This window comes from Acinetobacter sp. ANC 4204 (assembly GCF_002135205.1).
Lineage (GTDB): Bacteria > Pseudomonadota > Gammaproteobacteria > Pseudomonadales > Moraxellaceae > Acinetobacter.
On record NZ_NEFZ01000004.1, the window covers coordinates 343,695 to 397,861 of the forward strand.

Below are 54,167 nucleotides of genomic sequence, written 5' to 3' on the forward strand. Positions count from 1 at the left end.
ATTCATGTATGCCTCTGATGCAATCAATGATTGAACATCTTCAGCACCACTTTGTTGGGTGTTAGCAGGGGGTGTATCTTCTTGAAGCTGTGAGCCGAAATAGGCCGCCATCTTCAAGACAAGTGGATTGTTACCAAACTCAGGGCTATTCACTTCTTCCGTGGTCAAAATGCCGTTCTGAATTGCATTGTTTGCAGCTGCTCGTGCAAATCCGAAGTTAGCATCTGTTTCCCCGCCCCAAGTCTCTTTCATTGCCGAAATACATGCTTCATTGTCTAGTGCTGCATTACCTGCGATTAGGTTCGGAATAAGCTGGTTATATTCCCCAAGCAAAAAGCCTAAATGTTCATTGCTCAGCCCAGCTTCACGCGCACGTTCCAAGAACTCTTGGTTTTCAGGGATGGCTTTAAAATCGTCATAGTTGAAGCCCTCAACACTGACTTCATAACCATCTATTGATTCAGGTGCACCAGCTTGCTGATTCTCTTGACCACCTTGATTTTGATCATCGGCACCTGTGTTATTTTCTTGATGCTGCTCTTGACCGCCCATCATAGAGTTTTGACTTTGCTGCTCTTGATTGTTCTCAGTTTGGTTTGCTTGTTCAGTCATTTACTTCTTCCTTATAGTTTGGATCGTTTGCACGATTGATTTGATTTACGATGAAATTGACAACGCCGTGAGCGCCTAGGTTGTAACTGGTTTGACGCTCTCCACCTTTGCCGTCTGGGACAAATGGGTCTTTGCAAAAAACCATTGTTAAATGCTCCAAAACACGCTGACCATTCACATCTAAATCAAAGACATTGCGATATGTTTCAGGTGTTGCACGTTTGATTTTGCGTACGCGTACAAAATTTCCTGTTTCCTGTTCTTCTTCGCCTAAAATTGGTAATGGTCGTTCGGATAATTCAGCTTTGAGTTCATCAACTTCTTTCTGACTTGCAGACAATTGCTCTCTCATTATGTTGAATTGCATTGATGCATTAGCTCTACATTGCTCAACTTCTTCGCATTTACTGCGATAGCCAATAAATAAGCCAACACATATAGCCAATAAGACCCCGATTAAAAGTCCACTCATTGCATCACCTCAGTTGGCATCTGAGCCATTTGATTACCCATACCCTTTGCAATAGCATCACCAGCCTTATCCATCATTGCCGCCTGCTGTTGTGCTTGAGCTTGTTCTTCCTGTGCCTTTTGACGTGCTTGGCGTAGCTGTTGAACTTCATCCGCTGTTCGCATAATGGTTTGAGGTACGCCTCGTCCTGTGCCTGTAAGTACGGCAACAGCATCAAAATTAACGTTATCCAGTACGGTTTTATCCACTTCAGCAATGCTTGAAAGACTCATGACGTACTGCTCTGTTGCGTACACCTCTTCCATACGCTGACTACGTGCCAGTGGTGACACAAACTTGAATGAAAGATTACGCCCCCATAGCTCTTCTGGTGCGTCCCCTAATACGTTGTCACGCAATGCCAGTCCGAAACAACGATCTAAAATACTGCGTAAATACTCAGCCTGTAGACGACCATACATAGGCCCTAACAACTGACGGATCATTTCAACACGCGTATTAATCTCTGTTGCTGTCATTTGCTGTGTTCCAATCGGTGGCAATTGATCAGCCATAAGCTTGCGACGAATACCACCCTGTAAACTGGTCAGTAGATAATCAGCAATTTGAAAATTTGTCCCATCATCCAAACGCTTCATCGAATCAACTTTATTAGCAACAATCACTTTTCGTGGACCAATACGCACGGTATGAGGATTAAGCACCCCATCATCTTCCGCAATCCACATCCCACCGATTTGTAGATCAGCAGCACGTACAGTGTTTTTGACAAGCTCATTTGCTGTTTTTGCATCAGGTAATGCCAAGGACATTTGGCCATTGCCATAGACAGAACCCGGCAACTTACGTAAACGAGGGATAGAGCATGGGAACTCGTGATACCCAGATTCTTTGAGCATTTGTTTATTGCTGATATCTATGTGATATGAGGCAAAAGGCATAGCTTTGTTAATCTGCCCGGCACCTCTTTGTTTACGTGGTTGAATAACGTGTAATAGCTTGAATTTCGTGTCTGGACTTTCAGCGGCAACGGATACAACTGAGTGATGACAATTGCTCTCACCGTATGTATTCACCATGGTTTGAGCTGTCATTTCATGTTCACGATAAATCGTATCAATCAAGCCATCTGCACGAGTTGAACCGATAAAGCACGAACCTATAGGCCATGATTCAAAGACATAACCACCCTGCGCCACACGGTCAATATCGACATACATCACACCCCAGCCAGCCGTTACAACATCTGTGAGCGTGTCGAAGTTCTCACTGTCAAAGTTTGATGCATGGATATTGCGCCACATAAATTGGCAAACATCCTCAAGCCAGCGTTCACCCTCTGTAAGCTCTGCAAGATCGTCAATGCCGTCAGGTTGAGCTTTGAACCAAATAGAGTTCGCAGGCGTTACACCGTTCATGATCATTGAAACAAGCACTTGAATTGAATCTGCTGCTGTTGAGTCGTAAAGATCAGCACGTTCAGTCTCACGTTGATTCTTCACATCTGAACTGCTAAAGCTTTGTTGACGCTCTGGCGCTCCATATCGGTAGCATTCTGCCCAATGCGATTCAAACACAGCACGCGCAGATTTAAGCTGACCTAAGCGAGTGCAATAGATACGAGCGTCATTTTCCATTAGCCACCGCCTAAGGTTGTTTTCTTATTGGATGTATCAAGAGACCCACCTAATGCACTAGACTGATTTGCTGTACGCCGTTGAGCCTTTTTAGCATTGGTTTCTAACGTTGCTTTTTCTGCTGCTGCAGCTGCATCAGCTTCGGGGTCTTGTTTAATTACTTTTGGTGAACTTCCCATTGCTATTGCTCCACTGACCAGCCTTTATCGGTAAGCACAGGCTTTTTACGCACTTGTGCTACTCCTTGGGTTGTTGGTTGCTGTGTTTGACCGCCTGTAAGCTTGACGACCTGCTTGCGTGAAGCAACAAGATCAGCCGTTACGCCTTTTAGTTCTTCTTCCTTATTGGCTAGTTGTGCTGCAACAGCATCGAATTGCTCTAAAGAAATAAAACCTTCAGGCGCTTCGACTGGTTGATCTTGGTCGTCTTGGTCGTCTTGGGTTTCGCCTAACGCAGCATCATCAGCCGTTGGCTCTGTCGTCTTAGATTCCTCAGCTTTCCCCAGCACAGCATCCATTGCGTCATCTGTTGAGGTCTGCGCCGTGGTCGTTGTTTCTTTTTTTGCACCAGGTGTTTGTGTCTTGCGTGGTGTAGTAGCCATAAAAAAGCCCCATCATTGGTTGATAGGGCTAATGTGCGGGGTTTCGTGTAGCGGTTTGTTGGGTGATTATCTTAACTTTAATGGCGTATACGAGTCGAAAGTAATAATAGGTCATTTGTTTAATAGGCTACCATCTGGTCTTAATACTCCATCACCATCCACCACAATACTCGTCATAATTGCCATGCAATGAATGCGATATGCCAATCTAATTGCTAGAATCTCATACTCTCCATCACGCCTTATAAAGAGCCTTTCGCCATGCTGGTATATCAAGGTTTTATATTCAGGCAGTGATGCAATAATTTTCTCAAAATCACTCACAATCCAATCTCCTTATCCAACTGCTCAATAACACCGTCCAACTCGTCCCAGTCTTCAAACATGTCTAATTGCCCAATCTTATACTTGTATGTCCCCCATTCCCCATCACGTGGAAAGCGATCAATGCCTGTCTCTGAACGCCACAATTCAATCAGTGCATCCCCATTGTCGTAATTAGGAATACCACCTCTAGCCCACTCTGAGACTGTAGAAGCGCTGGACACTGGCAACACGTCTGCAATCTTCTCGTGTGTCCACTTCATACGGCCTAAGTCTAAGATCATTCGGTTGAAGTCTGGACGCTTATAGCCACGGCGTTTGACTAGAAACTCTTTGACCTTCTTTTTTGATCGCTGATTGAGAAAACGCGTGCGCGCGCGAGGGTTCTGTGCAAACACCATAGAATCAACAACTAAATCACTCATTTTTGAAGCTCCAAAACTATAATTTTTATAAGGCCGCCTTTGATGATTTCCCCACGTTTTACGCTTAATTCATCGAACTGTTCGTCGTCTACGCATAGGCCACATTTCACAAGACTGTCGATCGTTGCTTTTAGAAAATTGTCAATGTCACGGCGTTGACGGTTGGGAAAGTGAAAAGTCACATCTAGTTTTAGACGTGACGTGGTGTTTAATTGAGGGATAGTCATAGCAACGAGATCATGAAAATCACGACCACGATCGCTAACTTTGCATGTACGTCCAGTGCCAACCCAATAGTGATTCACTGAGGGTGGAGTCGATGGAATTTCACACTTTAAAATTACTTTTCCCTCTCCTTTCGTATTTGGCTCTGTAATCGTTTCTAAGGCTTGTTGATTTGCTTCACGTACCTTTGCATCATTTTTCTGTTTAGATTGCTCCAATGCATGATTTTTTCGCTTTGCGTGGCGTTTTAAATGAAGTTCTAGCTCTCTTTCGCTCATTCTCATGATTAAGCCCCGATTTCAGTTAATTTGTTCAGGAAAGCGTGGCTAGCCTTGCCAACGTATTGACACCATCCCCAGCCCTCACGCCAAAACATCCAAAGTCCTTTTTCGTTTTTCCAAACTGTGCCGTCTGTTTCGTAGTGAGTTGCGTCTGCAGGCTTGCTTTGAGTTTTCATAGACTTGCCCCTAGATCAACCACAAAGCCAAGCTCGTGCAGATATGGACCGTAGGTATCCGCATACTCAGGTTTACGGATGTTTGAGCTAATGCGTGTTTCAAATGCTTTTTGAGATTCCCCGACGTGTGAGTGCTTCGATCTGAAGTTCTGGTAATTGCACAGTTCTGAAACGAAGTGATTCACTTGTGCATCAGACAAGCCTTTGCTTTTCGGTTTTGAAGATTTGGCTTTGGTCGCTGAAAGTTTTTGAATACGGTAAATCCAGTAATTCATCCAACCTTGCGCCGTGGTTTTTTCTCGACTGGTAGACCACTGAGCAAAGTTTTTTAACTCACTGAAAATTTTTGCATCATCAAGTTTTGGATTGATCCGTTTTGCTTGGTCAGCAAGATCAGTTTGAATCGTGTAGACATGTACAAGCTCTTTCAAGCTGTACAGTTTTTTATTGTCTCCGTGGTATTCGACAGAATCGCTAAAGAATTCTGTTTCTGAGTTATCCACAGAGGAAGTTCTTTTTTTAATATCTAATAAATTCTTATTATCTATTGTGAGTTCACTAGGTGAACCAGTTTTGGTTTCCTTAGTGAACCGATCTTGGTTTTGTTTGTGAACTGGTGTCGTAGGTGAACTGGTTTCCTTAGTGAACCGATCTTTTAAGGAAATATCGTTTAATCTGTATTTTTTTACCCCTTGTTTGCCTGATTCGACAATGGATACGACTCCAAGTTCTACAAGCTCTTTAATGCCAAAAGATACAGTTTTTCGTCCTAATTGACGTGAACCCTCAAGCTCGCCACCCTGCAATTGAGAGTAGCTCACAAAGTCTGATTCTTTGTTGTGTCCATTAATGCGGTTTTCGAGTTCCGCATAGACGTTTCTAGCCGCATCACTTAGAAACGGCCAGACCTCCTTTCTATACAATCGGCTAGACATTACATAGCCTTGTACAAACTTATCGCTATACATGTTTTTTCTAGCCTCTTGCTTATTTTCTTGAGGCTTTGGGAAGTGAATAACAGCAGCTGTATTCATATCTCTCACCTCAAAAATTCGTATGCATTGACTGCCACGATTGAAACTTGTCCATTTCCAGTGGCTTTAAGTCTGTCCACCCGATTGGCCACCCCATCAGCCACTCGACCCAGTCCGGGTTCAACCGCCCACCAACGTGACCGCTCTGTACTGCTCCCGCTAAACCGTTGCGTGGATCTGCGGATACTTTCCCGCGTTTGTTCCAATCCGAAGCTTTGGGTGTTGGCCACATATTGACTAATGTTTCCAACCCAGGTGAATCCCTTAGGAAGTCTGCTGGAGACGTTCTTGGTTTCGCATCCGATGCTTTTGGAGTAGGCCACAATCCAAAGCCTGTCTCGTTGATGGGGCGCTCCAAAATTGGATGCTGATAAACGTGCCCATTGCGCGTCATACCCCATTTTGGCAAGGTCACTGATGACTCGGGCAAGTCCTCGGGAAACAAGCATTGGTGAGTTCTCCACGAACACGAATCTAGGTCGTACTTCACCAATAATTCGAGCCATTTGGGACCACATGCCTGATCGAGCACCGTCGATGCCTGCGCCTTTTCCTGCTGAGCTAATGTCCTGGCATGGAAATCCGCCAGATATAACGTCAACAATTCCTCGCCATGGTTTTCCGTCAAAAGAGAGCACGTCAGACCAAATTGGGAAAGGCGGGAGAATTCCATCATTTTGTCGTTGCGCCAAAACTTGTGCTGGGTAGGCTTCACGTTCAACTGCGCACACTGTTCGCCATCCCATGAGATGCGATCCGAGTATTCCGCCACCAGCACCTGCGAAAAGAGCCAACTCATTCATTAACTCCCCCATTTGCTAAGTCTAAATTTCGTGTTAAATTCGTCATGGGTTCCAACCTCGTTTACTTTTCGGAGTGAACGGCAAGAAAGTCCAGTTGTTCGCGCAGCTGGGCTTTTTTTTGTGCCTGTGGTTTAGGTGTGACATCTATAAAGCGTGGTGGAGCTTGAAGCTCAAAGGACGTATCTACGGTATCTGTGGTAAGACACATGAATGAATTGAGAGAATTTAGGTATTCCCTAACAGCAGCAATTTTTTCACTCATGCAGATACGACTTAATTTTGAAACATCAGTTTTTTCAGCTCGTGCAATTGCTTCTAAGTCCCGCTTTTCTTCATATGTGCACTTAAAAGTAATGCTCTCGGTGAGTTTTTCAGACATGGGCTCACCTAAGGATTTGCAGACACTAAAGAAGAAAGGTTGGCTTTTAATTCACCTTTTGTTGAAACCTCAAAAACAGCTTGCGTACTTAAAGGAATGCCTTTTCGCCAATAATTAATTACAGATCGGTCACGCCCAAGAATTCTTGCAAGTTCTGCGTCACTTTTTGCTTTATAGAAAGTCCGTAAGTCATCCACGGTCATGTTTATTTACCTAAACCATATTGTTTAGTTTATTGAACGATAAGTTTAGGATTATGTCAATTTTTTTGTTTAGTATTTTAAACAAATACAAGGCTTCAGCATTATGCAAACTACATCAGACAGAATCGCTCAGCGCATGAAAGAACTAGGGCTACAACATAAAGACCTGGTTGTTGCTACTGGGGCTAGCAAAGGAACAGTTACTAATTGGATTAACGGAGTAAATACTCCAACTAATGAGAGGCTGATTAAGCTGGCTCAAGCTCTAAAAACTACTTCTAGCTGGCTTTTAACTGGCAACTCATCTCCTGAATTTGCACAAGTAGAACCATGGGATAGCTATACCCCGCTTGATGATGATGAAATTGAGATCCCATTCTTTAAAGATTTTTCATTTGCATGTGGTGGCGGATCAATCAGTGAAGCAATTGCAAACGAAACGCGCAAATTGAGAATGTCAAAAGCAACGCTCAGAAACTTGTCTATTACAAAGGAGAATGCTGTTGCTGCCACAGCCATGGGCGACTCAATGAGTCCAACTATTAAAGATGGCGATACAATCCACTTGGATTTGGGCAGAAAAAACATTAAAGATGGTAAGATCTTTGCTATTTGCATTGGTGGTTTGTTCTACTGCAAACGCTTGTATAATCTACCTTTAGGTGGTGTTCGTATTGTTTCTGACAATGCAACTGAGTTCCCTGAACTTCATTTGAGCGAACAGGACAGAATTGATCAGCAATTTGAAATTATTGGTTGGGTTTGGCAAATATCTAGCCTAGAAAACTGGTAAAAAACTAATAATAAAAGGAATTTAATATGTCATATCTTCTTTATATTTTTGCATTCTTAGGGGTTGTTTTCCTTGTTATTGTAGCTTGGTTTTTCTTAACAGCTGTTAAAGTTAAAAAAGAAATGAGATTTGAACCTAGAGTATTTGAAGATGCTGTAGATTTAATGAAATTTATTCGAAATACGTTTGAATGCAAAATTAAAAATAAAGTTGTTATATATGGATTTGTCGAGTCGTCTTTTTATGATGATACTGTAGCTCGGTTAACTGGTGATGCTCCAGTACTGGACGTTGATGTCCATTTAATCACCGCTAAAGGGCATGAGAAAGTTAATACTTCCTGTGGGGATATAAATGCCAGTTTAAAAAAAGGTGATTTTGTTGCTGTAATGCCTTTTTACAATGAAAGACATAACTTATGGTATTACGTGACAATAGCGAAGTTAAATACCGTTTACCTTGGGAAGCAAGGGTTTTCTGTTGATGAAGAATATGTAAATTGATAATTGCTATTAAGATAATGCCCACCTAGTGTGGGTTTTTTATTGCTTTAAAAAAAGAAGAAGTTTAGAAAAATTCAATAAGTTTATTTTACTAAACAAAACTATTGACTTAAAAAGTTTAGCTTACTAAACTAAATCTCGTACCCACAAAAAAGCCTGCAACGGTCTCGACAACTGGCAGGCTTACTCAAAGAGCGAGATAAGTATGAAACAAACAGCATCACATAGTCAAACACCGACTTTCGTTAAAAACGAAAGCAATACAAAGCCTGTGCTTTACCAGCACCCCACTCCTGCAGAAATGCGCACCCCTCGTTTAGCCATTATAAAGGCGAATGCTATTGAAGCTTTCATCTTCTGTGTGTTTGTCGTCTTAAGTTGGTTGGGGATTTCACTATTTGTTTCATTGGTTTTTGGAGGCTGAGCTCATGGATTTAAGAGATCAATTTGCTATGGCGGCTTTGCAGGGATTTATATCGCATCGTGGATTTTTATGTGTGAATGAGCAAGCCGCGAAGCGTTGTTATGAAATCGCTGACGCAATGATTGCAGAACGTGAAAAGGACTCTGTTGATAGTGTTACAGATGCTAAGGCCCAGCTTGTTCGTGCAATTGAGTTAGAACACAACATAACGGTTTCTGAGCACCTTTGTATTGTGCATCTTATTCATTGCTTGCGTTTTGGCTTTGTTCCTAAAAAGGAGGATGTATGAACGCACTCGTTTCTATTCCTGAAGCTCGCATGATTGAAAAAATGAGCAATGAGGAATACCACTCACGCCCTGAATTTAGCTCTAGCCAGTTAAAAGACATGCTGCGTTCAAGTGCTCACTTCTACTCAAACAACATTGCGAAAGAAGTTGAACGCGAAACCAAAACAGCTATGAGCTTTGGAACATTGGCACACACCCTGTTTTTAGAGCCTGAACAATTTGAACATGAGTTCATTATCGCGCCTAAATTTGACCGTCGTACAAAGGCTGGTAAAGAAGAGGCTTTGGCATGGGAACAAGCCAATCAAGGCAAAATCTTAGTAGATGCTGAACAGGTTGAAGGTGCAAAACGCATTGTGACCAACCTACAGAAACTCAGCTCTTATGCAGACATGCAGAACAACTACGGCATGGCTGAGGCAAGCATTTTCTTTACTGATCCAATCTATGGCTTAGAACTTCGTATTCGTCCTGACTGGCACATTGCACCCTGTAAAGCCTTTCCAAATGGCTTGATCTTGGACTTAAAGACTACGACCGATGCACGTCATCATGCATTTTCTAAAAAATGTTCTGACTTTGGTTATGACCTTTCTGCAGTTATGTACCGTGAAGGCTTCCAGCAGTACTACCAAACTGAAGATAAACCGCCTTTTATTCTGCTAGTCGCTGAAAGTTCAATTCCGCACAACGTCAAACAGTACAAGGCCGCAGACCTATTTTTAAGCGTTGGTGAAACTCGCTACAACAAATCTAAAGAATTACTGGCTGAGTCTCTTCTTATCAATGAATGGGACGGCTACTCACTCGAAATGGAAGATTTATTCCTCCCGCAATACATGACTAAACAAGCTTTAGAAAACGATTTTAACTAATTAGGAATATTAAAAATGAATGCTCAATCTCAATTCGCTCCAGCTACTCAAACTAACTTTGTTGGTTTTTTAAATCCTGAATCTTTCGAGTTCTCACAGCGTGTTGCGAACATGCTTTCTAATTCAACCATGGTGCCAGAACAATATCGTGCAGTGACCAAGGTTAAGGCTGGTAAAGATAGTTACGGAAACATGATGTACCGTGACGAACCAAATCCCAATGGTTTGCCAAACTGTATTATCGCGCTGAATATGTCAAATCGTCTTGGCGCTGACGTTATGATGATCATGCAAAATCTGCACGTAATTGAGGGTCGTCCTTCTTGGTCATCACAATTCATCTTAGGTTCGATTAATAGCTCTGGTCGCTTCTCACCTTTACGCTTTGAAGTTGAGAACCTTGGCGAATTAGAAGTCGAATATCAAGAAACCGTTTGGAATAACGGCCGCAAAAACCAAGTTACTAAATCCTTGAAAGTTGAAAACCAAACATGTGTTGCTTGGGCGCTTGAAGCTGGCACTCGTATGCCTGAATTTACTCTTGAAGAATTAAAAGAGCACGGCGGCGTATATAAATGCTGCAAAGCCTATGGCATTCCACTGGTCGAATCTTCAAAAATCTCAATGGAAATGGCTGTAAAAGAAGGCTGGTATACAAAGAATGGTAGCAAATGGAAAACCATGCCTGAACAAATGCTACGTTACCGTGCTGCTTCTTTCTTTGGTCGTGTTTATGCACCTGAGTTGCTTATGGGCCTGCGTTCTGTTGAAGAAGAACAAGACCGTATCATTGACGTTACTCCTGATCAGTCTTTATCAGAACAAGCTGATACGAATAAGCTTAAACGTGAAATTTTAAGTGCTAAATCCCCTGCTGCGCTTGATGAAACTGAAAGTAAAGTCTTGATGCTAACTGATGATGCCAAGCGCGAAGAATTATTAAAAATGATTAGCGCTCAAGCTAAAAAGTTCCAACCTGCTAGCAATGTAGTAAATGACCAAAATTCAACATCAAATGATGTAGCAGAAAAGGCTATTGCTGAAAAAAAGCCTGAGCCTAAAAAGGAAGGAGCTCCACCAGTAGAAAAGACACCACTCAAAAAGCCGACCTCAGCAGAAGTAAAAAAAGACTACTTAGTCAAAATGAACCAAGTTGAAACCGTAGCTGAATTAAACCAGTTGCGTGAACAATTCGTTATTAATGATGCTTTGACAGAAGCTCATCTTAGCTACCTAAAATCTGCATATACGCAACACAAGGCTAACTTCGATAAACCTGCAGAGGAAGAAGTAAAAGAAGCACCAGCCGTAAACGAGATTAAGTCGTCTCAGATCATCGGTGGTCTAAAAATCCAAATCGGTAATGCTCAAAATATTACTGAACTGGATGTTGTTGCAAAGTCCATTCGAGACAATAAACCAAACATCACACCTGACCACATGAACGATGTACTTGACGTCTTTGCAGCACGTAAAAAGTTCTTAGAAAATCAGCTATCCATGTTTGATACAGACGATACCCCTTGGGCTGATAAAGCGATTTCAGAAATTGAAGCAGCCAAAAACCAAGATGAAATTAACAACATCTTTATCGACCCAATGTATGAAGAACAGTCTGATCCTGACCAGCAACGCATTACTAATGCCGCACAAAAACGCGAATCAGAGCTTTTCGGTAATTAATTAGATAAGGCCGTACTGAGTGCGGCCAATTTTAAGGAGCTAAGTCATGATTGAAAATAAAATTAATCTTTCAGAAGCAGATAACCTGTTTAAATTAAAAGCTAAACAGAGTTTGTTAACTCAGATTGCTGAATTACAGGTAAAAATATCGCACGGCTGGGGTGAATGCATTGTTCAAGAAGGATCACTAGATTACAGCATAAAAAGGGTTCGAAATCTTTGTGAGGAATATGTGCGACTTGAATTGTTCTCACAAGCAGAAATGGACGAATTTTGGATTCTTATTAATCAATCTAGATATATTCTTCGAACAAGACATGCAGTTGAAAAGCTTGCTCAAGACTTGGAAAAAAATAAGCTCCATATCCCTGATAGTACAAAATCTCTAATACAGGATGTTATCAAAAACGTTAGTGAATTTCGCTACCCAAAAGATGGTCTATTGAGAGTAAAAACAGAAGTAAAAGAAGCACAGGAGCAAAGTCATGATTAAACAATTAAAGCGCGCCGATCTACCTGAAGACCTTTGTTGGTGGTTTCATCCTGATTTTAATTCCATTGATCCAATGGCAACCTGTGACGAAGAACGCGGCTACACCCCCGAAGAATGGGAGCAGCTTCAAGCAAACGGCAATATTGATATTTTAATCGACACGTCTGTTGATCTTGGGGAAATTGATCCTAATGCAGACGGTGAATGGAAAGGCTTCGTACCTACTCCACCATCGCCAGAATATTTTTTAATGGCAGCTTTTGATACTGAGCATTGGGACTGTGCTGTTTTATGGTGGGCTAAAGAGCGTTTACCGCATTCCGTACAGCAAAGTTTGGGAGAGGTGTCATGACCGAACTTAGCCACCCTTTAATCAGATATCACGGCGGTAAATTTCGTTTAGCTCATTGGGTAATTGCTCAAATGCCCAACCATACTTGCTATACAGAGGTTTTCGGCGGTGCTGCAGGTGTTTTACTTCAAAAGCCAAGAGCTTATGCCGAAGTCTATAACGACCTTGACGGCGACATCGTTAATTTATTTAGAGTTCTCCGCGATGCTGAATTACGTGATCAACTAATTGAGCAACTAGTACTAACTCCATACAGTCGAGAAGAATTTGAAGATGCTTGGAGTGTGGCCACAACTGAAGTTGAACGTGCAAGACGGGTAATTATTCGTGCGCAAATGGGTTTTGGTTCCGCAGGAGCAACAAAAGGAATTACAGGTTTTCGTATTGATACTAAACGCCAATATGGTACAGCCCAATCATTATGGGCTACCTATCCTGAACATCTGCAACTAATAGGTCAGCGTTTAAGCTCGGTACTCATTGAAAACCGCCCTGCTGTTCAGGTTTTGAAAGACCATGATGCTTCTACGACACTACATTATGTGGATCCACCTTATGTACATGACACTCGGTATTCAGGGGCTAAGACTGGAAGAATATACCGTCATGAAATGGACGATAAAGACCATCTAACTTTATTGAAAACATTACTCGATCTAGAAGGAATGGTGATGCTATCAGGCTATCCGAGTGAGCTTTACGACGATACTTTAAAAAATTGGAAGCGTATTGAAACTAAAGCAAGAATTTCTGCTGGTCGCGGTACTGATGTTCGTACTGAATGTCTTTGGATTAATCCAGCTGCTCAACATAATGACTTATTTGGGGGTGCTGCTTAATGGGATTATTAAAATTTACAATCACTGTTGAAGCTGATGTAGCTCCAAAGATTTTCTTAGGCTCAGTCATCGGTGGCGCGACTGTAGTCGGAATGCAACAGGAAAAGGTCGAATTGGTTTCTGCTGCAGATATTGCGCAACGCAATGGGCTTTCAGTTGCAACAGTACGTAGACGATTGAGTGCTATTAACCAAGGTACTGAGGGTAAGTTTCTCTATGATCCCGTTAAGGCATCCCAACTCTTAAAAGATAGTAAATCCAAACGCGGAAGAAAGAGAGCTTGTTAGGCTCTCTTTCTTTTTTATGAGTTAAACATTTCAACCAGTTCATCTGCATCCGGGTTGTAGTAAACATTCACCAAGACTTCAATTTTTTTATGGCCAGTAATTTTGGCTAATACCTCAACAGGTAATTTTCTAATTTTCACCATTCTAGAAATCGCCTCATGACGTGTATCATGAAAATGGAAATCTTCAATACCTGAGTAGGCCTTTCTTCGTTCCCACAACTTTCTAAATGCATCTGCACTCTGTGGAATGATTTGTTCATCTTCATGCGGTATTAAAGCCAGCAGCTCTTTTGCGAATTTCGATAGCGGCACATTGCGCTTGGACCCATTCTTGGTTTTGGGTAAGTGTACATAGCCATCATATACTTCTGAGCGCTTCATATTCAGAATTTCACCCTTGCGCATAGCTGTTTCTATCGCAAATAAGAATCCCCAAGCAACATAGTGCTGCGGCAATGTCGGTACCTGCCCTATTTCATATTCCAATAGCTTGAGCATCGTATCAATTTCGGCTTGAGAAATTCGACGGTACCGCGATTCAGGTTTGACAGGCTTAGAAATCTGCATCCAAACATTTGAATCAAGCAAGAACATTTCTTTCTGAGCATAAGTGTACATTGCCGAATAAAGCGAAATTTCTTTAAGCACTGTATTTTCTTTTACTTCGGTGCAACGCTTATTCCGCCAGTTGGTTAAATCAAGCGGTGTGATGTCATGAATATTTTTATGGGCCAGCTCACCCATTTTTCTTTCAAAAGTTTTGTACTGAGTCAAAATCCAATCTTTAGACTTCGTGTGTTTGCCTACTTTGTCTAGGTAAACATCAAACAACTGCATATAGGTAAAAACTGGTTTTTCATTAATTGGGGCTTCTTCTTTGGCACCTGCTTTCAATTCAAGCATTTTTATTGCCGCCCACTGTTCACATTCTTTTTCTGTATCGCGGGTTGCTGAGTAACGCTTTCCATCGAACATTAATTCAATTCGATAAGCATCACCTCTTTTTCGGGCTTTGGGTAATTTCATCGTACAGGTCTTGGCGTAATCTTGGCGTAAATTATGGCGTATTTTCACCAAAAAGCGCAACAAATGCACCAATTGCACCAAATTAAGGGCAAAAAAAAGACCTACAAGTTATTGATTTTAACTGTAAGTCTTTGAATTTATTTGGTAGGTATAAGCAGACTCGAACTGCTGACCTCTACGATGTCAAAGGAAGCATATACCAATTTAAATCAGATATTTATTAATCAACAGACGCAGTTCTGTCGCAGATGTTAAAAAATGTCGTAAAACTTTATTTTTATGCCTATGATAATTTCAGGAAGTGAAATTTTGATAGGAGTACGTAATTATGAAAGATCAAATTTATAAAAGTTATTTTTCGATAACAGCATTAGATAATCTCAATAAAGAAACTTCTGATTTTTTTGAAAAATGGAAGTATGTTGAAATTATCGACACCCAATTTTATAAAGATGAAAACGATAATATTACTGCTGAGCCAATCGTGCGCACAGATGGTAAAAACACACATCAAATTACACTCCAATACCATGAAAAATTAGAGTCATGGAGTTACCAATCAAATTCCATCAAAAATTTTGGTTCAACAAATGACTAAATAAGCCAATTAATAGTTTCTTTAATCAAGCTAAGGTGAACAAAAAATGGCTTATATTACCAAAGACGGCAAGTGGCTTGCCTATCGAGATGCAACACAAGAAATACTGGAATATGATGATTTTTCAGATGTCCAACAGGTCTATCAACCTGAGTGGTTTTGGGTCAATAATAAAGATGATGCCAAAGAATTTCATGCTGAAAGTATTGCCATTTCATTTCTAGTACGTAGACGCGGGGAGTTCTGGAAAGGTGCTAAAGTTGTTAGGAAGTAGATTAATCACATTAAGGGGCATGTATGCAGCAATATTTAGACTCAATAAAGCTTTCAATTGAAACTAATAACTACTTTGGTGCTATCGCACTCGCTCTTACGTTACCTGACATATGTGCATCTATTGAGGCACAAAATAATAAGACAAATCAGCATAAGTATTGTAGGTGGTTTGATAAATATTTATTGAATAAATATACAATATTTTCAACAGATGGAAATATTGTAGTATTTAGTGCTAAAGAATGTTATGCCACTCGTTGCTCTTTTTTGCACCAAGGTACTCATATTACTGAACATCAAGATATTATTTCTGAAGAAAAAAATGCAGTCAAATCAGTTAATTTTATGAATGATACAATTTTTAAAGGTTATATTCGTTTGGGCGATGAAATAACACTTGATGTAAAGATTTTTTGCCAAAATATGATTATCGCTGTAGAGCAATGGATACTTGAAAATAGAGACAATGACTTTATAAGTAAAAAGATATCATTTCTACCTCTTGTTTATACTGATACAGAGAAATTGCCCTTTGTTACGGTGCCAAATTTTGAATAAAGTTAAAGCCCTCACTTGAGGGCTTTTCCTATCTTAATCCAAGCATCATTTTGCAATGCACATTCATTATGCTTTGCTACTGTATCCACTCCCCATGTCATCCAGTCCTTACCAGTGTTTCCCTGAACTTCATTAAGCTGTGGACATGGCTGCATCAAATTAGCTGGTATTTCGACTTTTGATAAGCGAGTTGATGGACTGCATGCCGTCATCATCTGAGCAAACATTATGATAAACATCCCGCTCAACAATTTTATCGACAAACTTTGTGACGGTTTCAACTTTAACTTTGTATTTGGCTTTTTCAGTTTCATAATCTGAACTCAATTGATTGATCGTTGATTGCTGCTTGGCCAGCTCTCTCTGATATTGCTTGGCTGCTAAATCCGCTTGGTCTTTATAATCCGCATGAATATCTGCTTTTTGTTGATTGCACTTCAGTTCAGCATTTTCAAACTGGGTTTTATAATGACCTACACGTAATGTCTGCACCCCAGCCCCGAGCAATGCCAGCAATAAAAAAGCCGCCAATGTGAAAATGACGGCTTCATAAAATTTTGCTAAAAAGGTTTGCATCTACTGCGCTCCCATACATTTCGAATGACGCTCAACTTGACGAGTCCAAACCCCATAACAATTGTTAGATCGAACCGAGCAATCACGTTTGGCCACGTATTTCCATTTCAGCAATGAATCACAAGCCTGCTTATACTTCCCTGCTTTCAGGTTGCGAAGCATGGAAGATTGGTTCCAATTTGCTTGGCCAAAGTTATAGGTAAAGTCGAGATATACGTCATATTCGACTTGAGATAACTTCACGCTTTGGAGTGACTTACGAAAAGGAATTTCATCTTTGGACACATGAGCTTTCGCCCACTCTTGAGCTGTTTTTCGCGTGATGGGTGGATCGGTCATTTTGATCACTTGTCCATTCGGTTTTACTGTTGACCCAATACCTTGAGTCACTACGCCCCCAGTATCTTTATAAGGCTTTGCTGAATAGCCTTCGTGTATTTCTAAACCCGTAAAAAAAGCAGCCGAAGCTGCTAATAATCCGACTGCAATTTTAGTCTTTGACATTACACTCCCCATTTCTTTTGCGCTTTTCAAGTTCGTGAATTTCTTGTTCGCGTCTGTCTTTGCGTTTTTGGAATTGGCGATTAGAAAGGAAATTCATCAAGCTGATAAGTAAACCAGCCAAACCAATCCCCACACCAATCAAAAACCCCCAATCCCATGTTGCTGCCCATGACACAAGTGTTACACCTGTGCCTGTTGCTGTTGCCGCCTTCCCTGCAATCGCTGCTGAAGTTTCAGCTACTGCAGCTGTTGTCTCTGACATTTCGCCCCCTAATTTTTGGCAATAAAAAAGCACCCTTTTGGGTGCATTTAATCTGGTCTCGGTTATTAAGCTTCTGTGATTTCCCGGATGCCCATGTCATCGCTACGAATCGCATCATCGGGTAACTCTGCATGTTGTAGGGCTTCTGCATAAGCAACAGCTTCTTCATGCGTATCAAACTCAACTTCACGTTCGATTCGATAAATCCGATTTGTCACAATTTTGAATTTCATGCATATTTTCCTTAAATAAAATCTTTGTCGTTCGCGTAATAGCGATCTGTGTAATTAATCATGGTGATTGTGCCGTCTGTAGACTTTTCCGTGACTAAGCCCAAGTCGCGTTTTGCTCCACTTTCCTCCGTAATGACATATTGCGAGCAACTAATATTCCCTTCATATTCGAGAATCAAATCTGAAGTAGGTGCACGTGCAAGTAAAACACTTTCATTTTCTCCTGCTACACCTGAAGCGCCGATGACATCTACCGTTCTATTTGGGAGCTGCAGATGTATGACGTAACTCTTTCCTGCTTCAAGTACTGCACTTTGAGATAAATAGATCCGCAGACCCTCCTGATCCATAACAGCACCCGAGCCTGCAATCTTCGGCCGCGTATCGTCAGCAACAAGCAAAAGATCATTGCGTGTGATCATGTCCGCCTCATGATATGCTTGAAATTCAACCGCTTGCCGTTGATGTAGCAACTTGTTGTAAGCTCGATACGCGAGAAGATACGCTTGCTCGTAATTTGTTACCCCTGTGGCATCAATTTTTTGCGGATTGATGACGGTGTCGTCAGGTAAATTAATTTCACTTTCAGACCAGCTATCCGATGAATCGGTCCAGCTCAATGTCACACCGTCGTAGTCTTTGTTTACACCAAACGTCGAAGTCCGTTTTTCAGAGTTAGGCACCTTGTTACGATGATTAAACAGCAAGACCGGTACATCTTGTGGCTTTTCAAATGCAAAGTAGACAACGTTAGATTCACGTCTTGCATCACAGAACACAGATGATGCAATGGTGGCCAACGTTTCTTCATAAGACATTTTTGCATCATCAAAGGTGTAGTTAAATTGAATATCCACACCAAAATACGCATTCACCTCCGCAGCAGTGGCATACAGACTTGCGATATCTAGAGTATCTATTGAGCGACGACCAATTAATTCATCTGTAGTCATTGCACAGATGATATCTGCAAAATTATGACTCGCTACCCGCTCTGTAGATTGCTGTCCAGTGGCATAACTGTAGAGCATGCGAGTTGCAATACAATTTAGCTGTCGCTCTTTGACTGATAGCGCTCCATCAGTTGCCAGTGTTTTTGTTCTGACAATAGTGACATCATCGTAAATTTGCTTGTCATTGGATTTAAGCAAATACACATCTTTAATTTTGATCGCGTGAACTGGATTCATACCTGGTTGAAAATAAGATTTGCATAATCTAAATCGAATATTCCCCTGTTGTGGCAATTGAATCGTTTTCGTGAGCCCAAAGCTGTCTTTGCTTTTAACATCATGCGCCCACACAATTTCGGTGATATCAGTTAGCTCATCGCCATTTTCATCAATCATCTGGTACTGCATTGTAACGCGCACAGCTTCAGTGACTGTTTTACTCTCACTTGTTACGTTGTATAAACCGCTTGGAAAATACAAGTTGAAGACGGCCTGCTCTGCCCCATCTAAATATAAATCATACCAACCCACCCACTTACTAGTGATCAATTCAACCGCAGCACTGCTATCTATTCCAATCGTTGTTCCATTAAACAGCGTTGGTAATTTAGCCCAGTCACTATTTACACTGCTCGCATTGGTGACTGTAATTTGATCTTCTTCTATTGCACCCACAGTGTAGGTTTCATCAAGATCCATTTTATTCGCTGAATCTGTCAGTTTGATTCCAGCACTAATACTGAAATCGGCATCCACATTGGACCAGTTATAATTCGTTGTTTCAGCATTGCTGAGTTGAATCGTATATGTGTACTCTGTACCGCTGATCACTTGTGTAACACTTGAAACTGTATAAGTTCCAGAGATGTCGTATGTTTGCGTTGAAGTTGTAGCGTCGGGATGAGTGATCGTCTTGAGAATGCTTGCACCGTTCAACATCAAGGCTTTATAACTGGCGTAACCTGCAATTGCACTCGTTGTTGTCACAATGACTTGCTGTGATGCGTTTACAGTCGCTGTCCCAGATAAAGATGCATCTGCTTGAGCAAAGCTTGCACCTGTGATCTGTATGCCGTCACCCACTTCAAAGTAGTCGGTGAAATCAATTGCAGTGTCTCGTGCATGAATCACCCCGCCTGTCGTGAAGTAAATTTTTGCTTCATCACCATCCATTACGGTTTCATTCGGTTCACTCAATGACTGGCCATTGATTGCACTGCATTTTTTTACGATTTTGGGAAGCTCTGTAAATGCCGCACCCGCTTGATAAAAAGCTGAGCCAATAATACTTGAACCAGGATAATAGAAACTTGCCGCAGCCCCAGAGATTCCCTCAATCGCAGTATCACCATCTTGTACGTCAGTGATTTGATAATAGCCTCGCCCCAAGCACATCAAGCATTCTTCTATTTCTATACCGTCACTATTGTAGTAAGAATAGGGTTGAGCAATCAGATCGGGAATCGCCTTTACTGTGCCATAGATATCAGCTACACGTGCTCCAATACGCTGTTTATTTGCACGCTCTGATAGCTCATTGTTGCTTGAGCCTGCAGTGGTCCCTTCTGCCTTCGGCATGGTCAAAATGGTGTATAGCGAATAGGCTGCAATCAATGCAACAACGGCATAATAAATGTAGGGTAAAACAGCCGCTCCCGCGTGGCACACCACATAAAAATGTGCGTCAGCATCTGCTTCTAACAAGTAGAGCGCTGTCTTTTTATCCGTTGGTGTCACATCGTTATTCGGACAAGGTTGACCTTTATAGATGCGAGCCTGCGGGTATTGGGCTTTAATCTCTAAAAATGCACGTAATACATGATCAGTTGATTGAGTTCTAATTTTGGACGCATCCAGTGGATTTTCAAAGATGGTTAACATGCTCATAAAATCGGAACCTAATGTAATAGTTTTTGAGAGTTCTTAAGTTGACGTACTGCACTCCACTTTCGGTTAAATGCAAAACCTTGTCGCAATAAAAAAGCCCAACATGGTTATCTCCTGTTGGGCTTGTCATTAAAACGATACATCCTTGCTGTGGCTCTTTCAGCCGCTTATTCTGAATAACCGTTTGTCTCGATGTATTTATTGCTTCATTTATGGCACCTGTTAAGCCAATAAAACTGGATGAATAATCCTTGTTGAGCAAAGCCTTAGCTGCATCAATCAGAAAATGTACGCAATGATAAGTGAGCACATTATATTGCTTATCAAATAACGTCAGGTTCATCACCGCACCCTCTTAATAAAAGCCAATCAGTGTTGGAAAGTTGGCTTTAGTGAAAAGCAAACCCGTACCTGTAATGTTTAATTTAGGTGCTTCGGCATTAAAGGTTGTTCCCTGATAGTCACTGGATTGATCTGTGATCTCTAAGTTATCAATCACCAAAAGTGGCGTTGATAAATCTAAACTTGAATATGCTCGATACGTTACCGTCGGCCTTTCTGTAGAATCTGAATCAAAAATTTGGTCAATCAGACCTGGTACAATTTCACCCAGATCACCAATCGTGATAGATAAAGTTTGATCCAAGTCATCTGAGGTACTGCCTTTGTCAATGCTGAGTGGTACATATTCATAATTAAAGTAACTACTGTCATGACCAACACTGACGCCATCAGCAAGATTGATCACATACCGCAAAGCGGTGTCCCATAAGCTGTGCTTAATCTCGACACATTCAATTAAGTAAGCGGGCTCTACAGCAAATAAATATTCTTCAAGTTGATTGGTCATTTCTTGATTCCGCTAATGTTTTGAGTGCTGTCTGATCTAATCTGTTGTTCAAGATATGCATTTGACCAGAAACTTTGAACCATTCGCCTGACTTAGACATGGAAATGCTATCTGGCACAAAGTGAGCTTTGTATTGCTGTAATGCCCGCACATCAATCACAGCATTGAACGTAAATGGCTTTCGTTTATGCTGCCAAATCCGATAAAACGCTGTGAAATATGTATAGTCCACTGCTGAGAGTGTGAAATTTACAGACACCACATTTTCAAGATTTGCAAATCCAGTTCGATAACGATTGTCCGTTAAACCTTCAGATACAATGACACAGTTCCCCAGTTGAACTGCATAAGAAGCTTGCAGTGGACATAGATCGAGATGATCAAAGCGGTTGCCATGAATGTTTCTTGGATCAATCAGCGCTTGGTCATAATGGGTGTTAAATCTGTTAATCACCGCTTTAAGTGCAAAAGCAAAGCGATAGTTACTCGTCATCCCAATCTGGACAAGTTGGTTGGCTGCGCCCATTTCATATTCAATCTGAAAACGGTCGCGTTGCAACCGGGTATATAAAATATCATCCCGCACATAGGCAAAAATAATGTCGGCATTTGCCGATTGGCTGCTTCGAATGTCATCTAATGAAATCTGAGGTGTGATTGTTTGCAACCCATAATCTGTCGTGACATAAGTTGAGCTCGATGTATCATACCAATAGAAATATGCTATCCCATCAGCAACATACGTTATATAAACCCGCATCGACAAACTAAATGCAAAGCCCAGTTGGGTGACATTTGCAACTTCCAAAATACTGTAGTGAAGTCCTGCATTGTCGGTAATGATGATCCAGCCATCTTCATAAAAACATGTCCAGATCTTGACCTGCATTCCCTCCGAAGTGTCTAAAAGGTCTTTACCGCCCCACTCATAATCAATGAGGTCATTGATACGATCAGGCACTAAAAAGCCGCCAAAAATGGCGGCAGATGAAAGTACATTATCTGGCAACATAATCTATCCCGTGTAACGACCCCAAGTCATCGCTGCTGTATACGCCATAATCTGAGTCGATGTTTTTGTGATTGTAGGAGAAATCTGAAATTTGTAATAAAAAGATCCTAATAGACCACTCATTTGAACCCTAAAACTCTGGTGCGTGCCATTGGCAGTAGCGAGTGCACATGTATAAACCGTTTGAATACTTGTTGATGTTGGATAACTATCACTCCCACCCGTTACTGTACCTACACTCGTAGTTGGTGAGGCTGTCACACTATCATTTTTTACTCCTGAATAAATAATCAAACCGCCTGAAGTTATTTGCGCAAAAGTAGCAGATGGCGCAATCATGTAAGTGGAACCCGTATAGGTGTGTGTTGATAAAGTCGCCCCCAATTTATCAACCAAGGTGAATGAACCTGTTGTACTTAAGGTTGGATATTCTCGGATTTCAGCGACAACATCTAGATATTCATCACTCAATACTGTAATCGTAGTTGGGTTCCCGTTGGCATCTAAGACCAATGCACGATTCCAAAGTGTCGTATTGCCCCACCCCATTCCAACTTCACTAATATTGCCTGCCGCAACACCTTCAGAAAATCGCCAAGTCAAGGTTACACCACGATAATAAGGCGTTGTTGTGGTTTGCAATTCAGTTGAAGTTGAATTTATGCTAGTTGTGCTGGCCAAAAAGCTGGCTAATGCGGTTTGGGTAACAGCAGGTGTGGTATTACCTGTACCAACACAGCAGCGGCTTATCCAGGTTCCGACTGACATACGCGCCAAACCCGTATCCAGAACTATATTATTAAACCATTCTGTTTCTTTGGTGGCCACCCCATCGCCTTTATGGGCGATTAACTTAAAGCGTGCACCGATCTGCGAATGCATATTCACTTGCATATACTGTTTCCTATCTTAATTGGTAATTTGCGCAGCAATCATTGCAAATTGAGTTGTGACTTTTTCCGTCTGCATGACATTGGATATCAGCGCTACTCTTTGTGTCGCAGTTGTTAAAGCAAATGCGGTTTGTACTTTTTCAGTACCCTCCGCATTTAGACTGACCGATGCATCACGGGTCGCTGCTGCAGTCATCGCAAATTGAGTTGTGACTTTTTCAACACTCACCGTCATGCTGCTATTCGCTTCACGCTGCATCGCACCTGTGATGGCAAACTGTGTTTCAACTTTTTCAGTCAAGCCTGTTGTATTCATCACTTCGCGTTGCACAACATTCGTTAACGCATAGTTAGTCTCTACGCTTTCCAGCAGATACAATGGATAGGTTTTTGAGGTCAAAATCACAACGGGGCTAATCACAACAAGTAATTCAGCACTGACACTGAAAATCTTCCCACTTAGCTCATCAAAACCAAAACTGTCGGGAACGAACTGACAGATGTAGTCTTTAAACTCGCTATCTTCGATATACAACTTCATTAAAAAAGGCAGCGGGTTAAGCTGCCAATTCAAATAAAAAGCCCGAAAATATTGATAATCGGGCTCTGTAAGATTGTATGAAATACTGACAAGATGCTTTTTGGATGGGGTGACTGTTGTGTATCTTGAAAACCCACCCGGTAACTCATTCCGCTGCACAGAGCATCCGAACTGTACAGCGTAACTTTCTTGCAACGGACAAAGATCAAGTCTATTCATTACCTTGCCCTTCTTGCAGTAGTATTCCGAGAAACAGCCTTGCTTTCGCGCGAGTTAGCATTGCCAAGTTGACTCCAAGAGCGCTTGATCATTTGATCAACCATGTCGATCGTAATTGAACCATCACTGTTGTGTTGAGCGCTTACTTGTGCTCCTGAACTGTTGTTGATGGTAATTTGAGAACCAGATTGTCTTCGATCAATTGCATTTTTATCTCGAATAGGTGTGAAACCGATAGCTTTATTACTAATTAAACCACCATCAGCAAACTTACCAGGTAAATTACCTGTAGCATTCATATAATCAAGATTGCCTATTCCAAGTTTCGCAACAGCAGCAGCCTTCATCATGTACTCACCATTGGATGCCCAAATCGGAATATCATCACTCGTGCCTGTTCCTTTACCCGTAATATGTCCACCTGTCGCAAAGCCTTTCATCGTTACCGAAGAAATAGTTGCTAAAGCTGGAGCTAATGCAGCCATTACTGATGCAGCACCTGCAAACTTCTGCGTAAGTGTCATAGCACTAGGATCAGCAAATGCTTGCGTATAAGCTGTCCAAGCTGCAACCATAGAAGATGCAATTGAAAACGCCTGTTGTCCAGCAAGCATTACTCTATAAGCAGTAGATTGCTCCCCTGCACTATCCTTAACAGATTGTGTAAGCTGTGAAAATGTATTCTGTCCATTAGATAATATGTCTTGCCATGTATTCAGTTGCTCTAACTTCTGATCAAGAGCCAATTGCTTTACGGTAGCATTTCGTTCAGCATCTAAAGCATTCATATTTTTAATATGAACTTCATATGCTAGTTCTAAAAGTTCATGCTTCTTTTGCGCATCGTCTACAGCATCAAAGTCAGATTCAATTTGCTTTTTCGTATCAGCATAATTAGCACGCTCATCTGCCTGAGCACGTTTCGATGATACATTAAGACTTTCATTCTGATATTGAAATGAGTTCTTACCGAACTGATCCGCAATACCCGACAACTTAATTGCATCATCAGCATCTGCCATTTGACCCAATAAATCGTTTTTGGTGCTGTCGTACTTTTCCTTTTGTGCTTTTTGAAAATTATCCACATCTTTCTGATATGCATCAGCCTGAAGTTTCAGATATTTATCAATAGCCGCTTGATCACCCGCATATGCCAACTTAATATCCTTGATCTTTTGAGCATTGTCATCTGCCATTTTCTGCTCTTCAGTTGCATAACGAGATGAAACATTAAGTTGCAGTCGTGCCTGCTCATTCCGGATGCGGGTGGCCTCCTCGTTCGTTTTTTTGACTATATCTAATTCAGCATTTGCTTCTTTTAAAGCACTAGTAGAACCGTTATAACCTAAAACTGAAACATGAATATGCCCACCTGTAGCACGACTAGAGGGATTTTTATATTCATCTAAGACCTTAACAACAAAACCATATCGCTTTGCTAAAGCTTCCAGCTGAGTTACCGCCTGTTCAGACTGTTTTACATCGTCAATGGTGAAATCAAAGGCATTACCCGTGGCATGCTTGCTGTTAGTACCTTTGTGATAAGTATCATTAAATGCTGTAAATCGAGATAAAGAACTACCTAAAGCGTCCTGTGCCATCTGTGCAAAATTCGCTGTATAAGCACGAACGTTACCACCAGCAAAAGACTCAGAACTTTTAATCCGTAAACCACTTAGAGCAGATGCACCCACCATTTTGTTTAAATCGGCTTGTTCTTTCTTTAACTTAGCTTTACTTAATGCTTGCTTCTCAGCAGCTTTAGCATTTTCTTCTGCTGCTTTGGTATCTATTGCAAGACCTCTTGCAGATTCGTTTGCAGCAGTATTCACTGCATATATTGAATTGACTAATGCACTGGACGAAGTACTTGCTGCATCACTGGTAATACTGACAGCATCAATACGTTTTCCATAATCCTCTAATGTATCACTGACGTCATCAAACATCATATTAATGGTAGCAATTTTGTCCCCTTTCAGGGCAGCAATAGCTGCAATCACTCCACCAATCACTTTTCCTGAAATAGTAAATGCAGCAGAAACACCCAAAGCGACTTTGGTAACAGCTTTTAGTACCGAACCAATACCAGCCCCAACCTCTTGTAACTGAAGCCCATTTTTTGATGTTCCAAATATGGCATTTGCAACATCTACCATGGCAGGCATAAAACCTGTAACTAACTGATTTTTCCAACCTTGAAATTGAATACTTACAGCCTGAGTTTGCGCATTCAACATTTGAGACTGTTTAATTGCTTCCTCAGTTTTAATAACCCCCGCATCTTCTAAGGCTGAACCATATTCATCAAGTAATTTCCCACCATCAGCAAAAAGTGGGAGTAAATTGCCTAGATCACTTCCAAGGCTTTCAAATACAAAGCGTTGCTCCTGTGAGGTTGCCCCCAACTCATCCAATTTGTCTTTAACTAGCTGAACGGCCTCAACACCATCTTTACCTTGAAGTGTTTTACCAAATGCTTTAATTTGGTCATCAGTAAGCTTCGTATTATTTTTCAAAGCATCAAAGAAATCAGCGGCACCGCCACCTTGGGAAGCACTAAATTCACCCAGTTTTTCTTGAACATCAGAAAAAATGCTCCCCAGTTGATCCTGTGAAATACCAAGCTGATCAGATGCATAACTCAAAATCTGAAAATTCGTAGTACTAATTTTGGCACGGTTGGCTAGAATTGCCATTTGAGTGTCTGCTTTAGCAACCTCTATAGTCATTGCTGCAAGACCACCCATTGCCACTACTGAACCACCGACAGCCATACCAGCCAAAGCTGCTGTGGCTGTAAGTACACCGCCCTCAAAAACGCCTAATTTTCCAGTAAGATCCGTCACAAATGTGCCTACTTGTGTACCACCAAGGGCTTGATTCATTTGTTCTTTAAAATTGGAGAAGGCCTTGCCCATTTTATCGGTCGATTCTTTGGCTTTACGTTCAGCTTTGTCCATTGGTTCAACAAATTGACCAATTTGAGCCACTAAATCTAGGGTTAAACGTCCCAATGAGGCTGTAGCCATACTTTTCTCCAGATAATAAAAAACCCCGTAAAACGGGGTTCCTTTTAAAGTTAACTTAGGAATATCTTGTTATGCAATTCCTATAAGCAGCAATATAGGTGTGTAAAGCTTGATATTTAATTTCACTCTCTAAGTGCTCGATTGGCAATGTATATATAAAGCCAGACAGAATCCTTTTTATTTCATCTCGATAAACTGGATCACTCCACTCATCTGCCAATTCAATTTGCTCAGCAATAGATTCTCCGTTATATCTATTTTTTAACAGCTTCATAACGTATGAAGCATGGCCATCACAACGTTCATCCAATGTACGTTGATGAATATTATTACTCAAAATGGGCTTTATATCTTCTACATCACTTGCAAAAGCTATAGTCGAATATATTGCTAATAAAAATGAGCTGCTAAATAAAAGTTTAATTTTCAATTCTATCCAACTCCCACTTTCCTAAGCTTCTTGGTACATCAAGCTTCACACCATAGTCTCCAGTACTATACTGGTCTGCCCAACCTCCAACTACCTTAGCTTCTACCGCAATAATGACTTGTTCATTTAAGTTTTTATCCTGTAAAAGCTTATGAAATTTTTTAGCGGTATCTCGGTCAAAATAACCCACAATTTTATTGTCAACACCTACAACTACAGCATTTGGATCATGCGGGTTAGTCGGTTCAGCTCTAATTATTGCGATACAATTATGTGACTTTCGAACTTCATTTTTAGCACCGGCAATTTGCATTAAATTCTGTTGGTAACTTGCTTCGCCCACAATATCAAAAGCAAAACTTTCATCCCCATAAACTCGGTAAGCAAGTACTTCACTATACTTTGGTGGTTCGGTGCCTAAAACGATAGTAGATTGATTACTTAACGTTTCGGGTGTTTTGGGCTTGGGTACATAATTTTTATAATCTATATTATTTGCATTGTTTGGTCTGCTACGAACCGCTTTAATTAAATACCATATAATCGCTAATATGATTACGCCTAATATAAAATCCATTGTGCCCTCAAATTTTGTAATTTAGGACACAATAATCATATGCGCATAAAAAAGCCACCCTACTGGTGGCTCTCTAAAAAACTATATTACTTATCTATCATACCACTCAGATATGACAGCCCATCCTCAGTCACCATGATGATGTCTTGAACATCACCATTTATGACTTCAGTTTTGATAAATACCAGTTCCAACTTTTGCCCACGCTTGGTTAAAGTTATTACCTTTTTATTGATCTCGACATAGGGGTTACGTTCTTCCAAAACACCTTCTTGCACAAACAGGTGTTTAATATGAAGAACTGGAACATTAAATTTTAGGGCTACCTCGTCTATCGTTATTGCAGAAACTTGCATCTTAAAATCATAACGTCGACACTTCCGTTCCATGCCACTCACTTGGTCACGTAAGTCATCTATCATGTCATCATACTGGCGAAAAACACGGTGGAACTTTAAAGCTTGTGCCTCATATGACTCTTTGCTGACATATACCGACAAATCAATTGGCTTACGGGGCTTAGGCATAAAGTGCTGGTACAGCACGTCATAACATTCAAGTTGATACTTAACCAAAGTATCCTTAATTTCAGGTTTAACTTTGTTGGCATCAACCCCCATAAGCCAACCATTGAGCATTCCAAATGGTAAACAAACAATTTCTTGTATTCCACCATTCGTAGGTATGTCCATAATGGACATACCTAAATTAAGCACATGATTTCGTTTAATTCTTTTAAGCTGAGCTTCCCATTGGAGTCCTATATTTTCACAAATTGACTTCATGGCAACAAATGGCTTGTCACCAACAAAATAGACAGGGATTTCTTGCTGATTAAATTTAACAATCTTATTTTTAGCATTCATAGTGAATACTCCTTGTGATAGGAATTTTCACCACCAAAACTGAGTCCAAGCAATTTAGGTGGCGGATTGAGTAGAATTGGACTTACCAGTCACAAGGTTCTGGCGCACCGAAGTGCTCCTACCCAACCCACCATAGCGGGCAGCTTTCTACAGGGTGTAAAAAGCTAGAGGCAATAAAAAAACCGCGAATGCGGTCATTTTGACCTTGTGAATTAATTGGAGTCCAACCCAAACACTGGATTTTGCCAGTGCCCTTTTAGACTAATTCAAAATCATCACAGAGTGCAATGCCTATAAAGGTAATTTAATCAACCTAAATATAATTAAATATGATTGTTTGAGCCGTTTTTACACATCTATTCCTCACCATACATGGAAGCAGCTTCATCAAAGCCAATTTCAGGGGCATCATGATGTGGTAAAAAGTCATATTTATCTTCAACCCGAAAGCCTTCCACTTTGGCGTACATATATTTCAAATCCGCCAAAGCTTCATCAAGTCTTAATCCGAAGTTGAAACCGCCTCTGATTCTTCGGTATTGTTTCCAGAAGATAAACTCTCTGTGGCTAATGGTTCGTTTGGCTTCTGCGATTGTTCTTCCACCGATGCCGTTGAGGACGAGTTCTGCCCAGATTTCTTCTTGATCGAATTCGTCGTCGGTGTAACCTTTCCCAAAAAATTCTTCTCTAGGATTTTCGCCCAAATCGCTTCAATAAATGGTTTATTAAATTTCAAACGAATTTCATCTTCAGTAAATATGGATTCGCCTTGCTCATCGACAATACAGTCAGCCAAAATACTAGCTAAAGACTCTTTATTATTTCGATTCGCTTCCATTTGAGCAATTGTGGTCGAATAATCCATAATTTTGATAAATGTTTCAAAATTACAAACTTTACCTTTTACAACAACTTCAACAGTAATCAATTCAGGCACATCAACCAAAATGCCTGACTTAATGTCAGCAATACTTAATTTTTTATTCATGGTTTAATCCAAAAAGTTAGCCCCTTTCGGGGCTATGGTTTAAGCGGTTTCACGAATCCAAGCGACTTTGGTGCTACGTTGGACTGTACAGGTTGTTTTAACAACGGTATTGGCATCAAGATCCATTGGAAAAGAATCAACATAGCCTGTAAAAGTATTCCAGCTTCGCCCTGGTGGCAGGGTCACTTCACCTGTAGCAGCAGCAATGGTTGGGACAATATTTTTTACTTCACCTTTATTCTTTCCAGCCCAGCCAACAATAAACTTGATTGCTTTACCAGAAGCTTCTAGGTCATATAATCGGCCATGTGATGGAACCTTGGGATCAGCATTTAAGTCAAATGTAGATTGACCCGTATCTTTTAGGCCACCTCCTTCCATGTACTGCTTACTTTCCTCTTCATCTAAAGGTGTAATTTCAATACGCTCTTTAGAATCCGTACCCGGTTTAAAGTTTAATGCACCATCTACTTTAAACAGCTCCCATTCACCTGGTGTTGTGATTGATTCAGCAACTCCCCAAATGTCTGTACCTTGTGTACGTCGTGCCATAATTTTCTCCATAAAAAAACCACCGCAAGGGTGGCTTTCGTTTCGTTAAGGTTCTTCTAACCATCGGCTGTCTATCCGAATACGGTATAAATTGGTTTCTTGCTCCAGCTCACAGCCTGTAAAGGCTTCAATGGTGCAATCTTCTTCAATGACTTTGCGTACTTCTCGGGCAATGTTTCGGGCATCTGCTTTGGTCTTGGCATAAACATCAATCTGCACATACAGCGAATCCATATCCGATCCGCCCGATAAATACTGCTCGGGGTTCGCATTGATAATCTGCCAACATACATATGGTGTGCCTTCTGTATTGCTGGCATCAAACTCACCGACTCTTAAACCCACACCATCGGAAAGTAATGCTGATAATTCAGCATTTGCAGCACAAAGGTCATAGAGTGGGATAATCAACATTATTTAATATCCCCCATCAAATCGGCCTGTAACTTTTCAGCAAATGCATCCGTTGCATTTTGAATATTGGATTCCAATGCTGGGCGCATATAGGGCTGTGCCTTGGTTTTGGATGTCCCAAATTCAACCAGCCAAAAGTGTTTGGTGTCATTTTCCACTGGGGTGTAATGTGGGTTTGCTTGTCGTGGCTTGCCTTTACGTTGCACATTTTCATTACTGCGCCAAAACTCACCACCGCCCTTTACACCAATACGGACTTTGGCAGAATTTTTATCACTGGTTTTACCTGCACGTACTACCAAATTTTTAGAAATATCAGCACTGGTTTTAGGATCATCAATTTTCTTGGCATTGTCCTTAGCCGACTGTAAAACCGGCTTTGCAGCTGCTCGAAGTGCTTTTTTTACGTGTTTTTTCGCCACATTTTTGGTCATTTCATCCATTTTTTTAAGGGCTTCTTCCAAACCCTCAATTACGAATCCTGCCATGTATATGCCCCCAACTCACACGCCAAAGTGACATATTCACGCCCGGTTTTGTTATCACGTAAAGGCGCAATAATGCGGTAATAAAGCCCATCACATAACAAACGACAGAGCGACCAATCAGTATTTGGTTCAATATCGTCCTGACGAAGCACAATACGGGTTGCTATCACTTTTTGATCTTTTCGTGCAGCAATGAAATCACGGATTGATGCATCTGTTATGTGACCATAAATAGGAAAGATGGTGGTCCAGATGGTTTCTCGGTCTCCGCTACCATCAGGTTTTAATACAGATTTTTTACTTTGAACTTCAATGTATTGGTTTAAACTCCCTGCTTGCACATCACACCCCCATTTTCCGATAAGGCAGCATGAAGTTTTCCACTGCACGGTTGACGTATAGATTGACTTCACTTTGACCCGCTCGGTTCTCATACATATCAGTTATGACCAACAAGGCTGCATAGGCAAGGTCTTCAGGAAATTCACCATTGATAAGCACGTCATCCAAGGGCTGATCGATAAAATTTTCAATGTGTTTTAAAGCTGCTTTTGTGAGTAATTGAATGTACTCGTCATCACGGGCATGCAGGACACGCAGCTGCTTCTTCACAATGGCTGGGTCAATGTAATCACTCATAAAAATAGCCTTTTTGTGACATAAAAAGAGGTAAAAAAAGCAGCCCCGAAGGACTGCTTTTTAAATTTATATTAAAGTGATAAATCACCACTGGCACAAGCATCAGGAATGGCGACACCACAGCAACCACGCATTTCTGCACGGATAGTACATAAGTTTTTGGTGAAGTTATTGCCATCTTCAGTTGAAAGCTCAACCGCCACATCTTCACGCATAAACGCAGCAACACCGAGGGTTAAATTCCCCACCCAATATTTACCCAAAGTCATGGCAGCCGACAAAATCACTGGCAAGCCCCAAAGTACTGGTTGAACAGCTGCACCAGGAGAACCAAAAATATAGTGGCCATCATCACCTTTAATACGTTCAATCGTGCCCCAGTCTTCAGGGTTTAGAATGATTGCTTCAGGCAATAAACCACCTGCCGATGCTTTGTATTTGGCTTTATTGATCACATCAATTGCAGTATCTTCAGCCACTGGTGTTACTTCAATAAACTGATCTGCTTCAATCAAACCAATAAATGTACGTGCACCTGTCGTACGACCATCACCAACCACAATTTTTGCTTCAAGTTTTAAACGCACACCATAAGCCAAACGACCTTCAATGTACGCAGCCAATGTCGGCATGTCCGAAATAAGCTGATTTGAAACTTTGATCCAGTGGGCAATGGTATCGGCTTTCATGTCCACCACGCCAAAAGTCAGACTTGACTCTGGTTTATCAGCACCCTCCAGCACAATATCAGCCATAATTTCATAAGCCGATTCGCGCAATAACGGTACAAATTCATTTGTGATTGGCGTAAACGAAATCCAATCTAAAAGGTTCAATGGACGAGCAAGCGTGCGGCTTAAATCATTTTGTGCAAATTGAGCAGTGGCACCAATACCCGTTAAAGTCACAACATTACGTGCTTTCAGATCATTAAACTGGAATTTTCCTTTAGAACGCAGAATAGCCTTGGCTTGATCCAAAATATCTTTGTTACGAATCAAGATAGAAGCCACTGCATCAGGATCTTCAGAACGGCTATGCACACCATCAATCATACGTTGCTGAATATCTTCAATTTGCCCCGTCAAATCACGAATTTCGCTAGAACGTGCTTCTAATTGAGCGCGTAGGTCATCAGGAATATCTTCAACACGAGCAAGTTGGTTTCGACTGCGCTCTAATAGCGTATCCAACTGACCTAAACGATCACGGAATTGCACCGCCAATTGGTCTAATTCCGATTGTGAATTGGTATCACGTGTTAGCAAGCCATGAAGTGGTTGTGCCGGGTTTGCAGCGATTGTAGAAATTGCCAAGTTAACTGCTGTTTTTGAAAGTGCTTTCATACTAATTTTTCCATGCATAGAAAATGAAAAACCCGCTTTAAGCGGGCAATATTTGAATTTTGATTTACACACCAGACGAATCTAGGAATGCAAAAGGATCTTTTTTCGGTTCGGGGGCTGGTGTTTCTTGTGGCTTGCTGAATTCATTTAAACGAGAAATCAATTTGTCAGCATATTCACCATGTAATCCCAATGAGCGCAACAGCTCAACGGCATCACTTGATGATTCAAGGCCATTGATTGAATCTTCTGAAATGACACGTGCAGCATCATCTGCAGGTTCATCTACCACACTAATTTCGTACAGATCGGCACGCTTAATTTCAACATGCGTCCCTTTATCCTCCATATCCATTGGTGAAGGTGGATAAAAGGCAATGGAAAAACCATCCACGGTACCATGCTCGACCATGGCAGCAATGGTTTGGGACCACTGCATATTCGGGGTGAATTCTAGCTCTACGAGCAAGCCTTGATCATCTTCTTCAAGCCGTAAATATTTACCAATCCGCATGGCCATGAATGAATCAAGGAACCACATACGCCAACCATGGTTATAGTAAGCGTGAACTTTCTTGGTACCTGCAGCAAATGCCGCACAGACTTCCGCGAATGCACCACGAATAAATTTTTCACCGTAATGATTCACAGAATCCCATTTCACGGCATAACCCGTAATGCGTAATACGCCTGTTTTGGGGTCACGTTTAATATCACGGGCTTCGAGCTTTACAGGTAAACGCCGACACTGAACTTTCGGCAATATTGGCAGTGCTTTATTACGCACCTGCAGGTTTTGATTCATCAGCTTTCGCTCCATAATTGCCACTTTTCATACGTTCGGCTGTGGTGTAGTTGACTGGTACCATAATAAAGTTTGAGTTAGGATCAGGTATTTCACCCTCTTCCATTTGAACTTGATAAGGACTCGCTTGCCCTGACAAAATTCGGTCTTTATTGGATTTAACCCGCTCAAGATACGAAGCCCTTAACAGGTCTTTGGTCTTAAATTCGAACTCATATTCATCCCATTCATGCCGTTGTAATAGGTGAATACGAGCACTTTCTTCAATTCGCTCCAAATATGGACGCAAACCGAACTTATGAAAGCCATCAACCAACTGTTCAATGCCACTACCCCAAGTCGTACTAGAATCTGTACTAAAAATCAGGATTGGATTCACACCAAAGAAACGACAGGATTCTTCAACAGCCAACTTTCGAATTTCAATTAATTCAAGGTCTTCAGGTGTTAGACTAATTTGCTCGAACTGCATATTGCCTTCGAGTACTGCCATATCACCATCATCACCATTAATCAGCAGATCTAACTCGGAACGTAGTGCATCGCGCTGTTCTTTTTTCAGATATTTTTCAGTCTTTAATGCCCCTGTCGGCTTGGCACCGTTCGACATTAAACGCGAAGTCTTATCACTACCTGCCAAACCAATACCAATCGACTGCGCACCGTAGGCTATGGGTGACATCCCCACAAAACCTGTGCCGAACAGCTTGATATGCCAAATTTCTTTATCGGTATATTCAACGGTTTTACTGCCCAATCGGCATTTATACAGGGGTGTGCCATCATCACGAATACTCGGATCTACCGAACCCGAGTTAATGACCTGCAAACTGACCAACTTTTTACCGACATAATCTTTCTTGATGTAGGCATTGCCTGCGACCAAATTCAGCATAAGCTGCTCAAAAAACTCGACTCGGGTTTGATAGCGGTTCGGCTTGTTATACAGCAGCCGAATCACATCATGATCTTTAACTTGAACACGTGTACCATCAGATTTAAGCTGAAACATTTGCAATGGCAGGGTTGCCACCGATTCAGTCAAAATTTTGATACAGGCAAAAACAGCACTCAAAGTCATGGCACTGTCAAATGACACAGGTTTTGCGGTCTTAAAACCAGAACGGGGACGATCAATAATGGTCGTCCCCGTTTTATCTTGCATCGGTCCAGTGCCCCGAACCTTCAGCTTATCGCGATTGGTTTTATCACGAATTTTTACTTTATCGCGCTTTTTACTCATCGCTTCGCTACCTTAATCATGTCATTTAACCAGTCATCAATATTTCCATCATCTTCACCAGGCACTAAATCAAAAACAGATTCATCATCCCAATATCGAGCACGCGCTGCAGCGTTAATAATCCCAACCATGGCATCAATTTTCTTGGCTGGAGACCCTTTGCGCGGGAAAATATTTTCCTTGGCATCAGGTTTGACCAAGACATTTAAGGCACACCAAGTCAGAACAGGATCACCGCAATGATGAAAACGGCCTTCAGCCAATAAAACTTCAATCCAACGCATAGCAGGGCTTAAATGTTCTGCAACCTGAGGAATTTCAATGACATTTAGTCCTTCTTCCAACAGATTTGCTGTAAGTTGTTCCGCGTGGTATCGGTCATGCCCAAGCTCATAAAACGGATTCTTGATATGAGAATCTTCAATATCACGCTGAATTCGCTTGTAATCTGTTGATTCACCAGGAGTCGCAATCAAATACCCATCATTTCTCCAAACTGGATATTCATCAGGACGTTTTTCACCATTAATTGCTGTTTTGGTCTCAATGACATGCTCGTTAATGTATGAATGGGAAAATGCATACCAATGAATTTTTCCATCACTTTCAAACCGTGGGATCAGTTCACCCCAACTTGCCAAATCCAAACGACTTGCCAAGTCATAGCCGCCAAAACGTATTTGTCCATCAAGATCGGGATATTTCACATCAGAGTAGCAATTTGCCCAAATCGTTGGAGAAATCCAGCCATCCATTGACCCGACCCATTCATTCAAATGTTTTTGCCGGGTAATACCTTCAAGTTTTGGACTGACTTTGACCTTTTCAAACACTGAATGTAGGTATTTTTCATTTACTGAAACGCCATAATTCGGGTTGGCTTTGGCCCACACTTTCGGATCTAACCAATCATCACCACGATCCAGACAAAAAACCATGCCAAAATACTGATCATGCTTGGCTTTGCCTTTCAAAATATCCACCACGACCTGACGTTCTTGGTAGCATTTACTGGTGGTATCGTCTCCAGCCGTGGTAATGGCTAAAATTAATGGCTCACTTCGTGCAGCAATACCGTTTGCCACAATGTCATACATGTCTGCGGTTTTATGCGCATGTAATTCATCAATAATGGCAGCATGGACGTTTAGACCGTCTTTTGTGCCTCCCCGATCTTGTGATAACGCTTTAAGCATGCTGTTTGTTTCGGTCTGAAACACCGCAAATTTAGAATATTCAATACCGAAATGCGCACGCATTTTTGGCGAATACTCGACCATTTTGCTTGCATCGTTAAATACGATTTTTGCTTGTTCAGCCGAAGTTGCAGCTGTATAGACTTCTGCCCCCATTTCACCATCGATAAAACAGAGATATAGCGCAATGGCAGCAAGCCAAGTAGATTTACCATTTTTCTTTGCGACCTCGATATAAACATATAAAAACCGCCTTTTCCCATCCTGCCCAATCCAGCCAAAAATATTGAGCGTGGCAAACACCTGCCAAGGCTCCAAAATTAATGGCTGACGTGTGCCGTCAGGTCGAATTTTTGCCAAATCCCCTTTAACGTGTGGGCAGGTCTCAATAAAAAAGAGCGCATGTCGCGCTCTTGAAAGATCTAACTCATACTCAAAATCGATATCGGGTTTGGGCTTGTATTTTAATTTTTGCAATAATTCTTGGGTTTCTTCATCCACCGATTCAGCATTAAAATTAGATTTACTTAAATCGGTTAGAAAGCGTTTTACAGCTAGTTTCTCCAGCTGCCCTGCCGTACGCACTCCAGATCGTACGTCAAGGCAGTACTGGAGCGTAATCTTAAAATAATCACGCATAAAAACTCGCTATTAACTTTGGCGCATGCCGTAATTGTTGTACACGTCATTCTCCGGATTTGTAGCAACCTCTGCTCCCAACAAATTAAGCTGTTGCTGTTTGTTCACTTTCACACCAGAACGTGCTGCAGGTGTAAGACCAAATTCACGGGCAGTTTTGATCATTTGTTCTTGTAATTTATTGCGGATCTGAAGCCAAGCTGCTTGCACCTGAAAACCATTTGGTGTTTTTTCTACCCATGAATCCAATGCTTGTAGCTTATCCATGGCTTTTCCATAGGCTGCCACATTATCACAATGCAACCCAAACACATCACCATCCACCACGGAAAGCAAACCTGCCTGTACTAATACTGGTCCCAAAGTGTCCCAGTGTTTTTTGGCTTCTTTGTTTACCCATAATGGGCAAGGCGGCATACCTAAATCTACTGCAGCATTTGCAACTTGGGATTCTTCATCCCGATCATCACGGATTCGAGATCCACTCAATATTTTTTGCTGCAAGGATTTAGGAGGTCGTCCCATATTTGACATAAGAACCTCCAAATTTTAAAAATCTTTTAAATATCGGAGGTATACCCCCCTATGGACTTTTGACCACGTAAAAATTTGATGGGGGGGCGGTCTTTTATAAGAGGTCGGTTTCGACTTTTGACCCCATATCCCCCATTTATAAAATTTTTGCCAACTGAAGACCGATAGCAATCCCAATACAGATCCCAAAAAACCAAATACACCATTCGAATGACAGCGAATCATCTTGAGGATCATCACTACCAATCCATTTGATTGGAGGTGCTGGAATATCTGGTGGCACTGGTCGCTTCGGTACCAGCCCGCCATCACTAAATACATTCGTTGCTTCAGGTGGTCTTGGCGGTTTTGGAATCTCAGTCATAATCTGTATCTCGAATCATACGACACTGAGCCTCAACCTCATCAAGTCGAGCAGGTCGCAGACGTTCATAGATTTCTACTCGTGGTTGAGTCTCATCATTCCAAAGGACATGAAGACTCGAACCGGTTTGAACAACAACACCGACATGATCAAAACCCTTGATGTCATCACGGTAGACGACTGGATCACCAAGCAGGATTACTTCGCTCATGCTGGCACCACCTTGAAGTGTGAGTGATGCAAGCGACCACCGTTCCCTTCATGGTCTTGGACAAACACTGTCTTGTCATGGACTTCAATAACAGTGAACACTGCCTTGTCATCACACATCAAAGATTCTTGCGCATACTCAGTGACAACCAGTAAGCGGTCATTCACTTTGAAATTGTTTGTGCTGTCTTTATTTGCCTTGGTCTTGGTTTGAACTGGCGACCAACTGCCCCGATCTTCAGTAGCGGTTTTGATGTTGTGGTGTGTTTCACATAACGGCTGCCAGTTGCTCTTATCCCAGAACAGAACCTTATCGCCCTTGTGTGGAATGATATGGTCAACGACTGTTGCTGGGTTGATGTAACGTGTCTTGTGGCATTCAACGCATAGCGGATGTTCATCAAGGAATGCATCACGTGCTTTAGCCCATTGAGCATCATAGCCACGTTGATGAGCTGTGCCACGCTCTCGGTCTTTCTTTTTGATCTTGTCTTGATGGTTATCGCAATAACCTTGGTTCGCCGCGTACTCTTTGCAACTGTTCACCAGGCATGGACGTTTAGCTTTCTGTGGTGCTTTCTTTGTCATGAACTGAAACCAATTTTGTTTTAATCGAACTGCGAATTAATTTCTTAGAAACTGCATCGGCTGCAACACCAACAAAACCCAATGCATAAGCCAAAACAATTTTTGGTTTAGATAACTTCACTTGGATTTGTACAATCTGTTTTGAATGCATGGCTGAAACCCCATAAAAAAGGGCTGCATGCCCGACATTGACCGAAGACATGCAGCCGAAAAAAAAGAGCCTTCCGGCTCTCTCAGAGGAAACTACAGCGTTTTGATACAGTTTCTCATTGTGGGAAAATGTAGTCTAAAACTGGCTCACCTGTCAATACATTAAATCAACTTTGGATTGATTTATTTAATTGATCTTTGATTTTCCACTCCACCGTATCCAACTCTGCTTTGAACTCAGTTTTAAATGTATTAATCATGAGTCCTAACTTTCTCTGGATCTGCATACGACTTACACCAGCAATAATCGCTCGATTGCGTTCTGAAGGAGAATAGCCAGCAGGAACTTTGCATAACTCAACTAATGCCACAAAAATTGAAAGCTCATGCTCAGTAGACATTTCTGCCTGCTTCATTCGAATTAATTCAGAATGAATGAGCTGAGCAGCTGCTTTAACCTGATCAAGTGAATTGCGGTTTAAGACGCAAAGCTCAACCAAATGAACTTGAACCGTAGTTAACTTTGCATAACTCATTGCTACACATACGTCCTGTGCTGTAAGCGCACCATGACTACCACCACCAATCGCGTCAAAGTTAGTCGTTTTTGGGCTTAATAAGCGAAAATATTTTTCCAAAATCTTTATCCTTGTTGAATTTTTAAGCATTGTTACGGGTAAAGGTCTATTTGTTACGGGTCTGTTACGGGTAGACCATTAAAAAAACTTAATAAAAACAATGATTGTTACGGGTGTTACGAGTGTTACGGGGTAAATCACCTCGCGCGGGGAAATATTCAATTGACATAGAATTGAATAAATATAAGCGAATAGAAATTTTTCTCCCGTGCGCGCGCGTGCATAAGCCCGTAACAGCCGTAACAGGGTGTCTGTAATGTAGGTGGGGTAAGGCTTTGACAGTGTTACGGGGTGACGAAAAAGCCCGTAACAGACCCGTAACACCCGTAACAATTGAAGTTATTTTTTTATAATACAGGTGGTACATCATGATCTCCTTTTAACTTATCACGAAACTGTTTGACTTGGGAAGATAGCCATTCTGCTTGTTTTACATTTTCAGGTGGCAAACCAGTAAAAATCATACGTCTTTGAACTTCTTTTCTTTTTTCCTGATAGCCCGCGCCCGTGATCACATCTTCATAGATCCGACCATGACCTTTGGCCACAACACGTTCTGAAGCGATCAAACTTAGAAACTTATTGGCAGGGATCGCCTTTTCACCGTTTTTATGACACCACTGCCTATAAGCCACATATAGATCATCTGAAAGACAGCAAACAAATGGGTTATCAAGTAACCCTGCCCGCCAATCATCCAGAAACAGTTTCCAACCAGGCAAACCAAATTGAATAATTTTCTGTTTGGCCTTGGTCATTGGTGGTTCTGTGTAAGGTGTAAAGTCGGTCAAATCGACAGACAGCAAGTAAGTGTAAAAAGCGTTAATCGCACTGCTATTTGGTTCAAGACAGTTTTCGATTAAACCCTTAAGTTCGTTGCCTAACTTCTGATTTGGTTCAAGTACAAGGAAACGACGGTCACGCTCCTCAATAGCAAGCGGCTGCACCTCGTTGGATAAGAACACACAGTTAATGTGGTTATTTTGGCTATAACCTGACATGAACTTTTTCTCAATGCGAATCTTCTCTCCAGTGATCATGTGTTTGATCAAACCCATCATGCCGAACTTGGACTTATTGTTAAATATTTCTTCAAAAAGACAGTAAAGCTTGCGCTCTGCCCAGTCGGTATAAATAGATTCAAGACCATTTTGACCAAGCGTAACTGAATAACATTCACCATAGATACGGGTCATGATCTTCTCAAAGAACAATGATTTACCCGAACCTTGAACCGCACTACACAGCAACACGGATGTATTCAATTTTGCACCAGGATGTTGAAGTGGATAAGCCAGCCATTTCATTAGCCATTCATATGCTGCTGTTTCCTTGCCACACAAGAATTTGACCAAGTTAATAATCGGGCTGCATAGCTCTAACGCATCTCCTTGAGGAATAATCTGATTTTGAGCATCTAAAATTGGAGATATTTCCATACCATCATAAGTATTGATTTGCCCTTCTGTAATGTACATTGAAGGAACAAATACCAAGTCTTCATGCCAAATCATGCGTTTTTCCCTAGACTTTGCCCACATATCGTAAGCACCTGCCCAGTTTTCTTTCATGACATCCGTTCCGACCAACTCACGTCGATAGGTATCCCAACATGCTTTTTTACCCTCAAGCATGATGAAGCGCTCAATCATTTCCTTTGCTTTCTGGTGACTTTCCCCAGTTGCACGGCCATTGGCATCATCTGCTGAAATGGTTTTACGTTTCGAGTGAGAATTCCAAGTATCAAATACTTTTTTACCGCCAAGCATGGTTTGGAATGCTGCTTTTTTCCAAATCTTCTTGCCATAGTCATCCCACACATTGGTTTCACCTTCAATTAAACAGAAACGGGCAATCCATTTTTCCATTTGTTCTTCAGGTGAAGGCTCAGGCTGTACAGTATTTCCTGTCGAAATACCCGCGCCCCCGCTTGGCTCAACAACAACATTTTGCTCAAAATCGGGGTCTTGACCCTCAAAATTGTGGGTTGCACTTTTAGGGGGTTCGGGGGAAAACTCAATAGAAGAAATGGCCAACCGGATTTGATTTCCTACCTCTTCCAATCCACAAGCAACATGCAAATCATTGAAGTCCGTATAGACCTTAGAATTCATGCAACAGACTCCTTAATTTGCGTAAAATCAGGCAGAATGATGATGCCACCAGTAATGGCCTGTGCCTCTTGTGCATACTTCAAGCCTGTATCTTCTTTGGCACTGTCATCATCTGCACAATACACAAATGATGCTTTAGCGTATTTCTGTCTTAATACAGCACCAATTTTAGGTAGATTATTTGCTACAAATGAAATCGCTACTGGATGCCCTGTCGCCATATGAATAGACATTCCTGTCGCATAACCTTCAGCAATGCAGATGACATGACTATCGTATAGATCTGGTTGAACTTCACCAATCATGAAGCCCAAACCACCCATTCGGCCACCGCCTGTTTGCCATTCACCCGCATCATTTGTATCTCCTTTGATGAAATACTTGGTGCCGTCAGGCTCAATAGTCTGCAAGTTCCATATTTTTCCATCCATAAAGTCGATAGCTGGAATTAAAAGATTGCCATGCCAATCAATTTTAACTTTTGGATCTTTATCCACTTGCTTATCTGCAAGGTAAAGACTTGCATCACCTTGATGAACATTGCGAAACATACCTTCAGCTTTTCGGGCAATTTGTTCCTGGCGTTTACGTTCTATTTCGAGTTGTTTCTTTTTACGATCTTCCGCTTCAAATCTTAATCTTTCGCGGTCTTCATCCGTAAAAGTACTTTCTTCACTCAAACCCAAAATATGAGCAACTTCTTGAATAACCTCGGGGAATGAGCGATCTGTTACACGCTGGATCAAATCTAGCCCATCTCCAGCCCCATGCTGTTGACAGAAGTAATCGCCATTTTCATGCTTGTCGTCATACCAAAAACGATCAGTTCCTGGTGGATTACATGCTGGGCAAGGTGTTTTCTTTTTAAACTGCACTTTTATGCCAAAACTTGGAAAAATTAGATTTTCCCAACGTCCACGGGCAGCAAATTTAATGTCTTCAACCTGTATTTTCTTCTTAGCCATCACGCCCCCAGCTCATGTTGATGCTGAACCATGGCCATAAGGCTGGAAGCAACACGGATTAAATCCATAACATCTTTTTGAATGACTGCTAATTCGTCACTGCTAATCACACCGTCACCAATTGCATTTGCAATTGATAGTGATAAATCGCCCTGTTCTTGGGCTAACTTACCAATTTTCATAATAAAATCGGATTTACTCAAATTTTCTAGTAATGGCAATTCAAACCAGGCAGCATTCCCGTGAATGGCACAAACGCTATCCATGATTCCACTATCCCTTGTTTCATTTAGGACAGCTTCAAAGTGATGAATATTGGCTTTATGCGTAGTTGTTGTAGGGCACAAAGAGTTGCGAAATGTGGTGAGGTTCCAGCAGTTCTTTTCTGCAATACGTGAAATTAAAGATTGATCATCCTTTGCATATACTGCTGCACGTAAAGCTAGTGAAAGTGGAAGTACCTTTTCTTTCTTATTAATCATGATTTTAAGCCTATCTATCAATCATATTCATTTAATTAAAATCAACTTAAGCTACTTCTAAGTCATACAACCACGAGACAAATTGATGCTTAGAAAATCCACCTTCAGCAGCAATAACCAAAGAGTCGATCATTTCTGGGCGAGGGATTTTTTTCTTATAAATCAGATGCAATTTTATGTAATTAGTAGTTGTTCCAGACGCAATAGCAAAGTTTTGCAGCTGCTGTTCAGACATACTTCGGATGTACTGGGCAAAGTCAAAATCAACCTTACGCATATTTAATCACCTTAAAGGTTATTTACATAGGCGCATTATTGATTTCTTAAAATCAATTAGTCAATACCCTTTAGGTGATTTTAGATAATTTTGGTTGATTTTTTTTCTAATAGTTATGATTGATAATCACCGCATAGTAATAAGTACAGTCGCTCATATACTCGATATGGGTAAAGCAGCGACAGAGGAAACCAACCTCAATATTTGGTTTAAGGTGTACCGAAATGCAAACAGTTTACGAGATAAGAAAAAATAATTTACTTGAGATACTTGAACAGTATGAGAGCCGAAAAGCATTTTGCGAAAAACTAGGCATTGAATATAATCATTTAAATCAATATCTAGGGAAGAAGTCCCAAAAAAATATTGGTGACAAATTTGCTGCTAAAGTAACTGAAGCTCATAAGCTCCCTATTGGGTGGCTTGATCATCCTCACGACAAACTGGCGATTAAAAATATTGTTCAATCCCAAGAAGCGACAAATACTGTCGTGCAATTAAGGGAAATTGAAAATCACCCTAGCATTGATCAAAGTAATACGCTTAAAATGGTTCCACTAGCCAACATACTAAAAATGTCCAAAGGTGAAGACTTGGAAATAAGCGCCAATACTGAAGAAGTAAAAAATATTCATGTTCCTTCAAATATGATCAATCCTATTGCTTACTTAATTAAAGGCAAAGGTTTTGCAAAACCATACAGAAATGGCTATGTGGTTATCTGTGAGTATACGGGACAGCCTATAGCTGGAGAAGAAGTTCTAATCTTCTGTAAAGATGGAACAATTTTCGCAGGAGAATACTTATTTGAACAGCAAGGTTTAATCAAAATTGATTCTGTAGATGGTGTAATTGAAACATTAGATCAAAAAGACATTGCTAGAACATCACCAGTAAAGATGTTTATCTCTCCAAGTCAATTAATATAAATTGATTTATTTTTTTCAGGTGGCTTAAGCCACCTTTTTTTATAAAAATTATTTATCAACTTATAAAATTAGCTTTTGGCTTATATTTATTTATGAAAAAAGTAAGTTAGCACTTACTTTTTAACTATTCAGCACAACAAAAAATCAACTTAAAGTTAATTTAATCACCTAAAAACTCTTGACAAGGTTGATTCAATAAATCAATAATCCACAAAACAAATAACCTATAAGGTGATTTTATTGTGAATAAATCAACTCTTGATACAACTGTAATCAATCGATTATGTGCAAATGACTTCGCACAGCCCAAAAAGCTACCTCTTCTCACCCGTATCTGGAGAAAGCTATGTGCCGTGAAAACAGCTTAATCCAAATCAATGCAGCTATTAAGAACTTGAGTAATGCAAAGCAAGGCTCTTCATTGGTGGAAGCACAAAGCCAAGCTCTTTCGTTTATCCAGGCATCTTTCGATAGAGAAGAAATCAACCAAGTCGAAAAGCAATCTTTAGAAAAAAAAGTGCGTCGGATTTATCGAACTCAAATTATTGAGGAATCAACATGAATTTAGAACAAACCCAAGAAAGCATTGTGCCTGAACAATCAGTGATTGATTCATGGCCTACAAAGGTTCGCATAGCTTCGCACCCATGCCAGGAACAAAAACCAGTTGAAGTTTTTTTTGATGCTGAACGTTGGCTCTATGAACGCAAAAGTGCTTATCCAATGGTGGAGTGTTTACCTGGTCCAGCTGATGGAATGTGGAAAACATTTCGCTACCACCCTGTTTGCAATGGTGTTGTTTTAAAAGACCAAGATGTTTTGGTTTTGTACCCAAATGGCAATTACTACGTTAAGCCGGATACAAACCAAGAAGGCTGCGAACATCACCCATCAAAATGCTGCGAATGCATGCTCAAAGAAATTGATGCGGAATATCTCAACTGGATGTCAGATGAGGAAAAGCATTTAAGCGCTGCACTGATTTCAATTAATGAGGTGCCGTGATGATCATGATCCTTATTCAGACACTGCCCTTTGCTTTAGTTTTTTTTCTAGCAACAGCTTTCATAGCTGGATTGGTTTGGTGTGTATGTACTGGAATTGCCCACATCAAGTACTTAAAACTTGAAGCCAATCACCTTCAAAAAATTATTGAAGATCAGGAGAGCGAGCATGCTCAAATTCACTGATAACCAAAAAATTGAACATGTTTTTAATTTAGAAAATTTGGTGCACGTGCATGTACGTAAGTCTGACGAAAAAAATGTCACGCTTACTATGCATATGCTTGGGCCACACACAATTCCAGTAACTGTTGAAGCTAAGACAGCTAATTTTGTTTTGAGCGAATTAGGGGAACATTATGCAATCGAACATTGATCATAATGCAATTATTAATAAGGGCAAATCCATTGCACTTGCCATCCAAGTCGACGACTGGCTGAAGGCGCAGGGCAAATTAGAGCCGACTCAAATTCCCTTTGGCCAAACTCGAATGAGTATGAAACCAAAGGACACCGAATATAAAACTGGCCAGCAATCTATGCGTGAATCTATGGCTGATTCTGTAAGTAAAAAAAGACCAGTTTTAAGTTCAACTGACCGCCCTTTAACGAAAGAACAAGAGCGCCATAAGTTCAATTTTGAAGCTAAAACGAAAGCCCTGGCTAATGGTGAAAGTACCTTTGAAGGCAAATGTGACTTACATGGACTAACTGAGTTCAAAGCATATCAATCTGGCAAACATCACTGTGTCAAATGCCGTCAACGTACTAGCCAATTAAGAAAGGAGTCTTCATGAATACTGGTGATCATGTTTCTGTAAGTTTCATTTCAGAAAGTAGAACTGAATTTTCAGGCTTCAATTTTAGTGGTACTGGAATTATTGATCTAATTGAAGACGGACGTGTATACGGTCATTTATATAGTGGCCAGCCGTTCATGTGCGATCCATCTGATGTTTCTGTCAATGTTGAGATAAGTAACTTGGACAAATATTTTCAATTACTTGAGCATTTAAAACTGCTTAGCCATGAAGAAACTCAGCTTTTAAAAAATAAATGCTGCCCTGACCCGCAATTACTAAATATGGCTGAATTTGGACTTTATATATTTGCCCAGCTCCAATCAGAAATTAAATGTATGGCTCTACAAATAGCCAATTTTGAATTTGAACAACTTCAAAAGGAACCCGCGTAATGAATACTAAACCTATCCGTAAATTACCTAAACTCAAAGAAAATCAAGAATGGGCATGTGAAGGCGGTTGTGATGTTGTTCGCCCTAAGAAATTTGAAAATGTATTTAGTGAAAGTTATGCGAATGATGGAAGCTCAATCAATAGACAATCTGAGTTTTACTTTACATGTCAAAATAACCACTTATTAGAAGTTTGGTGTACAGATAAAAGTGACTCTGTAATGCTGCCAGAAGAATTTTATCAAGAAGAAGCCTCTAAAGTTGTACAAAGCAATTCAATCGAAGAATCAATAAATCTATTAAGCAATGATATTGATTCGATTAAAGATTCTTTTATCGAAGAAAGCTTTTTAACCAATGACGATGCAGAAACCATTGAGCTTTTAATTACCAGAGCAATTCAACTTGGGGAGCTTTTTGCGATAAGAGATGCTAAACCTCAAGATGTGACTAAAGGTAATGTTAAATCTAAAAAGAAAAATTTAAGAATTGGTAATCCACAAGTTGATTTTTCCCTTGCGCCTGATTGGGCAAAATTCTGGTTCAAAGATGGCCTAACCAATAAATGTTGGTGGTCTAGTGCCTATCCCAAACTTGATTTAGAAATTTACTGTTTTGCTTGTCCATCAAACCATAAAGCCGAAGAAGCACCAGACTTTAACTTTAGTGGAGATTGGACTAAATCAATGACTAGTAGAGATTCAATACTCTTCGCACAGGAGCAAAGTCATGAGTAATTCATCTACAAAATTCAAAATTGACGACAAAGTTGTTTATTCCAATAAGCATGTTCCTAATAAATTAGTCATGACAGTAAAACGTGGCACACATAAAAGTAGTGGTATGGAAATGGTAACTGTCGAATTACCAGGTGGGCTTGCTCACACTTTTGCATCTGAATTAAGAATTGCCACACAAGCTGAAGTTGCAGCAGGTGTCCGTCATGACTCACCTTGATCTACTTCGAAGCCCGAATTTTAAACGTTCTTTTGAACGTAAAATCGTGGCTCATATCACTGAGGAATACTTAAAAGCAGGTATGAGTCCACCGCTACCAAAATATGTAAATGACATGGCTACTTATGCTGAAGCAAATGTCTCGAAATTAGCAAACCGTGTCCGTACTGGAGCTATGCTTTTTGCACAGCTGCTCGATGAAAAGGAGAAAATAGAAAATGCCTGAATTCGTTGTAACGATTGATGCAGATTCGGCTCCTCAAATCGTACTTGGTCAAAAGTTATTTGGCGGCACTGTAACCGCGCTAAAGCTCGAAAAACGTAAACTGGTATCGGTGGCTGAGCTTGTTGCTAAATACGGCTTCTCTGATGAAACCATACGCAATAAGCTTGCTGTAATTAATCAAGGCACCAACGGCAAGCATATGTACGATCCTGAAGCGGCCGATGCCTTACTGAAAAAGCAAACGCGACGACGAGGACCTAAACGTATCAATTGATAAATGCCCGCTTTATGCGGGCTTATTTCTTTCTATAGACTTGAAAGCATCAACCAAATCTTTTGCATCCGGGTTGTAATAGGTATTCACCAGGACATCAATTTTTTTATGACCAGTAATTTTTGCAAGTACTTCCACTGGCAGCTTTCTAATACGAACCATGCGTGTAATAGCTTCATGACGGGTATCGTGGAAATGAAGATTATTCAGCCCTACTTCTGCCTTGCGTTTTTCCCACATTAATCGAAATGCATTTTCTGATTGGGGAATGACACGACGGCCATCATGCTGGATCAGCTCCAACAATGCTAAAGCTTCGTCAGATAATGGGACATTTCGTGGATCACCATTTTTAGTCTTGGGCAGGTGAACGTATTCATCATAAATATCTTTCTTTTCGATACCTAAGATTTCACCACGACGCATAGCTGTTTCCAGCGCGAATAGAAAACCCCACGCAACATAATGCTGTGGAAGTGTCGGAACTGTACCCATTTCATAATTCAAAACTTTCAACATCAGATCTACTTCCGATGGATGTATTCGACGTGTACGTGCTTTGGGCTTTTTGGGTTTCGTCATTTGCATCCATGGATTTTCTTCCAGGAGAAATAATTCCTTTTGAGCAAAGGTAAACATAGCACTGTAATGTGATATTTCTTTCAGTACAGTATTTTCACCAACTTGAGTAAGTCGATTGTTACGCCAGCCAGTTAGATCCTTTGGTGTGATGTCATAAATAGACTTCTGCGCTAAAGCACCAAATTTCATCTCAAAGTTTTTATACTGGCCCTTAATCCATGCTAAAGAAGACTTTGACTTATTCCATTGGCCAACATCTTCAAAGTATTTATTGTTTAGATCACGGAATAGATATTTAGGCTTAAGTTCACCCGATTCAATTTGGGTTTGAGTTTTTAATTCAACCAATTTAAGGGCTGCCCACTGCTCACACTCTGCTGCGGTATCACGTGTGCAATAATATCTTTGATTCTGATATGAGACGGTTATTGTGTAAGTCTCGCCTCTTTTTCTTGGTTTTGGTATTTTCATCTTGTCGCAGACTTGTCGCAAATTTGACGTAAATATTGCCATTTTCTGCCAGTTTTGCCAAGTTTGCCAACTTCAAATGCACCCAATGCACCAAAAAAAAGGACCTATAAGCGTCTGATTTGCTTATAAGTCCTTGATATATATTGGTAGGTATATCCAGACTCGAACTGGAGACCTCTACGATGTCAACGTAGCGCTCTAACCAACTGAGCTATACACCTAAAGTTCCTGCATAATATTCACTTTTAAAAAGTATGACAAGCGCTATTTCTTGTTTTTTAACGCAGATGTGCAAGTTTTAAGCATTCGTTTAAATTGTTGAATATTTTTTGCATTCAACGGATTGAAATAACGTATTTGTTGATAATAATCAGCTGCCTGCTTAAATAAAACTTGCTGTTCAGGTTTAACCTCTTGAGCTAAGCGCAACAACCATTGATTTACCGTTTCGGCATTTTGCTTACGCTGCTCTGCGGTTAAGCTTTTAGAAAAATGCAAAATTGCAAGATCATATTCAGAAATCTGAGCACGTTTACGCCAAAATATAGCGAACCAGTACAATAGAACTAATCCACCAATACTGATCATAATCAGCAATACTAATGAATAACTGGATTGAAGTCCCAATTTTTGCAACCACCCCCTTTGAGTTTCTGCATTATAACCAACGACTTTGCTTTGCCATTGATAACTGGCATAGTCACTCCAAATCCGCATTTTATTTAATACGGAATAGCGCTGTACATTCCACCGACTACTCTGCCCCCAAACCCTAGTATCTTGACTCATTAAGTCTTGCATACCCTGTTCAATACGCTGTGGCGCAATCATGGCTGTTGGATCATAGCGTTTCCAGTACCCATCCACAAAAACTTCCGTCCATGCATGTGCATCTAACTGTCGAACTTCCCAACTTTTTGCATCTGGTGAAAGCTGACCACCTTGATAACCGACCACGATACGGGCAGGAATTCCCACATAACGCATCAACATCGCAAAACTAGAGGCATAATGTTCACAAAACCCTTGTTTGGACTGAAACAAAAACTCATCAATACGATGCTGCCCCAACAAGCCTGGCTGCAAGGTATAGCTAAAGCCATTGTTGCGATACCACTGCAAAACATTTTGGATATAACGGTTTGGATTGGCATTACTTTGTTTAAAGAGTTGTTGTGCAAATTGTTGTGCTTTCAGATCTATTTGCTCAGGCGCTTTTAAGTTAATACTTCGTTGCACATTGGATAATTTAGTTTGAGTAAGTTGGACATTTCCCATCCATTGTAGTGAAATCGGCTCTACACGCTGTACTTGACGATAAGCCTGAATACTCCAATCCTGACGTAGCTGATAACGTCGCTCTAAAGGTTGTGAATATTCCAATCCCATGATCCAAGGAATCGCGGCATCAGCGGGTAAATATTGATAGTTCCATTTTTTAGATGCAGATATTTGGCCTAGCGTCTCATTTGCAATACTTTGCTGATTGATAAAACTACTGGTCCACTTTTGACCATCATACTGATCTAAGACCATCGCACGCCAGTAAAGCTCAGAACGCTTTGGGAGCTGACTAACATCGCCAATAATACGAAAAGCCAAATGACTCGACTGAGATAATTGTGCAATATCACCAGGTGACATACTGTCGCTCATGCCTGTCACTGCTTTATTTTCAGGAATTGGAATATGCCAAAGTGGGGGTAAGCGTGGAAAAAACATAAACAACAGCACAAAAAAAGGCAGTGCGAGACCTACAAATTTAATGACGTGTTTTGCATCTTGCTTTAAAGCCAAACTACTCGAATTTTGAGATACGAAAAAACTGGTTTGAACTCGATACAGTCCCAATAAACAACTGAGCAAGCACAGTAAAACCATGGCAGCCATCATAAATGACTGACTATGTAGAAACATACTCGCCGCAACAAATAATGCAAAATTAAACAAAATGATCACATCACGCTGCGTTTTTGTTTCTAAGGCTTTCGCAAAGAGAAAGATGCTTAAAATAGCTACGCCCGCTTCCACCCCTAAAAAGCTTTGATAGCTCCAAAAAGTGACCGCTAGAGCAGCAAGGGTCAAAATGTAAATTGCCCATTTCGGGAAATGGTTGCCCGTAGATTGCATGAAATTCCACAGACAACCGATACAAATGGCGAAAATGACACTCAATAGCACAGGGCTAAAACTTAGTTGTGTGACCCAAATCAAACTCAGTGTCAGTACAATGGCAATACGAATAGAAGAATGCATATTTCTCTCCTATGCCTGTGCCAAAAGTAATTTAGCTTGAAAATATTGTTCTCGACCTATGCCTTTGGCTAGCTCAGCATGTGGTAAATACAGGGCATAGGCGTACTGCAACTGCTCACATTGTTCAACCAAGCCCATCATCAAACTTAACTTTTCTTCATGCGAAGGGCTCGGCATATGTGCATAGTGGATTTCTAAACTGTGCTGATCCTGATGTTGTTCAAAGACTTTAATGAATAAACCTTGTCCTTGCGCCACTTGTTTCCATGAAACGGCCTGTAGAGAGTCACCTTCTTTAAAATTTCGCAATTCGCGGAATTCATCCATATCAGGTTCAAAACTGTGTTGCTGTTGTTTGTTTTCAGCCGCCAAAGACTTAGCTTGAGGTGCTATCCACACAGGTGCTTGGATAAAAAAATAACTCCATGCACGAACGAGGCCAAACGGATATGTTGAGTAAATTTTGATTTGAGGGAAACCAAACTGCCCGCGATCTTTTGGAAAAAAATTTAAATCGACCACCTTATGGATATCTTGAATAAACAACTGTTCTATATGATCTGCATAAGCAATCCAGAGGTATCGAGGCTGTGAATGATGTTGTTTGAAATGCATTTGTAATTGCAATGCACTCTCAACCTGCCCTATTTCAGGTAAAACCAGATCAATACTAAGACCATGCAACTGCTTAAAAGTTAAATAAAAACTCATACACAGCACAGCGCTGATTAAGAAACAAAACGCTAAAATTAAGTTATTGGCATAATTCACCCCTGCAATAAAGGTGATGAAAATCAAAACCAAATACAAATATCCTTGCTGATAAATAAACACCAATACATCTTTTTGGGTCAGTTGTTTTTCAGCCTTAAATTGAAAGCGTTTCGTGATCCAGTTTTGCCACAGCATGCGTCTGCTTCTTATCCTATCAGTAAACTTTGACTTGCTTCAGAAGTTGCTCAGTTTCAGCTTCACCCAGCCCAATACGATGTGCAGTCACTGCGACAAACACAGCCTGTACATCATCTGGGGTTATAAATGAGCGTGATTCTATCAATGCATAAGCTTGCGCTGCTTTTTTTAAAGCCAGTACGCCACGGGTAGATAAACCATGTCGACCTTTACGGGTCTCAGTCGCTAAATCTAAAATATAGTCCAATATTTCTTCAGACAAATAGATCTGCGGCACCATAACTTGTAAGGTAAGGATATCTTGCTCTGAAAATACCGTCATCAATTGTTGGATCAAATCATGACGGGACTGTTGTTGTAATAACGCTTTTTCTGCCTGACGTGATGGATAGCCCAAAGATAACCGCATGAGGAAACGATCAAGTTGTGACTCTGGCAGCGCATAGGTTCCACTTTGAAAAAGAGGATTTTGTGTTGCAATCACCCAAAATGGCTGTGGTAGCACATAACGACTTGCATCAATCGTCACTACACCTTCTTCCATTGCCTCTAGAAGCGCACTTTGCGTTTTTGGGCTACAGCGGTTGATTTCATCTGCCAGTAAAATTTGGGTAAAAATTGGACCTTGTTTAAACTCAAACACATGTTCTTTTTGGTTAAACATATTCACCCCAATCACATCACTCGCCAGCATGTCATTGGTAAATTGAATACGTTTGAATTGAAGACCTGCCAAATGTGCCAAGCTACTGGCCAATGTCGTTTTTCCTAAACCAGGCAAATCCTCAAATAAAATATGTCCACCAGCCAAAAGGCTAGATAAAGCCAGCTTGGTTTGTTGGTTTTTATCAAGAACAATTTGATTCACTTGCTTGAGGAATTCTTGAATTTTGGGATAAAACGCATTGATTTTCGACTGATCCAGTTTATCTACTTGCGTAGGCGTAATCTTCTTTTCTGTTCCCCAAAGCACGTTGTATGCCCCCAATCAAAATATAAACCAAGGTTTAACATACAGGTTTTTAAACCATACTCAAAGATGAACTTTATAAATATTCAATATTTGCGTTAATAGGTGAGATATTGTTATTAGATCTACTCTCTAGCAGCAGCGTTCAACTGATCTTTCAAATCGCTCGCACTTATTGAAAATGATTGAGGAGATTTCTCAGCGAGTTTAACCAGTTCTATTAATCTTGCATTGATCGGAGCTTGTTGACCAAATTGCTCTGCGAGTTTTAAAACCTCACCATTAATCCAATCAATCTCTGTAAGCCGACCTGCTAGTAAATCATCTTGCATGGATGAGCGAGCCAATGGATCAATTTCTAACATCTTTCGACTTAATAATTTAAATATAGGATTGGGCAAACTCAAAATCTTAGGAATGAGATGTGTAGGAACTGCGGTTAACTTTGCAGGTTTAATCTGTGCTTCACTGAGAAGCGCCAAGGCTTCTTGTTGCACCATAGCCAAACATTGGCGATATCCGCGGATCGACAGTTGTTCTTTTAGTGGTTTTTTTGACAAGGCATTGATTGAATTATTTAAATTAAGTAAAAGCTTGGCCCATTGCACAGCAAGCATGTCTTTTTCAAAAACAATATCCAAACTCGATTTTTGAAATAGCTTTTCCAATAGATGTTGATGAGGAAATTGCTTAACGCTTAATGCACCCGATGTGCCTTGATGATAATGTCCTGCTCCTTGACTTGCGACAT

Annotated in this window: 76 protein-coding genes and 1 tRNA gene (2 of these 77 cut by a window edge); 23 read left to right on the forward strand and 54 right to left on the reverse strand. The window is 40.8% G+C overall.

What is annotated here, in order from left to right; genetic code table 11:
- From B9T36_RS10890 to B9T36_RS10945, 13 genes are all read right to left on the reverse strand, one after another.
- Positions 1–612: the 5' portion of a hypothetical protein gene (locus tag B9T36_RS10890; protein WP_086209494.1), read on the reverse strand. The gene continues 69 nt to the left of window position 1, outside the view; the window shows 612 of its 681 coding nt (coding positions 1–612); it begins with the start codon at positions 610–612; its stop codon lies off the left edge, out of view.
- Positions 605–1,084: a hypothetical protein gene (locus B9T36_RS10895; RefSeq protein ID WP_086209495.1), complete on the reverse strand. Its 480-nt coding sequence runs from the start codon at positions 1,082–1,084 to the stop codon at positions 605–607. The genes B9T36_RS10890 and B9T36_RS10895 overlap by 8 nt, the downstream gene beginning before the upstream one ends.
- Positions 1,081–2,721 (reverse strand): portal protein, encoded by a 1,641-nt coding sequence (locus tag B9T36_RS10900; protein ID WP_086209496.1) that lies wholly within the window; start codon positions 2,719–2,721, stop codon positions 1,081–1,083. The genes B9T36_RS10895 and B9T36_RS10900 overlap by 4 nt, the downstream gene beginning before the upstream one ends.
- Positions 2,721–2,900: a hypothetical protein gene (locus B9T36_RS10905; protein ID WP_086209497.1), complete on the reverse strand. Its 180-nt coding sequence runs from the start codon at positions 2,898–2,900 to the stop codon at positions 2,721–2,723. Before B9T36_RS10905 ends, B9T36_RS10900 begins: the two co-directional genes overlap by 1 nt.
- A 2-nt stretch (positions 2,901–2,902) precedes the next feature.
- On the reverse strand, positions 2,903–3,322 hold the full coding sequence (locus B9T36_RS10910) for a hypothetical protein (protein WP_086209498.1): 420 nt from the start codon (positions 3,320–3,322) through the stop codon (positions 2,903–2,905).
- A 111-nt stretch (positions 3,323–3,433) separates the two neighbouring features.
- Complete coding sequence (locus B9T36_RS10915) at positions 3,434–3,646, reverse strand: hypothetical protein (RefSeq protein ID WP_086209499.1); 213 nt, start codon at positions 3,644–3,646, stop codon at positions 3,434–3,436.
- Entirely contained in the window at positions 3,643–4,071 is a 429-nt protein-coding gene (locus tag B9T36_RS10920; RefSeq protein ID WP_086209500.1) for a hypothetical protein, read from the reverse strand. The genes B9T36_RS10915 and B9T36_RS10920 overlap by 4 nt, the downstream gene beginning before the upstream one ends.
- Positions 4,068–4,580 (reverse strand): RusA family crossover junction endodeoxyribonuclease, encoded by a 513-nt coding sequence (locus tag B9T36_RS10925; protein WP_086209501.1) that lies wholly within the window; start codon positions 4,578–4,580, stop codon positions 4,068–4,070. Before B9T36_RS10925 ends, B9T36_RS10920 begins: the two co-directional genes overlap by 4 nt.
- 2 nt (positions 4,581–4,582) lie before the next feature.
- Positions 4,583–4,753 (reverse strand): hypothetical protein, encoded by a 171-nt coding sequence (locus tag B9T36_RS19065; protein ID WP_171264456.1) that lies wholly within the window; start codon positions 4,751–4,753, stop codon positions 4,583–4,585.
- The gene (locus B9T36_RS10930; protein ID WP_086209502.1) at positions 4,750–5,787 is read right to left on the reverse strand and encodes a hypothetical protein; all 1,038 of its coding nucleotides are present in this window, start codon (positions 5,785–5,787) and stop codon (positions 4,750–4,752) included. Before B9T36_RS10930 ends, B9T36_RS19065 begins: the two co-directional genes overlap by 4 nt.
- A 5-nt stretch (positions 5,788–5,792) precedes the next feature.
- Positions 5,793–6,590: a DNA cytosine methyltransferase gene (locus B9T36_RS10935; protein ID WP_086209503.1), complete on the reverse strand. Its 798-nt coding sequence runs from the start codon at positions 6,588–6,590 to the stop codon at positions 5,793–5,795.
- A 61-nt stretch (positions 6,591–6,651) separates the two neighbouring features.
- On the reverse strand, positions 6,652–6,969 hold the full coding sequence (locus B9T36_RS10940; protein WP_086209504.1) for a hypothetical protein: 318 nt from the start codon (positions 6,967–6,969) through the stop codon (positions 6,652–6,654).
- An 8-nt stretch (positions 6,970–6,977) separates the two neighbouring features.
- Positions 6,978–7,172, reverse strand: coding sequence for a hypothetical protein (locus B9T36_RS10945; protein ID WP_086209505.1), 195 nt, complete (start codon positions 7,170–7,172; stop codon positions 6,978–6,980).
- A 103-nt stretch (positions 7,173–7,275) separates the two neighbouring features.
- On the opposite strand from B9T36_RS10945, the gene B9T36_RS10950 reads away from it, so the two are divergent.
- From B9T36_RS10950 to B9T36_RS10995, 10 genes are all read left to right on the forward strand, one after another.
- Complete coding sequence (locus B9T36_RS10950) at positions 7,276–7,965, forward strand: S24 family peptidase (protein ID WP_086209506.1); 690 nt, start codon at positions 7,276–7,278, stop codon at positions 7,963–7,965.
- Positions 7,966–7,991: 26 nt separating this feature from the next.
- Positions 7,992–8,468: a hypothetical protein gene (locus B9T36_RS10955; protein ID WP_086209507.1), complete on the forward strand. Its 477-nt coding sequence runs from the start codon at positions 7,992–7,994 to the stop codon at positions 8,466–8,468.
- Positions 8,469–8,673: 205 nt separating this feature from the next.
- A complete protein-coding gene (locus B9T36_RS10960) occupies positions 8,674–8,892 on the forward strand; it encodes a hypothetical protein (RefSeq protein ID WP_086209508.1) in 219 nt (72 codons plus the stop codon).
- Positions 8,893–8,896: 4 nt separating this feature from the next.
- Positions 8,897–9,181 (forward strand): hypothetical protein, encoded by a 285-nt coding sequence (locus B9T36_RS10965; protein WP_086209509.1) that lies wholly within the window; start codon positions 8,897–8,899, stop codon positions 9,179–9,181.
- On the forward strand, positions 9,178–10,056 hold the full coding sequence (locus B9T36_RS10970; protein WP_086209510.1) for a PD-(D/E)XK nuclease-like domain-containing protein: 879 nt from the start codon (positions 9,178–9,180) through the stop codon (positions 10,054–10,056). Before B9T36_RS10965 ends, B9T36_RS10970 begins: the two co-directional genes overlap by 4 nt.
- A 15-nt stretch (positions 10,057–10,071) precedes the next feature.
- Positions 10,072–11,739 carry a hypothetical protein gene (locus B9T36_RS10975; protein ID WP_086209511.1) on the forward strand — a complete coding sequence of 556 codons (1,668 nt, stop codon included), beginning with the start codon at positions 10,072–10,074 and terminating at the stop codon, positions 11,737–11,739.
- Between the two features lie 46 nt (positions 11,740–11,785).
- A complete protein-coding gene (locus B9T36_RS10980; RefSeq protein WP_086209512.1) occupies positions 11,786–12,232 on the forward strand; it encodes a hypothetical protein in 447 nt (148 codons plus the stop codon).
- Positions 12,225–12,584, forward strand: coding sequence for a hypothetical protein (locus tag B9T36_RS10985; protein ID WP_086209513.1), 360 nt, complete (start codon positions 12,225–12,227; stop codon positions 12,582–12,584). Before B9T36_RS10980 ends, B9T36_RS10985 begins: the two co-directional genes overlap by 8 nt.
- Positions 12,581–13,423, forward strand: a complete 843-nt coding sequence (locus tag B9T36_RS10990) for a DNA adenine methylase (RefSeq protein WP_086209514.1) — start codon at positions 12,581–12,583, stop codon at positions 13,421–13,423. The genes B9T36_RS10985 and B9T36_RS10990 overlap by 4 nt, the downstream gene beginning before the upstream one ends.
- Complete coding sequence (locus B9T36_RS10995) at positions 13,423–13,710, forward strand: DNA-binding protein (protein WP_086209515.1); 288 nt, start codon at positions 13,423–13,425, stop codon at positions 13,708–13,710. Before B9T36_RS10990 ends, B9T36_RS10995 begins: the two co-directional genes overlap by 1 nt.
- Before the next feature lie 14 nt (positions 13,711–13,724).
- Here B9T36_RS10995 and B9T36_RS11000 read toward each other — a convergent pair whose 3' ends face one another.
- Entirely contained in the window at positions 13,725–14,738 is a 1,014-nt protein-coding gene (locus tag B9T36_RS11000) for a tyrosine-type recombinase/integrase (RefSeq protein WP_086209605.1), read from the reverse strand.
- Positions 14,739–15,066: 328 nt separating this feature from the next.
- Here B9T36_RS11000 and B9T36_RS11005 point away from each other — a divergent pair, with 328 nt between their 5' ends.
- The 3 genes from B9T36_RS11005 to B9T36_RS11015 are packed head-to-tail and all read left to right on the forward strand — an operon-like array spanning position 15,067 to position 16,170.
- Entirely contained in the window at positions 15,067–15,336 is a 270-nt protein-coding gene (locus tag B9T36_RS11005) for a hypothetical protein (RefSeq protein ID WP_086209516.1), read from the forward strand.
- Between the two features lie 46 nt (positions 15,337–15,382).
- Entirely contained in the window at positions 15,383–15,610 is a 228-nt protein-coding gene (locus tag B9T36_RS11010; RefSeq protein WP_086209517.1) for a hypothetical protein, read from the forward strand.
- Positions 15,611–15,633: 23 nt separating this feature from the next.
- A complete protein-coding gene (locus B9T36_RS11015; RefSeq protein ID WP_086209518.1) occupies positions 15,634–16,170 on the forward strand; it encodes a hypothetical protein in 537 nt (178 codons plus the stop codon).
- Positions 16,171–16,329: 159 nt separating this feature from the next.
- Here the strand turns inward: B9T36_RS11015 and B9T36_RS11020 are convergent, their stop codons facing one another.
- The 34 genes from B9T36_RS11020 to B9T36_RS11185 form a co-directional block, all read right to left on the reverse strand.
- A complete protein-coding gene (locus B9T36_RS11020; protein WP_086209519.1) occupies positions 16,330–16,746 on the reverse strand; it encodes a hypothetical protein in 417 nt (138 codons plus the stop codon).
- Complete coding sequence (locus B9T36_RS11025; protein WP_086209520.1) at positions 16,747–17,250, reverse strand: lysozyme; 504 nt, start codon at positions 17,248–17,250, stop codon at positions 16,747–16,749.
- Complete coding sequence (locus B9T36_RS11030; protein WP_139841330.1) at positions 17,237–17,512, reverse strand: hypothetical protein; 276 nt, start codon at positions 17,510–17,512, stop codon at positions 17,237–17,239. The genes B9T36_RS11025 and B9T36_RS11030 overlap by 14 nt, the downstream gene beginning before the upstream one ends.
- A gap of 65 nt (positions 17,513–17,577) precedes the next feature.
- A complete protein-coding gene (locus B9T36_RS19070; RefSeq protein WP_171264457.1) occupies positions 17,578–17,745 on the reverse strand; it encodes a hypothetical protein in 168 nt (55 codons plus the stop codon).
- Positions 17,746–17,756: 11 nt separating this feature from the next.
- Positions 17,757–20,585, reverse strand: a complete 2,829-nt coding sequence (locus B9T36_RS11035; protein WP_139841358.1) for a host specificity factor TipJ family phage tail protein — start codon at positions 20,583–20,585, stop codon at positions 17,757–17,759.
- Entirely contained in the window at positions 20,563–20,928 is a 366-nt protein-coding gene (locus B9T36_RS11040) for a hypothetical protein (RefSeq protein WP_086209522.1), read from the reverse strand. Before B9T36_RS11040 ends, B9T36_RS11035 begins: the two co-directional genes overlap by 23 nt.
- A gap of 12 nt (positions 20,929–20,940) precedes the next feature.
- Entirely contained in the window at positions 20,941–21,435 is a 495-nt protein-coding gene (locus tag B9T36_RS11045; RefSeq protein WP_086209523.1) for a DUF1833 family protein, read from the reverse strand.
- Positions 21,419–22,447, reverse strand: a complete 1,029-nt coding sequence (locus B9T36_RS11050; RefSeq protein ID WP_086209524.1) for a hypothetical protein — start codon at positions 22,445–22,447, stop codon at positions 21,419–21,421. The genes B9T36_RS11045 and B9T36_RS11050 overlap by 17 nt, the downstream gene beginning before the upstream one ends.
- Before the next feature lie 3 nt (positions 22,448–22,450).
- Positions 22,451–23,341 carry a hypothetical protein gene (locus B9T36_RS11055; protein WP_086209525.1) on the reverse strand — a complete coding sequence of 297 codons (891 nt, stop codon included), beginning with the start codon at positions 23,339–23,341 and terminating at the stop codon, positions 22,451–22,453.
- 15 nt (positions 23,342–23,356) lie between these two features.
- Positions 23,357–24,100, reverse strand: a complete 744-nt coding sequence (locus B9T36_RS11060; protein WP_139841359.1) for a hypothetical protein — start codon at positions 24,098–24,100, stop codon at positions 23,357–23,359.
- A complete protein-coding gene (locus B9T36_RS11065) occupies positions 24,100–27,135 on the reverse strand; it encodes a hypothetical protein (protein WP_086209527.1) in 3,036 nt (1,011 codons plus the stop codon). Before B9T36_RS11065 ends, B9T36_RS11060 begins: the two co-directional genes overlap by 1 nt.
- Positions 27,136–27,190: 55 nt before the next feature.
- Positions 27,191–27,565, reverse strand: a complete 375-nt coding sequence (locus tag B9T36_RS11070) for a hypothetical protein (protein ID WP_086209528.1) — start codon at positions 27,563–27,565, stop codon at positions 27,191–27,193.
- Entirely contained in the window at positions 27,555–28,142 is a 588-nt protein-coding gene (locus B9T36_RS11075; RefSeq protein ID WP_086209529.1) for an HIRAN domain-containing protein, read from the reverse strand. The genes B9T36_RS11070 and B9T36_RS11075 overlap by 11 nt, the downstream gene beginning before the upstream one ends.
- 86 nt (positions 28,143–28,228) lie before the next feature.
- Positions 28,229–29,008 carry a phage antirepressor N-terminal domain-containing protein gene (locus B9T36_RS11080; RefSeq protein ID WP_086209530.1) on the reverse strand — a complete coding sequence of 260 codons (780 nt, stop codon included), beginning with the start codon at positions 29,006–29,008 and terminating at the stop codon, positions 28,229–28,231.
- Between the two features lie 502 nt (positions 29,009–29,510).
- Complete coding sequence (locus B9T36_RS11090; RefSeq protein WP_086209531.1) at positions 29,511–29,996, reverse strand: phage tail assembly chaperone family protein, TAC; 486 nt, start codon at positions 29,994–29,996, stop codon at positions 29,511–29,513.
- A gap of 39 nt (positions 29,997–30,035) precedes the next feature.
- A complete protein-coding gene (locus tag B9T36_RS11095; protein WP_086209532.1) occupies positions 30,036–30,548 on the reverse strand; it encodes a phage tail tube protein in 513 nt (170 codons plus the stop codon).
- A gap of 45 nt (positions 30,549–30,593) precedes the next feature.
- Positions 30,594–30,962, reverse strand: a complete 369-nt coding sequence (gene gp17, locus B9T36_RS11100) for a tail completion protein gp17 (RefSeq protein WP_086209533.1) — start codon at positions 30,960–30,962, stop codon at positions 30,594–30,596.
- Entirely contained in the window at positions 30,962–31,450 is a 489-nt protein-coding gene (locus B9T36_RS11105) for an HK97-gp10 family putative phage morphogenesis protein (RefSeq protein WP_086209534.1), read from the reverse strand. The genes gp17 and B9T36_RS11105 overlap by 1 nt, the downstream gene beginning before the upstream one ends.
- Complete coding sequence (locus B9T36_RS11110; protein ID WP_086209535.1) at positions 31,435–31,791, reverse strand: head-tail adaptor protein; 357 nt, start codon at positions 31,789–31,791, stop codon at positions 31,435–31,437. Before B9T36_RS11110 ends, B9T36_RS11105 begins: the two co-directional genes overlap by 16 nt.
- Position 31,792: 1 nt before the next feature.
- Positions 31,793–32,089 (reverse strand): head-tail connector protein, encoded by a 297-nt coding sequence (locus B9T36_RS11115; protein ID WP_086209536.1) that lies wholly within the window; start codon positions 32,087–32,089, stop codon positions 31,793–31,795.
- Positions 32,090–32,160: 71 nt separating this feature from the next.
- Positions 32,161–33,435, reverse strand: coding sequence for a phage major capsid protein (locus B9T36_RS11120; RefSeq protein WP_086209537.1), 1,275 nt, complete (start codon positions 33,433–33,435; stop codon positions 32,161–32,163).
- Positions 33,436–33,499: 64 nt separating this feature from the next.
- Positions 33,500–34,240 carry an HK97 family phage prohead protease gene (locus B9T36_RS11125; RefSeq protein ID WP_086209538.1) on the reverse strand — a complete coding sequence of 247 codons (741 nt, stop codon included), beginning with the start codon at positions 34,238–34,240 and terminating at the stop codon, positions 33,500–33,502.
- On the reverse strand, positions 34,215–35,483 hold the full coding sequence (locus B9T36_RS11130) for a phage portal protein (RefSeq protein ID WP_086209539.1): 1,269 nt from the start codon (positions 35,481–35,483) through the stop codon (positions 34,215–34,217). The genes B9T36_RS11125 and B9T36_RS11130 overlap by 26 nt, the downstream gene beginning before the upstream one ends.
- Positions 35,480–37,318, reverse strand: coding sequence for a terminase large subunit (locus B9T36_RS11135; protein ID WP_086209540.1), 1,839 nt, complete (start codon positions 37,316–37,318; stop codon positions 35,480–35,482). Before B9T36_RS11135 ends, B9T36_RS11130 begins: the two co-directional genes overlap by 4 nt.
- A 12-nt stretch (positions 37,319–37,330) precedes the next feature.
- Positions 37,331–37,852: a P27 family phage terminase small subunit gene (locus tag B9T36_RS11140; RefSeq protein ID WP_086209541.1), complete on the reverse strand. Its 522-nt coding sequence runs from the start codon at positions 37,850–37,852 to the stop codon at positions 37,331–37,333.
- A gap of 136 nt (positions 37,853–37,988) precedes the next feature.
- On the reverse strand, positions 37,989–38,216 hold the full coding sequence (locus B9T36_RS11145) for a hypothetical protein (RefSeq protein ID WP_086209542.1): 228 nt from the start codon (positions 38,214–38,216) through the stop codon (positions 37,989–37,991).
- Complete coding sequence (locus tag B9T36_RS11150; RefSeq protein WP_086209543.1) at positions 38,209–38,427, reverse strand: phosphohistidine phosphatase; 219 nt, start codon at positions 38,425–38,427, stop codon at positions 38,209–38,211. The genes B9T36_RS11145 and B9T36_RS11150 overlap by 8 nt, the downstream gene beginning before the upstream one ends.
- Positions 38,424–38,972: an HNH endonuclease signature motif containing protein gene (locus tag B9T36_RS11155; protein ID WP_322853533.1), complete on the reverse strand. Its 549-nt coding sequence runs from the start codon at positions 38,970–38,972 to the stop codon at positions 38,424–38,426. The genes B9T36_RS11150 and B9T36_RS11155 overlap by 4 nt, the downstream gene beginning before the upstream one ends.
- Positions 38,973–38,985: 13 nt before the next feature.
- Entirely contained in the window at positions 38,986–39,165 is a 180-nt protein-coding gene (locus B9T36_RS11160) for a hypothetical protein (protein WP_125274633.1), read from the reverse strand.
- Between the two features lie 166 nt (positions 39,166–39,331).
- Positions 39,332–39,802, reverse strand: a complete 471-nt coding sequence (locus B9T36_RS11165; protein ID WP_086209546.1) for a hypothetical protein — start codon at positions 39,800–39,802, stop codon at positions 39,332–39,334.
- A gap of 347 nt (positions 39,803–40,149) precedes the next feature.
- On the reverse strand, positions 40,150–41,916 hold the full coding sequence (locus B9T36_RS11170; RefSeq protein WP_086209547.1) for a DUF5906 domain-containing protein: 1,767 nt from the start codon (positions 41,914–41,916) through the stop codon (positions 40,150–40,152).
- Positions 41,913–42,881 (reverse strand): primase-helicase zinc-binding domain-containing protein, encoded by a 969-nt coding sequence (locus B9T36_RS11175; protein ID WP_086209548.1) that lies wholly within the window; start codon positions 42,879–42,881, stop codon positions 41,913–41,915. The genes B9T36_RS11170 and B9T36_RS11175 overlap by 4 nt, the downstream gene beginning before the upstream one ends.
- Entirely contained in the window at positions 42,881–43,363 is a 483-nt protein-coding gene (locus B9T36_RS11180; protein WP_086209549.1) for a phage regulatory CII family protein, read from the reverse strand. Before B9T36_RS11180 ends, B9T36_RS11175 begins: the two co-directional genes overlap by 1 nt.
- Before the next feature lie 46 nt (positions 43,364–43,409).
- Positions 43,410–43,640, reverse strand: coding sequence for a hypothetical protein (locus tag B9T36_RS11185; protein ID WP_086209550.1), 231 nt, complete (start codon positions 43,638–43,640; stop codon positions 43,410–43,412).
- A gap of 224 nt (positions 43,641–43,864) precedes the next feature.
- On the opposite strand from B9T36_RS11185, the gene B9T36_RS11190 reads away from it, so the two are divergent.
- From B9T36_RS11190 to B9T36_RS11240, 10 genes are all read left to right on the forward strand, one after another.
- Positions 43,865–44,569 (forward strand): hypothetical protein, encoded by a 705-nt coding sequence (locus B9T36_RS11190; protein WP_086209551.1) that lies wholly within the window; start codon positions 43,865–43,867, stop codon positions 44,567–44,569.
- A gap of 346 nt (positions 44,570–44,915) precedes the next feature.
- Positions 44,916–45,131: a hypothetical protein gene (locus B9T36_RS11195; RefSeq protein WP_086209552.1), complete on the forward strand. Its 216-nt coding sequence runs from the start codon at positions 44,916–44,918 to the stop codon at positions 45,129–45,131.
- Positions 45,128–45,574 (forward strand): hypothetical protein, encoded by a 447-nt coding sequence (locus B9T36_RS11200; protein WP_086209553.1) that lies wholly within the window; start codon positions 45,128–45,130, stop codon positions 45,572–45,574. Before B9T36_RS11195 ends, B9T36_RS11200 begins: the two co-directional genes overlap by 4 nt.
- A gap of 168 nt (positions 45,575–45,742) precedes the next feature.
- The gene (locus B9T36_RS11210) at positions 45,743–45,949 is read left to right on the forward strand and encodes a hypothetical protein (protein ID WP_086209555.1); all 207 of its coding nucleotides are present in this window, start codon (positions 45,743–45,745) and stop codon (positions 45,947–45,949) included.
- Positions 45,933–46,370 (forward strand): hypothetical protein, encoded by a 438-nt coding sequence (locus tag B9T36_RS19075; RefSeq protein WP_086209556.1) that lies wholly within the window; start codon positions 45,933–45,935, stop codon positions 46,368–46,370. The genes B9T36_RS11210 and B9T36_RS19075 overlap by 17 nt, the downstream gene beginning before the upstream one ends.
- Positions 46,367–46,768 carry a hypothetical protein gene (locus B9T36_RS11220; protein WP_086209557.1) on the forward strand — a complete coding sequence of 134 codons (402 nt, stop codon included), beginning with the start codon at positions 46,367–46,369 and terminating at the stop codon, positions 46,766–46,768. Before B9T36_RS19075 ends, B9T36_RS11220 begins: the two co-directional genes overlap by 4 nt.
- Positions 46,768–47,505 (forward strand): hypothetical protein, encoded by a 738-nt coding sequence (locus tag B9T36_RS11225; protein WP_086209558.1) that lies wholly within the window; start codon positions 46,768–46,770, stop codon positions 47,503–47,505. Before B9T36_RS11220 ends, B9T36_RS11225 begins: the two co-directional genes overlap by 1 nt.
- Complete coding sequence (locus B9T36_RS11230; RefSeq protein WP_086209559.1) at positions 47,498–47,725, forward strand: hypothetical protein; 228 nt, start codon at positions 47,498–47,500, stop codon at positions 47,723–47,725. Before B9T36_RS11225 ends, B9T36_RS11230 begins: the two co-directional genes overlap by 8 nt.
- The gene (locus B9T36_RS11235) at positions 47,712–47,951 is read left to right on the forward strand and encodes a hypothetical protein (protein ID WP_086209560.1); all 240 of its coding nucleotides are present in this window, start codon (positions 47,712–47,714) and stop codon (positions 47,949–47,951) included. Before B9T36_RS11230 ends, B9T36_RS11235 begins: the two co-directional genes overlap by 14 nt.
- Positions 47,944–48,225 carry a DNA-binding protein gene (locus tag B9T36_RS11240; RefSeq protein WP_086209561.1) on the forward strand — a complete coding sequence of 94 codons (282 nt, stop codon included), beginning with the start codon at positions 47,944–47,946 and terminating at the stop codon, positions 48,223–48,225. Before B9T36_RS11235 ends, B9T36_RS11240 begins: the two co-directional genes overlap by 8 nt.
- 12 nt (positions 48,226–48,237) lie before the next feature.
- Here B9T36_RS11240 and B9T36_RS11245 read toward each other — a convergent pair whose 3' ends face one another.
- The 6 genes from B9T36_RS11245 to B9T36_RS11270 all read right to left on the reverse strand — a co-directional run.
- On the reverse strand, positions 48,238–49,278 hold the full coding sequence (locus tag B9T36_RS11245; protein WP_086209607.1) for a tyrosine-type recombinase/integrase: 1,041 nt from the start codon (positions 49,276–49,278) through the stop codon (positions 48,238–48,240).
- Between the two features lie 144 nt (positions 49,279–49,422).
- Positions 49,423–49,499: transfer RNA gene (locus B9T36_RS11250), tRNA-Val, on the reverse strand.
- A gap of 43 nt (positions 49,500–49,542) precedes the next feature.
- The gene (locus tag B9T36_RS11255; protein ID WP_086209562.1) at positions 49,543–51,534 is read right to left on the reverse strand and encodes a transglutaminaseTgpA domain-containing protein; all 1,992 of its coding nucleotides are present in this window, start codon (positions 51,532–51,534) and stop codon (positions 49,543–49,545) included.
- A 9-nt stretch (positions 51,535–51,543) separates the two neighbouring features.
- Complete coding sequence (locus tag B9T36_RS11260; protein WP_086209563.1) at positions 51,544–52,443, reverse strand: DUF58 domain-containing protein; 900 nt, start codon at positions 52,441–52,443, stop codon at positions 51,544–51,546.
- Between the two features lie 19 nt (positions 52,444–52,462).
- Positions 52,463–53,419 (reverse strand): AAA family ATPase, encoded by a 957-nt coding sequence (locus tag B9T36_RS11265; RefSeq protein WP_139841360.1) that lies wholly within the window; start codon positions 53,417–53,419, stop codon positions 52,463–52,465.
- A gap of 122 nt (positions 53,420–53,541) precedes the next feature.
- A protein-coding gene (locus B9T36_RS11270; RefSeq protein WP_086209609.1) for a 2-dehydropantoate 2-reductase crosses the window boundary here: on the reverse strand, positions 53,542–54,167 show its 3' portion. 394 nt of this gene lie beyond the right edge of the window; the window shows 626 of its 1,020 coding nt (coding positions 395–1,020); its start codon lies beyond the right edge, outside the window; its stop codon occupies positions 53,542–53,544.

Excerpts from the sequence above, each read along its gene's own strand:
- B9T36_RS10895 (WP_086209495.1), bottom strand. The coding sequence starts at position 1,084 with ATGAGTGGACTTTTAATCGGGGTCTTATTGGCTATATGTGTTGGCTTA.
- B9T36_RS10900 (WP_086209496.1), bottom strand. The coding sequence starts at position 2,721 with ATGGAAAATGACGCTCGTATCTATTGCACTCGCTTAGGTCAGCTTAAA.
- B9T36_RS10905 (WP_086209497.1), bottom strand. The coding sequence starts at position 2,900 with ATGGGAAGTTCACCAAAAGTAATTAAACAAGACCCCGAAGCTGATGCA.
- B9T36_RS10910 (WP_086209498.1), bottom strand. The coding sequence starts at position 3,322 with ATGGCTACTACACCACGCAAGACACAAACACCTGGTGCAAAAAAAGAA.
- B9T36_RS10920 (WP_086209500.1), bottom strand. The coding sequence starts at position 4,071 with ATGAGTGATTTAGTTGTTGATTCTATGGTGTTTGCACAGAACCCTCGC.
- B9T36_RS10925 (WP_086209501.1), bottom strand. The coding sequence starts at position 4,580 with ATGAGAATGAGCGAAAGAGAGCTAGAACTTCATTTAAAACGCCACGCA.
- B9T36_RS19065 (WP_171264456.1), bottom strand. The coding sequence starts at position 4,753 with ATGAAAACTCAAAGCAAGCCTGCAGACGCAACTCACTACGAAACAGAC.
- B9T36_RS10930 (WP_086209502.1), bottom strand. The coding sequence starts at position 5,787 with ATGAATACAGCTGCTGTTATTCACTTCCCAAAGCCTCAAGAAAATAAG.
- B9T36_RS10935 (WP_086209503.1), bottom strand. The coding sequence starts at position 6,590 with ATGAATGAGTTGGCTCTTTTCGCAGGTGCTGGTGGCGGAATACTCGGA.
- B9T36_RS10940 (WP_086209504.1), bottom strand. The coding sequence starts at position 6,969 with ATGTCTGAAAAACTCACCGAGAGCATTACTTTTAAGTGCACATATGAA.
- B9T36_RS10945 (WP_086209505.1), bottom strand. The coding sequence starts at position 7,172 with ATGACCGTGGATGACTTACGGACTTTCTATAAAGCAAAAAGTGACGCA.
- B9T36_RS10950 (WP_086209506.1), top strand. The coding sequence starts at position 7,276 with ATGCAAACTACATCAGACAGAATCGCTCAGCGCATGAAAGAACTAGGG.
- B9T36_RS10955 (WP_086209507.1), top strand. The coding sequence starts at position 7,992 with ATGTCATATCTTCTTTATATTTTTGCATTCTTAGGGGTTGTTTTCCTT.
- B9T36_RS10960 (WP_086209508.1), top strand. The coding sequence starts at position 8,674 with ATGAAACAAACAGCATCACATAGTCAAACACCGACTTTCGTTAAAAAC.
- B9T36_RS10965 (WP_086209509.1), top strand. The coding sequence starts at position 8,897 with ATGGATTTAAGAGATCAATTTGCTATGGCGGCTTTGCAGGGATTTATA.
- B9T36_RS10970 (WP_086209510.1), top strand. The coding sequence starts at position 9,178 with ATGAACGCACTCGTTTCTATTCCTGAAGCTCGCATGATTGAAAAAATG.
- B9T36_RS10975 (WP_086209511.1), top strand. The coding sequence starts at position 10,072 with ATGAATGCTCAATCTCAATTCGCTCCAGCTACTCAAACTAACTTTGTT.
- B9T36_RS10980 (WP_086209512.1), top strand. The coding sequence starts at position 11,786 with ATGATTGAAAATAAAATTAATCTTTCAGAAGCAGATAACCTGTTTAAA.
- B9T36_RS10985 (WP_086209513.1), top strand. The coding sequence starts at position 12,225 with ATGATTAAACAATTAAAGCGCGCCGATCTACCTGAAGACCTTTGTTGG.
- B9T36_RS10990 (WP_086209514.1), top strand. The coding sequence starts at position 12,581 with ATGACCGAACTTAGCCACCCTTTAATCAGATATCACGGCGGTAAATTT.
- B9T36_RS10995 (WP_086209515.1), top strand. The coding sequence starts at position 13,423 with ATGGGATTATTAAAATTTACAATCACTGTTGAAGCTGATGTAGCTCCA.
- B9T36_RS11000 (WP_086209605.1), bottom strand. The coding sequence starts at position 14,738 with ATGAAATTACCCAAAGCCCGAAAAAGAGGTGATGCTTATCGAATTGAA.
- B9T36_RS11005 (WP_086209516.1), top strand. The coding sequence starts at position 15,067 with ATGAAAGATCAAATTTATAAAAGTTATTTTTCGATAACAGCATTAGAT.
- B9T36_RS11010 (WP_086209517.1), top strand. The coding sequence starts at position 15,383 with ATGGCTTATATTACCAAAGACGGCAAGTGGCTTGCCTATCGAGATGCA.
- B9T36_RS11015 (WP_086209518.1), top strand. The coding sequence starts at position 15,634 with ATGCAGCAATATTTAGACTCAATAAAGCTTTCAATTGAAACTAATAAC.
- B9T36_RS11020 (WP_086209519.1), bottom strand. The coding sequence starts at position 16,746 with ATGCAAACCTTTTTAGCAAAATTTTATGAAGCCGTCATTTTCACATTG.
- B9T36_RS11025 (WP_086209520.1), bottom strand. The coding sequence starts at position 17,250 with ATGTCAAAGACTAAAATTGCAGTCGGATTATTAGCAGCTTCGGCTGCT.
- B9T36_RS11030 (WP_139841330.1), bottom strand. The coding sequence starts at position 17,512 with ATGTCAGAGACAACAGCTGCAGTAGCTGAAACTTCAGCAGCGATTGCA.
- B9T36_RS19070 (WP_171264457.1), bottom strand. The coding sequence starts at position 17,745 with ATGAAATTCAAAATTGTGACAAATCGGATTTATCGAATCGAACGTGAA.
- B9T36_RS11035 (WP_139841358.1), bottom strand. The coding sequence starts at position 20,585 with ATGAGCATGTTAACCATCTTTGAAAATCCACTGGATGCGTCCAAAATT.
- B9T36_RS11040 (WP_086209522.1), bottom strand. The coding sequence starts at position 20,928 with ATGAACCTGACGTTATTTGATAAGCAATATAATGTGCTCACTTATCAT.
- B9T36_RS11045 (WP_086209523.1), bottom strand. The coding sequence starts at position 21,435 with ATGACCAATCAACTTGAAGAATATTTATTTGCTGTAGAGCCCGCTTAC.
- B9T36_RS11050 (WP_086209524.1), bottom strand. The coding sequence starts at position 22,447 with ATGTTGCCAGATAATGTACTTTCATCTGCCGCCATTTTTGGCGGCTTT.
- B9T36_RS11055 (WP_086209525.1), bottom strand. The coding sequence starts at position 23,341 with ATGCAAGTGAATATGCATTCGCAGATCGGTGCACGCTTTAAGTTAATC.
- B9T36_RS11060 (WP_139841359.1), bottom strand. The coding sequence starts at position 24,100 with ATGAATAGACTTGATCTTTGTCCGTTGCAAGAAAGTTACGCTGTACAG.
- B9T36_RS11065 (WP_086209527.1), bottom strand. The coding sequence starts at position 27,135 with ATGGCTACAGCCTCATTGGGACGTTTAACCCTAGATTTAGTGGCTCAA.
- B9T36_RS11075 (WP_086209529.1), bottom strand. The coding sequence starts at position 28,142 with ATGGATTTTATATTAGGCGTAATCATATTAGCGATTATATGGTATTTA.
- B9T36_RS11080 (WP_086209530.1), bottom strand. The coding sequence starts at position 29,008 with ATGAATGCTAAAAATAAGATTGTTAAATTTAATCAGCAAGAAATCCCT.
- B9T36_RS11090 (WP_086209531.1), bottom strand. The coding sequence starts at position 29,996 with ATGAATAAAAAATTAAGTATTGCTGACATTAAGTCAGGCATTTTGGTT.
- B9T36_RS11095 (WP_086209532.1), bottom strand. The coding sequence starts at position 30,548 with ATGGCACGACGTACACAAGGTACAGACATTTGGGGAGTTGCTGAATCA.
- gp17 (WP_086209533.1), bottom strand. The coding sequence starts at position 30,962 with ATGTTGATTATCCCACTCTATGACCTTTGTGCTGCAAATGCTGAATTA.
- B9T36_RS11105 (WP_086209534.1), bottom strand. The coding sequence starts at position 31,450 with ATGGCAGGATTCGTAATTGAGGGTTTGGAAGAAGCCCTTAAAAAAATG.
- B9T36_RS11115 (WP_086209536.1), bottom strand. The coding sequence starts at position 32,089 with ATGAGTGATTACATTGACCCAGCCATTGTGAAGAAGCAGCTGCGTGTC.
- B9T36_RS11120 (WP_086209537.1), bottom strand. The coding sequence starts at position 33,435 with ATGAAAGCACTTTCAAAAACAGCAGTTAACTTGGCAATTTCTACAATC.
- B9T36_RS11125 (WP_086209538.1), bottom strand. The coding sequence starts at position 34,240 with ATGAATCAAAACCTGCAGGTGCGTAATAAAGCACTGCCAATATTGCCG.
- B9T36_RS11130 (WP_086209539.1), bottom strand. The coding sequence starts at position 35,483 with ATGAGTAAAAAGCGCGATAAAGTAAAAATTCGTGATAAAACCAATCGC.
- B9T36_RS11135 (WP_086209540.1), bottom strand. The coding sequence starts at position 37,318 with ATGCGTGATTATTTTAAGATTACGCTCCAGTACTGCCTTGACGTACGA.
- B9T36_RS11140 (WP_086209541.1), bottom strand. The coding sequence starts at position 37,852 with ATGTCAAATATGGGACGACCTCCTAAATCCTTGCAGCAAAAAATATTG.
- B9T36_RS11145 (WP_086209542.1), bottom strand. The coding sequence starts at position 38,216 with ATGACTGAGATTCCAAAACCGCCAAGACCACCTGAAGCAACGAATGTA.
- B9T36_RS11150 (WP_086209543.1), bottom strand. The coding sequence starts at position 38,427 with ATGAGCGAAGTAATCCTGCTTGGTGATCCAGTCGTCTACCGTGATGAC.
- B9T36_RS11160 (WP_125274633.1), bottom strand. The coding sequence starts at position 39,165 with ATGCATTCAAAACAGATTGTACAAATCCAAGTGAAGTTATCTAAACCA.
- B9T36_RS11170 (WP_086209547.1), bottom strand. The coding sequence starts at position 41,916 with ATGAATTCTAAGGTCTATACGGACTTCAATGATTTGCATGTTGCTTGT.
- B9T36_RS11175 (WP_086209548.1), bottom strand. The coding sequence starts at position 42,881 with ATGGCTAAGAAGAAAATACAGGTTGAAGACATTAAATTTGCTGCCCGT.
- B9T36_RS11180 (WP_086209549.1), bottom strand. The coding sequence starts at position 43,363 with ATGATTAATAAGAAAGAAAAGGTACTTCCACTTTCACTAGCTTTACGT.
- B9T36_RS11185 (WP_086209550.1), bottom strand. The coding sequence starts at position 43,640 with ATGCGTAAGGTTGATTTTGACTTTGCCCAGTACATCCGAAGTATGTCT.
- B9T36_RS11190 (WP_086209551.1), top strand. The coding sequence starts at position 43,865 with ATGCAAACAGTTTACGAGATAAGAAAAAATAATTTACTTGAGATACTT.
- B9T36_RS11195 (WP_086209552.1), top strand. The coding sequence starts at position 44,916 with ATGTGCCGTGAAAACAGCTTAATCCAAATCAATGCAGCTATTAAGAAC.
- B9T36_RS11200 (WP_086209553.1), top strand. The coding sequence starts at position 45,128 with ATGAATTTAGAACAAACCCAAGAAAGCATTGTGCCTGAACAATCAGTG.
- B9T36_RS11210 (WP_086209555.1), top strand. The coding sequence starts at position 45,743 with ATGCTCAAATTCACTGATAACCAAAAAATTGAACATGTTTTTAATTTA.
- B9T36_RS19075 (WP_086209556.1), top strand. The coding sequence starts at position 45,933 with ATGCAATCGAACATTGATCATAATGCAATTATTAATAAGGGCAAATCC.
- B9T36_RS11220 (WP_086209557.1), top strand. The coding sequence starts at position 46,367 with ATGAATACTGGTGATCATGTTTCTGTAAGTTTCATTTCAGAAAGTAGA.
- B9T36_RS11225 (WP_086209558.1), top strand. The coding sequence starts at position 46,768 with ATGAATACTAAACCTATCCGTAAATTACCTAAACTCAAAGAAAATCAA.
- B9T36_RS11230 (WP_086209559.1), top strand. The coding sequence starts at position 47,498 with ATGAGTAATTCATCTACAAAATTCAAAATTGACGACAAAGTTGTTTAT.
- B9T36_RS11235 (WP_086209560.1), top strand. The coding sequence starts at position 47,712 with ATGACTCACCTTGATCTACTTCGAAGCCCGAATTTTAAACGTTCTTTT.
- B9T36_RS11240 (WP_086209561.1), top strand. The coding sequence starts at position 47,944 with ATGCCTGAATTCGTTGTAACGATTGATGCAGATTCGGCTCCTCAAATC.
- B9T36_RS11245 (WP_086209607.1), bottom strand. The coding sequence starts at position 49,278 with ATGAAAATACCAAAACCAAGAAAAAGAGGCGAGACTTACACAATAACC.
- B9T36_RS11255 (WP_086209562.1), bottom strand. The coding sequence starts at position 51,534 with ATGCATTCTTCTATTCGTATTGCCATTGTACTGACACTGAGTTTGATT.
- B9T36_RS11260 (WP_086209563.1), bottom strand. The coding sequence starts at position 52,443 with ATGCTGTGGCAAAACTGGATCACGAAACGCTTTCAATTTAAGGCTGAA.